The 56,508-nt window shown below is 42.0% G+C and carries 64 protein-coding genes, 1 tRNA gene and 3 pseudogenes; 14 read left to right on the top strand and 54 right to left on the bottom strand.

Going from position 1 to position 56,508, the window contains the following annotated elements:
- The first annotated feature begins 275 nt into the window (after window positions 1–275).
- On the top strand, window positions 276–1,013 hold the full coding sequence (locus RMY16_RS21275; RefSeq protein WP_322738054.1) for a type I restriction enzyme HsdR N-terminal domain-containing protein: 738 nt from the start codon (window positions 276–278) through the stop codon (window positions 1,011–1,013).
- Window positions 1,014–1,065: 52 nt separating this feature from the next.
- On the opposite strand, the gene RMY16_RS21270 is transcribed toward RMY16_RS21275, so the two are convergent.
- Together RMY16_RS21270 and RMY16_RS21265 are read right to left on the bottom strand one after the other, a co-directional pair.
- Window positions 1,066–1,524, bottom strand: coding sequence for a DUF29 domain-containing protein (locus RMY16_RS21270; protein ID WP_322738053.1), 459 nt, complete (start codon window positions 1,522–1,524; stop codon window positions 1,066–1,068).
- Window positions 1,525–1,593: 69 nt separating this feature from the next.
- Window positions 1,594–1,956, bottom strand: coding sequence for a helix-turn-helix domain-containing protein (locus tag RMY16_RS21265; protein ID WP_012410694.1), 363 nt, complete (start codon window positions 1,954–1,956; stop codon window positions 1,594–1,596).
- A 240-nt stretch (window positions 1,957–2,196) separates the two neighbouring features.
- Here RMY16_RS21265 and RMY16_RS21260 point away from each other — a divergent pair, with 240 nt between their 5' ends.
- On the top strand, window positions 2,197–2,643 hold the full coding sequence (locus tag RMY16_RS21260) for a hypothetical protein (RefSeq protein WP_322738052.1): 447 nt from the start codon (window positions 2,197–2,199) through the stop codon (window positions 2,641–2,643).
- Window positions 2,644–2,652: 9 nt separating this feature from the next.
- On the opposite strand, the gene prfA is transcribed toward RMY16_RS21260, so the two are convergent.
- From prfA to rplC, 31 genes are all read right to left on the bottom strand, one after another.
- Entirely contained in the window at window positions 2,653–3,750 is a 1,098-nt protein-coding gene (gene prfA, locus RMY16_RS21255; protein ID WP_322738051.1) for a peptide chain release factor 1, read from the bottom strand.
- A gap of 103 nt (window positions 3,751–3,853) precedes the next feature.
- Entirely contained in the window at window positions 3,854–4,096 is a 243-nt protein-coding gene (gene rpmE / locus RMY16_RS21250; RefSeq protein WP_109011936.1) for a 50S ribosomal protein L31, read from the bottom strand.
- A 156-nt stretch (window positions 4,097–4,252) separates the two neighbouring features.
- Window positions 4,253–4,669 (bottom strand): 30S ribosomal protein S9, encoded by a 417-nt coding sequence (rpsI, locus tag RMY16_RS21245; RefSeq protein ID WP_104906415.1) that lies wholly within the window; start codon window positions 4,667–4,669, stop codon window positions 4,253–4,255.
- Window positions 4,669–5,130: a 50S ribosomal protein L13 gene (gene rplM / locus RMY16_RS21240; RefSeq protein WP_012410699.1), complete on the bottom strand. Its 462-nt coding sequence runs from the start codon at window positions 5,128–5,130 to the stop codon at window positions 4,669–4,671. Before rplM ends, rpsI begins: the two co-directional genes overlap by 1 nt.
- Before the next feature lie 119 nt (window positions 5,131–5,249).
- Window positions 5,250–6,095 carry a tRNA pseudouridine(38-40) synthase TruA gene (gene truA / locus RMY16_RS21235; RefSeq protein ID WP_322666009.1) on the bottom strand — a complete coding sequence of 282 codons (846 nt, stop codon included), beginning with the start codon at window positions 6,093–6,095 and terminating at the stop codon, window positions 5,250–5,252.
- 117 nt (window positions 6,096–6,212) lie between these two features.
- Window positions 6,213–6,563 (bottom strand): 50S ribosomal protein L17, encoded by a 351-nt coding sequence (gene rplQ / locus RMY16_RS21230; protein WP_118167591.1) that lies wholly within the window; start codon window positions 6,561–6,563, stop codon window positions 6,213–6,215.
- Window positions 6,564–6,595: 32 nt separating this feature from the next.
- Window positions 6,596–7,543 carry a DNA-directed RNA polymerase subunit alpha gene (locus RMY16_RS21225; protein WP_094349104.1) on the bottom strand — a complete coding sequence of 316 codons (948 nt, stop codon included), beginning with the start codon at window positions 7,541–7,543 and terminating at the stop codon, window positions 6,596–6,598.
- A gap of 311 nt (window positions 7,544–7,854) precedes the next feature.
- Entirely contained in the window at window positions 7,855–8,250 is a 396-nt protein-coding gene (gene rpsK, locus RMY16_RS21220; RefSeq protein ID WP_069070761.1) for a 30S ribosomal protein S11, read from the bottom strand.
- Between the two features lie 54 nt (window positions 8,251–8,304).
- A complete protein-coding gene (gene rpsM, locus RMY16_RS21215) occupies window positions 8,305–8,685 on the bottom strand; it encodes a 30S ribosomal protein S13 (protein ID WP_099101135.1) in 381 nt (126 codons plus the stop codon).
- Window positions 8,686–8,800: 115 nt separating this feature from the next.
- Window positions 8,801–8,914 carry a 50S ribosomal protein L36 gene (rpmJ, locus tag RMY16_RS21210; protein WP_015129703.1) on the bottom strand — a complete coding sequence of 38 codons (114 nt, stop codon included), beginning with the start codon at window positions 8,912–8,914 and terminating at the stop codon, window positions 8,801–8,803.
- A 117-nt stretch (window positions 8,915–9,031) separates the two neighbouring features.
- Window positions 9,032–9,256, bottom strand: a complete 225-nt coding sequence (infA, locus tag RMY16_RS21205; RefSeq protein ID WP_006276978.1) for a translation initiation factor IF-1 — start codon at window positions 9,254–9,256, stop codon at window positions 9,032–9,034.
- Between the two features lie 177 nt (window positions 9,257–9,433).
- Window positions 9,434–9,988, bottom strand: coding sequence for an adenylate kinase (locus tag RMY16_RS21200; protein ID WP_322738050.1), 555 nt, complete (start codon window positions 9,986–9,988; stop codon window positions 9,434–9,436).
- Between the two features lie 2 nt (window positions 9,989–9,990).
- Window positions 9,991–11,301: a preprotein translocase subunit SecY gene (gene secY, locus RMY16_RS21195; RefSeq protein ID WP_322665905.1), complete on the bottom strand. Its 1,311-nt coding sequence runs from the start codon at window positions 11,299–11,301 to the stop codon at window positions 9,991–9,993.
- A 74-nt stretch (window positions 11,302–11,375) separates the two neighbouring features.
- Complete coding sequence (gene rplO / locus RMY16_RS21190; RefSeq protein ID WP_289799263.1) at window positions 11,376–11,819, bottom strand: 50S ribosomal protein L15; 444 nt, start codon at window positions 11,817–11,819, stop codon at window positions 11,376–11,378.
- Window positions 11,820–11,922: 103 nt separating this feature from the next.
- Entirely contained in the window at window positions 11,923–12,450 is a 528-nt protein-coding gene (rpsE, locus tag RMY16_RS21185) for a 30S ribosomal protein S5 (RefSeq protein ID WP_322665907.1), read from the bottom strand.
- Between the two features lie 93 nt (window positions 12,451–12,543).
- The gene (gene rplR / locus RMY16_RS21180; protein ID WP_322738049.1) at window positions 12,544–12,906 is read right to left on the bottom strand and encodes a 50S ribosomal protein L18; all 363 of its coding nucleotides are present in this window, start codon (window positions 12,904–12,906) and stop codon (window positions 12,544–12,546) included.
- 2 nt (window positions 12,907–12,908) lie between these two features.
- The gene (gene rplF, locus RMY16_RS21175) at window positions 12,909–13,457 is read right to left on the bottom strand and encodes a 50S ribosomal protein L6 (protein ID WP_322738048.1); all 549 of its coding nucleotides are present in this window, start codon (window positions 13,455–13,457) and stop codon (window positions 12,909–12,911) included.
- A gap of 100 nt (window positions 13,458–13,557) precedes the next feature.
- Window positions 13,558–13,959 (bottom strand): 30S ribosomal protein S8, encoded by a 402-nt coding sequence (gene rpsH / locus RMY16_RS21170; protein WP_094349096.1) that lies wholly within the window; start codon window positions 13,957–13,959, stop codon window positions 13,558–13,560.
- 20 nt (window positions 13,960–13,979) lie between these two features.
- Complete coding sequence (rplE, locus tag RMY16_RS21165) at window positions 13,980–14,528, bottom strand: 50S ribosomal protein L5 (protein ID WP_229450952.1); 549 nt, start codon at window positions 14,526–14,528, stop codon at window positions 13,980–13,982.
- Between the two features lie 126 nt (window positions 14,529–14,654).
- Window positions 14,655–15,008 carry a 50S ribosomal protein L24 gene (gene rplX / locus RMY16_RS21160; protein WP_069070771.1) on the bottom strand — a complete coding sequence of 118 codons (354 nt, stop codon included), beginning with the start codon at window positions 15,006–15,008 and terminating at the stop codon, window positions 14,655–14,657.
- Entirely contained in the window at window positions 15,008–15,376 is a 369-nt protein-coding gene (gene rplN, locus RMY16_RS21155; RefSeq protein ID WP_099101129.1) for a 50S ribosomal protein L14, read from the bottom strand. Before rplN ends, rplX begins: the two co-directional genes overlap by 1 nt.
- A 46-nt stretch (window positions 15,377–15,422) precedes the next feature.
- Entirely contained in the window at window positions 15,423–15,671 is a 249-nt protein-coding gene (gene rpsQ / locus RMY16_RS21150; protein ID WP_094349093.1) for a 30S ribosomal protein S17, read from the bottom strand.
- A 6-nt stretch (window positions 15,672–15,677) separates the two neighbouring features.
- Window positions 15,678–15,905 (bottom strand): 50S ribosomal protein L29, encoded by a 228-nt coding sequence (rpmC, locus tag RMY16_RS21145; RefSeq protein ID WP_322738047.1) that lies wholly within the window; start codon window positions 15,903–15,905, stop codon window positions 15,678–15,680.
- Window positions 15,906–15,908: 3 nt separating this feature from the next.
- The gene (gene rplP / locus RMY16_RS21140; RefSeq protein ID WP_069070775.1) at window positions 15,909–16,334 is read right to left on the bottom strand and encodes a 50S ribosomal protein L16; all 426 of its coding nucleotides are present in this window, start codon (window positions 16,332–16,334) and stop codon (window positions 15,909–15,911) included.
- A gap of 80 nt (window positions 16,335–16,414) precedes the next feature.
- Window positions 16,415–17,197: a 30S ribosomal protein S3 gene (gene rpsC / locus RMY16_RS21135; protein ID WP_322738046.1), complete on the bottom strand. Its 783-nt coding sequence runs from the start codon at window positions 17,195–17,197 to the stop codon at window positions 16,415–16,417.
- Window positions 17,198–17,248: 51 nt separating this feature from the next.
- Window positions 17,249–17,605 carry a 50S ribosomal protein L22 gene (gene rplV / locus RMY16_RS21130; protein WP_069070777.1) on the bottom strand — a complete coding sequence of 119 codons (357 nt, stop codon included), beginning with the start codon at window positions 17,603–17,605 and terminating at the stop codon, window positions 17,249–17,251.
- A gap of 108 nt (window positions 17,606–17,713) precedes the next feature.
- A complete protein-coding gene (rpsS, locus tag RMY16_RS21125; protein ID WP_012410721.1) occupies window positions 17,714–17,992 on the bottom strand; it encodes a 30S ribosomal protein S19 in 279 nt (92 codons plus the stop codon).
- A 113-nt stretch (window positions 17,993–18,105) separates the two neighbouring features.
- Complete coding sequence (gene rplB, locus RMY16_RS21120) at window positions 18,106–18,969, bottom strand: 50S ribosomal protein L2 (protein WP_322672226.1); 864 nt, start codon at window positions 18,967–18,969, stop codon at window positions 18,106–18,108.
- A 147-nt stretch (window positions 18,970–19,116) separates the two neighbouring features.
- A complete protein-coding gene (locus RMY16_RS21115; RefSeq protein WP_322738045.1) occupies window positions 19,117–19,431 on the bottom strand; it encodes a 50S ribosomal protein L23 in 315 nt (104 codons plus the stop codon).
- Window positions 19,424–20,062, bottom strand: a complete 639-nt coding sequence (gene rplD / locus RMY16_RS21110; protein WP_322738055.1) for a 50S ribosomal protein L4 — start codon at window positions 20,060–20,062, stop codon at window positions 19,424–19,426. Before rplD ends, RMY16_RS21115 begins: the two co-directional genes overlap by 8 nt.
- A gap of 103 nt (window positions 20,063–20,165) precedes the next feature.
- Window positions 20,166–20,798, bottom strand: a complete 633-nt coding sequence (gene rplC / locus RMY16_RS21105; RefSeq protein ID WP_289799260.1) for a 50S ribosomal protein L3 — start codon at window positions 20,796–20,798, stop codon at window positions 20,166–20,168.
- 983 nt (window positions 20,799–21,781) lie between these two features.
- Between rplC and RMY16_RS21100 the strand changes: the two genes are divergently transcribed.
- The gene (locus RMY16_RS21100) at window positions 21,782–22,258 is read left to right on the top strand and encodes an NAD(P)H-quinone oxidoreductase subunit N (RefSeq protein ID WP_322738044.1); all 477 of its coding nucleotides are present in this window, start codon (window positions 21,782–21,784) and stop codon (window positions 22,256–22,258) included.
- Window positions 22,259–22,293: 35 nt separating this feature from the next.
- Here the strand turns inward: RMY16_RS21100 and RMY16_RS21095 are convergent, their stop codons facing one another.
- The 3 genes from RMY16_RS21095 to RMY16_RS21085 form a co-directional block, all read right to left on the bottom strand.
- Entirely contained in the window at window positions 22,294–22,812 is a 519-nt protein-coding gene (locus RMY16_RS21095; RefSeq protein ID WP_322738043.1) for a GNAT family N-acetyltransferase, read from the bottom strand.
- Window positions 22,813–23,220: 408 nt separating this feature from the next.
- Complete coding sequence (locus tag RMY16_RS21090; protein WP_322738042.1) at window positions 23,221–26,517, bottom strand: efflux RND transporter permease subunit; 3,297 nt, start codon at window positions 26,515–26,517, stop codon at window positions 23,221–23,223.
- Between the two features lie 75 nt (window positions 26,518–26,592).
- Window positions 26,593–28,161: an efflux RND transporter periplasmic adaptor subunit gene (locus RMY16_RS21085; RefSeq protein WP_322738041.1), complete on the bottom strand. Its 1,569-nt coding sequence runs from the start codon at window positions 28,159–28,161 to the stop codon at window positions 26,593–26,595.
- A 594-nt stretch (window positions 28,162–28,755) separates the two neighbouring features.
- On the opposite strand from RMY16_RS21085, the pseudogene RMY16_RS21080 reads away from it, so the two are divergent.
- Window positions 28,756–28,887, top strand: a pseudogene (locus tag RMY16_RS21080) (phycobiliprotein lyase); the annotation flags it as partial.
- 242 nt (window positions 28,888–29,129) lie between these two features.
- Window positions 29,130–29,444 (top strand): RNA recognition motif domain-containing protein, encoded by a 315-nt coding sequence (locus tag RMY16_RS21075; protein WP_194041514.1) that lies wholly within the window; start codon window positions 29,130–29,132, stop codon window positions 29,442–29,444.
- Between the two features lie 84 nt (window positions 29,445–29,528).
- Here RMY16_RS21075 and RMY16_RS21070 read toward each other — a convergent pair whose 3' ends face one another.
- From RMY16_RS21070 to RMY16_RS21040, 7 genes are all read right to left on the bottom strand, one after another.
- A complete protein-coding gene (locus RMY16_RS21070; protein ID WP_322738040.1) occupies window positions 29,529–29,930 on the bottom strand; it encodes a nuclear transport factor 2 family protein in 402 nt (133 codons plus the stop codon).
- 222 nt (window positions 29,931–30,152) lie between these two features.
- On the bottom strand, window positions 30,153–30,329 hold the full coding sequence (locus tag RMY16_RS21065) for a hypothetical protein (RefSeq protein ID WP_322738039.1): 177 nt from the start codon (window positions 30,327–30,329) through the stop codon (window positions 30,153–30,155).
- 316 nt (window positions 30,330–30,645) lie between these two features.
- A complete protein-coding gene (locus tag RMY16_RS21060) occupies window positions 30,646–31,404 on the bottom strand; it encodes a YebC/PmpR family DNA-binding transcriptional regulator (RefSeq protein WP_322738038.1) in 759 nt (252 codons plus the stop codon).
- Between the two features lie 175 nt (window positions 31,405–31,579).
- Window positions 31,580–33,148: a metallophosphoesterase gene (locus RMY16_RS21055; protein WP_322738037.1), complete on the bottom strand. Its 1,569-nt coding sequence runs from the start codon at window positions 33,146–33,148 to the stop codon at window positions 31,580–31,582.
- Between the two features lie 121 nt (window positions 33,149–33,269).
- Window positions 33,270–33,695: a type II toxin-antitoxin system VapC family toxin gene (locus RMY16_RS21050; protein ID WP_229462944.1), complete on the bottom strand. Its 426-nt coding sequence runs from the start codon at window positions 33,693–33,695 to the stop codon at window positions 33,270–33,272.
- A gap of 7 nt (window positions 33,696–33,702) precedes the next feature.
- Window positions 33,703–33,918, bottom strand: coding sequence for a hypothetical protein (locus RMY16_RS21045; RefSeq protein WP_292746820.1), 216 nt, complete (start codon window positions 33,916–33,918; stop codon window positions 33,703–33,705).
- A 126-nt stretch (window positions 33,919–34,044) separates the two neighbouring features.
- Complete coding sequence (locus RMY16_RS21040; protein WP_322738036.1) at window positions 34,045–35,277, bottom strand: damage-control phosphatase ARMT1 family protein; 1,233 nt, start codon at window positions 35,275–35,277, stop codon at window positions 34,045–34,047.
- Window positions 35,278–35,513: 236 nt separating this feature from the next.
- On the opposite strand from RMY16_RS21040, the pseudogene RMY16_RS21035 reads away from it, so the two are divergent.
- A pseudogene (locus tag RMY16_RS21035) lies at window positions 35,514–35,687 on the top strand (DUF4360 domain-containing protein); the annotation flags it as partial.
- Window positions 35,688–35,888: 201 nt separating this feature from the next.
- Here RMY16_RS21035 and RMY16_RS21030 read toward each other — a convergent pair.
- On the bottom strand, window positions 35,889–36,290 hold the full coding sequence (locus RMY16_RS21030; RefSeq protein WP_322738035.1) for a hypothetical protein: 402 nt from the start codon (window positions 36,288–36,290) through the stop codon (window positions 35,889–35,891).
- Between the two features lie 256 nt (window positions 36,291–36,546).
- Window positions 36,547–36,771 carry a hypothetical protein gene (locus RMY16_RS21025; protein WP_322738034.1) on the bottom strand — a complete coding sequence of 75 codons (225 nt, stop codon included), beginning with the start codon at window positions 36,769–36,771 and terminating at the stop codon, window positions 36,547–36,549.
- Between the two features lie 811 nt (window positions 36,772–37,582).
- Between RMY16_RS21025 and RMY16_RS21020 the strand changes: the two genes are divergently transcribed.
- Window positions 37,583–37,867: a DUF427 domain-containing protein gene (locus RMY16_RS21020; protein ID WP_322738033.1), complete on the top strand. Its 285-nt coding sequence runs from the start codon at window positions 37,583–37,585 to the stop codon at window positions 37,865–37,867.
- Between the two features lie 133 nt (window positions 37,868–38,000).
- On the opposite strand, the gene RMY16_RS21015 is transcribed toward RMY16_RS21020, so the two are convergent.
- The 9 genes from RMY16_RS21015 to alr form a co-directional block, all read right to left on the bottom strand.
- Window positions 38,001–38,927 carry a PEP-CTERM sorting domain-containing protein gene (locus tag RMY16_RS21015; RefSeq protein WP_322738032.1) on the bottom strand — a complete coding sequence of 309 codons (927 nt, stop codon included), beginning with the start codon at window positions 38,925–38,927 and terminating at the stop codon, window positions 38,001–38,003.
- An 84-nt stretch (window positions 38,928–39,011) separates the two neighbouring features.
- Window positions 39,012–39,584, bottom strand: coding sequence for a Uma2 family endonuclease (locus tag RMY16_RS21010; RefSeq protein ID WP_322738031.1), 573 nt, complete (start codon window positions 39,582–39,584; stop codon window positions 39,012–39,014).
- Between the two features lie 694 nt (window positions 39,585–40,278).
- On the bottom strand, window positions 40,279–43,290 hold the full coding sequence (locus tag RMY16_RS21005; protein WP_322738030.1) for a hybrid sensor histidine kinase/response regulator: 3,012 nt from the start codon (window positions 43,288–43,290) through the stop codon (window positions 40,279–40,281).
- A 243-nt stretch (window positions 43,291–43,533) separates the two neighbouring features.
- Window positions 43,534–46,341 carry a methyl-accepting chemotaxis protein gene (locus tag RMY16_RS21000; protein WP_322738029.1) on the bottom strand — a complete coding sequence of 936 codons (2,808 nt, stop codon included), beginning with the start codon at window positions 46,339–46,341 and terminating at the stop codon, window positions 43,534–43,536.
- A gap of 61 nt (window positions 46,342–46,402) precedes the next feature.
- On the bottom strand, window positions 46,403–46,900 hold the full coding sequence (locus RMY16_RS20995; RefSeq protein ID WP_194042956.1) for a chemotaxis protein CheW: 498 nt from the start codon (window positions 46,898–46,900) through the stop codon (window positions 46,403–46,405).
- A 4-nt stretch (window positions 46,901–46,904) separates the two neighbouring features.
- The gene (locus RMY16_RS20990; RefSeq protein WP_069071198.1) at window positions 46,905–47,282 is read right to left on the bottom strand and encodes a response regulator transcription factor; all 378 of its coding nucleotides are present in this window, start codon (window positions 47,280–47,282) and stop codon (window positions 46,905–46,907) included.
- Window positions 47,283–47,344: 62 nt separating this feature from the next.
- Window positions 47,345–48,412, bottom strand: coding sequence for a response regulator (locus tag RMY16_RS20985; RefSeq protein ID WP_322738028.1), 1,068 nt, complete (start codon window positions 48,410–48,412; stop codon window positions 47,345–47,347).
- 881 nt (window positions 48,413–49,293) lie between these two features.
- Window positions 49,294–49,375: transfer RNA gene (locus tag RMY16_RS20980), tRNA-Leu, on the bottom strand.
- Window positions 49,376–49,549: 174 nt separating this feature from the next.
- Window positions 49,550–50,737 carry an alanine racemase gene (gene alr / locus RMY16_RS20975; protein ID WP_322738027.1) on the bottom strand — a complete coding sequence of 396 codons (1,188 nt, stop codon included), beginning with the start codon at window positions 50,735–50,737 and terminating at the stop codon, window positions 49,550–49,552.
- A gap of 392 nt (window positions 50,738–51,129) precedes the next feature.
- On the opposite strand from alr, the gene RMY16_RS20970 reads away from it, so the two are divergent.
- The 7 genes and pseudogenes from RMY16_RS20970 (at window position 51,130) to sixA (ending at window position 56,353) form a co-directional block, all read left to right on the top strand.
- Entirely contained in the window at window positions 51,130–51,627 is a 498-nt protein-coding gene (locus RMY16_RS20970) for an HNH endonuclease (protein ID WP_094349059.1), read from the top strand.
- Window positions 51,628–52,290: 663 nt separating this feature from the next.
- Complete coding sequence (locus RMY16_RS20965; RefSeq protein ID WP_322738026.1) at window positions 52,291–53,574, top strand: bifunctional oligoribonuclease/PAP phosphatase NrnA; 1,284 nt, start codon at window positions 52,291–52,293, stop codon at window positions 53,572–53,574.
- A gap of 241 nt (window positions 53,575–53,815) precedes the next feature.
- Window positions 53,816–54,286: a DUF29 domain-containing protein gene (locus tag RMY16_RS20960; RefSeq protein ID WP_322738025.1), complete on the top strand. Its 471-nt coding sequence runs from the start codon at window positions 53,816–53,818 to the stop codon at window positions 54,284–54,286.
- Between the two features lie 799 nt (window positions 54,287–55,085).
- Window positions 55,086–55,334: a hypothetical protein gene (locus RMY16_RS20955; RefSeq protein ID WP_322738024.1), complete on the top strand. Its 249-nt coding sequence runs from the start codon at window positions 55,086–55,088 to the stop codon at window positions 55,332–55,334.
- Window positions 55,327–55,503 (top strand): hypothetical protein, encoded by a 177-nt coding sequence (locus RMY16_RS20950; protein WP_322738023.1) that lies wholly within the window; start codon window positions 55,327–55,329, stop codon window positions 55,501–55,503. Before RMY16_RS20955 ends, RMY16_RS20950 begins: the two co-directional genes overlap by 8 nt.
- A gap of 18 nt (window positions 55,504–55,521) precedes the next feature.
- Window positions 55,522–55,716, top strand: a pseudogene (locus RMY16_RS33090) (hypothetical protein); the annotation flags it as partial.
- Between the two features lie 142 nt (window positions 55,717–55,858).
- Complete coding sequence (gene sixA, locus RMY16_RS20945; protein WP_322738022.1) at window positions 55,859–56,353, top strand: phosphohistidine phosphatase SixA; 495 nt, start codon at window positions 55,859–55,861, stop codon at window positions 56,351–56,353.
- The last annotated feature ends 155 nt before the right edge of the window (window positions 56,354–56,508 follow it).

Genomic DNA, 56,508 nt, shown 5'->3' with positions numbered 1-56,508 from the left:
ATTGAGGAAAAGGGTAAGGTAAGACCTCCAGGTATAACCTATACAGATAACGTATGCAAGACATTGAAGCACGAACTTGAGACTGAGCAAAGCTTAAACATATTTTTAGAGATTAAAGCAGGACAATATTGGGCAGAACTAGTTACTAAAATATTAAGTTTTTTTGGGGAAAAATAGGTGTGAACTAATTTTCGATTATTGCATGATAAATACAAGGGGACGCAATTTTATTGTGTCCCTATAACCAGTTTATAACTAAATAAAACTTACTATTTATGACTAGCTTAACCGAAGAAGTATCCAGAACCCTAAATATCTACAAGAAAAATTATACAGAATATACAAAATGCTTGGTTAGGGATAAGGAAATTATTCTTGATGGAAGGCCAGAAGAAAAAGTTAGACAATTATTTATCTACTTTTTGGTAAATAAAAGTGGTTTATTTCCAAATAAAATTGATATTAAAGTAGAATCAGATCATCATGATATAGAATTATATAAAATCGTAAAAAACAAATATTTTAAACCATATTGTCCTCCACTAATGATTGTAGAGATTAAGCGAGAAGAAGAAAACTTGCGTAATCACGAAAAGCAGATTGAAAAATATCTAAAAAATTCTTGTTCAGAAATTGGTATTTTATATAATTATCATCAAATAATTGCATACACCAACAAAAATGCAGTATTTACAAGTAATAATCTCAATAGTCTTAGAGATATACCACCTTTACTTTTGCAAAGTTCTAATAATATAGAGAATGACATACTAGACTTTGAAAAAGCTGTCAATGGAAGTTTTGATAGCTTTAATTACCTTACTAATAAGTATGGGCAATATGCTTTAAACACAATAATTTTTAGACTTAAAAGTGAGCAATTGCCGATAGCAGGATGTTTCTTCAGATTTCAAGATAACAAGGTATACTACGATATATATGGTAAATATGCTAAAAAGCAACAAAGCTTTAATTACCAAGATTTTGAAAAGCTAGTTTCTATTACCTATTGACAAATATAATATGTCTCAAAATAAAAAATGAGGGTAAGAAAAGTGGTAGGAATTATCCTTCCCAGTCTTGACGAGTATCGCACAGAAAATTGTCTGCGATCGCATCATCAAATAAATAAGGGCAATGCTCTGGGAAAATTCGTAATGGTAAGTTAGTTTCTCGTAGCGCCAAATCGACTCCCGCTTCAAAGCCATCTAACAAGGCTTCTTCTATTCGAGACTTTAAGCTAGGATTCTGTCGCAAATGTCTGTGGATGGCGCGACGCTGTTCTCGAATTGTTAAAAACCAGCTGCGAGAGCGTTGTTCGGGTTGATACTCCCACTTCAAGAGATGACCAAGTAATACACTTAGACGGCTCACGAGTTCCCGATACTCCTGTCTCCCCAAAGCTTGAATTTCCTCTTGCAGGTGTTGCCAGTCTAGTTCCATAACTAGTCTCTGCTCTAACGCTTTAGCCTGCTGCTGTGTCCAGCCATAGAAATCTTGGTCATACAAAAAAGGTTTGTCCATAGAGTTGAATCTTGACGGCAAAGGATCGCGAGCTGGTTTGATGATTTAAATTCAATGCTGAACAAATATTCAACTTGCTTTTGCTTCATCCCCGGATGCTTCAGCCACAGCCGCTAATCTATCTGCCGCAGCTTGCACAATTTGAGCCACTTGAGCCAAAGGCATGTGCTGGATTTGTCTAAGAATCAGACTCAAATCTGAGGTTTCTGGAATTGGCTTGCCATCTATGCAGCTGATTAACTCTTCCATTGTGTAGCCTGCTTTAGATGCGATTCGAGCCAAATTTTCTGTATCTGGCACTTTCACACCTTTTTCCCACATCTGAACAGCAGTAGCAGATACCCCCAAAAGCTTACCAAATGCTCGCTGACTCATTGAACCGCGAGCTAGTTTAATGATTTCAATCAGTTTTTGTTTGCTTTCGATCTTCACTGCTTATATAGCTAGCCAACTGTATTTACAAGTTTACTTTCAATATTACAAGTTTACTTTTATATTGACAGCCTTATGTTTTAGTACTAAACTATATCTCTGGTTGTAAATCGGCAACTATAGGCATCAAGCTAGTAGACTAACCCATCTATCTTTAACCAACCCAAAAAACTTAGTTTGCTACGGCGCTTGTGCTAGTAGCTCAACTTTGCTGCGAAGAAATAATATCGAAGGTGCATCATGTTTCGCAAGCCACGCAAAATTAACCAATATCGCCGCAAAGGTAAAAACCTTATAGCCACTAATAAAATTCAACCAGAACAGTGGAACATTTCTGACGCAGAAACCAAAGAAGCTTTAAAAGTTAAAGGCTACGATGTTAAGCAAATCAAAAAAATCCACCTTCTGAAGCATCAAGTGTGTATTTCCTACTGGGATGTAAAAGGCAATATATGCAGCAGCTTTTTTAGCTACCGGATTTTTGCGCGTTGGCAAAAGGAAGTAGAGAAATTAATTTATACCTGTCAAACCCTGAAGGAATGGGCGAAACTAAACTACGTTATAAAGTACGAATTTGCCTATTACCATTATCCCAGTGAAATAGAAGATGCACTCGACATGATATTAGAAAACCACCTGTGTCTGTTAAAAATAACAGAACAACAAGTGATTTTACAGTATCTTTAAGGGCAAAAATTAGTTAGCGGCAGAAGTCGCTAACTCCGCGAGACGTTCTTGCTGGTCTAGAGATATACAAGATTGGATAAGCGTTTCTAAGTCACCATCCAAAACAGGGGTAAGGGAATAATTCTGACCTAACCGATGATCGGTAGCGCGGTTATCTTTATAATTATAGGTGCGAATTTTTTCCGATCGCGATCCAGTACCAACCTGCGATCGCCGCATGGAAGTTACAGTTTCTTGTTGTTCGCTTAACTTGATTTCATACAACTTCGCCCGCAAAATTTGCATCGCCCGTTCTTTGTTTTGCAACTGGCTGCGTTCTTCTGTACAGAAAATGCGTATTCCCGTCGGTTTGTGCATCAAGTCAACGGCTGTTTCCACCTTGTTGACGTTTTGTCCACCAGCACCACCAGAACGAGCTGTGGTCATTTCAATATCTTTCGGGTCAATGTGAATTTCCACATCATCGACCTCTGGCATAATCGCCACGGTAGCTGTAGAAGTATGAACCCGTCCACCAGATTCAGTTGCCGGCACGCGCTGCACGCGATGCACTCCAGCTTCAAACTTTAACTGGCTGTAAACGTCATTACCTTTAATTTCGAGAATGACTTCTTTCCAGCCACCCATTTCTCCTCTAGATTCGCTCACTAGAGAAACTTTCCAACCTTGAGTCTGGGCATAGCGGGTGTACATCTGCATCAAATCGCCAGCCCAAATACTTGCTTCATCGCCACCAGTACCAGCGCGAATTTCCAGCATGATATTCTTTTCATCATTGGGGTCGCGTGGTAGCAGTAATACCTTCAAACGAGACTCTAAATGTTCTATTTTTTCTTCAAGTTCTTTTACTTCCAGTGCCGCCATTTCTTGCAACTCTGGGTCACTTGCAGATTCTTTGTAAACCTGACGCGCTCCTGTCAAGTCTTCTTGGGCTGCTTTCCAAATTTCATAAGTATTAACTACTTCTTCCAAAGAAGAACGAGACTTAGCAATTTCTTGATACTCATCAGGATTGCTAGCGGTATCGGGGTCGCCAAGACGACGTGTTAATTCATTAAAAGTTTGTTCAACGGATTTTAGTTTGTCCAGTAAGTATGATTCAGCCATGACGAGTGCGATCGCTCCTTAAAAAATAACAAATTGGCTCGAGCATATAAATGAAAATCGACCCAGCTGATGCAGGGCCGTCGTTAACAGCAGAGCCAACCCGCTACTTTTTGTTTTGATCGTCGCCAGATGTTTGAGTGCTGCTCATGCCGTACTTGCGGAGGAAGCGCTCTACTCGACCTTCAGTGTCAATAATCTTCTGAGTGCCGGTGTAAAATGGGTGATTTCCAGACCAAACATCTACATGCAATTCTGGCTTGGTAGAGCCAATGGTCATAACAACTTGACCGTTGCAGTAAACTTTAGCATCTGGATACCACTTGGGGTGAATATCAGCTTTAGCCATTGTTCTTTTTGTGATGAATCTATATCAATTATAACTTTCAGGTTTCAATTGGAGCTAGGGAGTGGGGAGTAGGGAGATGAGGGAACAGGAGAAGAATAATTATTGGTTATTCATCAATGCCCCATGCCCAATTCCCAATGCCCAATGCCCAATTTCCTAACGCTTAGAGTACTGAGGCGCTTTCCGGGCTTTATGTAAACCATATTTTTTCCGCTCTTTTGCTCTCGGATCACGAGTCAAGTAACCTTCGGTTTTCAAAGGTGGGCGGTTGTCTGGGTCTAGTTGGCACAAAGCACGAGCAACTCCCAAACGAACAGAATCAGCCTGTCCGGTCAAGCCGCCGCCTTCTGCTTTTACCAAAATGTCATATTCGTTTTCTAATCCCAGAGTTTCCAGGGGCGCTTTAATCACTCCCAAGTAGTTGGGGTTAAATTGGAAATACAAGGTTCCATCTTTACCGTTCACAATCAGTTGACCGGTGCCTGGAACCAAGCGTACCCGTGCTACTGCGTTCTTACGACGGCCAGTACCCCAGTATACGGCGCGACCGCTATTAGCATCTGCTACTACCATTAATTTTCTTCTCCAGGAATTGTACTAACTTTTAGTTCTTTAGGTTTTTGAGCATCATGGGGATGCGTAGGCCCAGCGTAGACTTTTAGCTTGGTGAACAACTGCTTACCCAGGCTATTTTTAGGTAGCATACCTTTAACAGCTTGTTCTAAAATTCGCTCTGGTATGCGGTCTTGCAGTTTAGCGAAAGTTTCGGTTTTCATCCCACCAGGACGACCAGAATGGCGGCGGTAAAGCTTTTGAGTGCGCTTTTTGCCTGTAACTGCTACTTTCTCGGCATTGATGACGATTACGAAGTCACCTGTATCTAGATGAGGTGTATATTCGGGTTTCTTTTTGCCTCTCAATACCTGAGCGATTTCACTAGCGAGCCGACCGAGTCGTTTATCGGTGGCATCTACTATGTACCACTCACGCTCAAGGGTTGCTTGAGAAGGAAGGTATGTTTTAACTGTTGTCATTTGTCATTTGTCCTTTGTCATTTTCAATTTGTCATTAGTCATTTGTCCTTTGTCATTTGTCAGTTGTCCTTTGTTATTCACTAATGACCATTGTACAGACGCGATTAATCGCGTCTCTACTAACCAATGACTAATGACTCTTGACTAGTGACGAACTTTGGCAAGGTATCGTACCAAATCTCTTTTGGAAAGGGAAAATCGGGATAGCCGACTCGCAACAAGCACAAGCCTTGAGGCGGTGCGGCATATTTCACTTCTTCCCGGCGTTCTTCTTTCCAGAGTTCGGTGAAGTTAGAAAGTGTTCGTTGTCCAGAACCTACTTCTACCAGCATCCCTACCAACAGCCGTACCATGCCATATAAAAATCCATCTGCCTGTATTTCAATATGGATAAATGGCCCACTGCGACGACACTCTGCTGCTTGCACTTCTACCCAGGAATGCGATCGCTTTGAGCCTGCACGGTGAAAAGCAGCTAAGTGATGCTTTCCTAAAAGAGGTTTTAGGGCAGCTTGGATTAAAGATTCATCCAGGGGTGCATAATAATAATGCCAACTGAAGGGTCTTACAAACAAGTTAAGCCGATCTTCAGTGTATATTGTGTAGCGATATCGTCGATAGGCTGCACTAAAGCGGGCGTGCCAACGGTTATCTACACTAGCTGAAGCCCTGATTAATATATCTGGCGGCAGGTAGCTGTTGAGGATTGTTGCCCATTTATGAGGCGGAATTAAACCTGTAGCTTCAAAATGGGCTACTTGAGCAGCAGCATGAACTCCAGAATCGGTTCGCCCGGCACCATGTAGTGTTACATGATACCCAAGAATAGTAGCGATCGCAATTTCGATCTCTTCTTGGACTGTCCGGTGTTGTTTTTGCCTTTGCCAGCCATGAAAATGAGTGCCCAGGTATTGGATTACCAAGGCTACTCGATGAGTTTGTGTCGGCTGGTGGCTTTCTAACATACAGATTTTGTCTTTTGTCATTTGTCCTTCGTCATTTGTCCTTTGTCAGTTGTCCTTTGTTATTCACTAATGACCAATGAGCAATGACTAATGACTAATAACCAATGACTAAATGACTTAAACCAATTCAATTATTGCCATTTTTGCATTATCGCCTCGACGCGGTACGGTATGCAGGATGCGGGTATAACCGCCCTGGCGATCGCCATATCGAGTAGGAGCTTGCTCAAATAGAGCGTGAACCAGTTGTTTGTCGAAGATATAGCCAAGAGCTTCGCGGCGTGCTGACAAGGAGCCATTTTTGGCTAGGGTAATCATTTTTTCCACTTCACTTCTTAGAACTTTCGCTCTAATTAAAGTGGTGGTGATCTTACCATGACGGATCAGCTCGGTGGCGAGCGATCGCAGTAAAGCACGGCGTTGATCGGCTGGTTTACTGAGTTTTTTGACGCGACAACGGTGACGCATAATTATGCACTATGAATTATGAACGGTTTTTCTTAAGGGTGTTTAGAGCCTCTTTCCATTGGCAGTGTGATGCCCAAGCGTCGCTGCAAAGCTTCCACGACTTCTTCTGCTGACTTCTGCCCAAAGTTCTTAATTTCTAAGAGGTCTTCTTGGGTATAATCCAACAAATCTGCCACAGAGTTAACTTGTGCCCGCTTGAGACAGTTATATGCCCGAACAGAAAGTTGCAACTCTTCGATGGGTATCTGGGCAGTTGGGTCGTCTGGAATATCCGAACCTGTATCTGTTGGTTCTAGGGAGATGTCTTTCAACGGGTTGAATAAATCTACCAAGATCGCAGCGGCAGATGATAGTGCTTCTTGAGGGGAAATACTACCATTTGTCCAAACTTCCAACAGTAGTCGGTCTTTTGGAATCAAGCCTTCCCCACGAGATTCTTCAACACTGTAGTTGACTTTTCGCACCGGCATAAATATTGAGTCGATTTGGAGAAAATCCAACGATGTGGCTTCCTCACGTCCTCGCTCTACAGTGCGATAGCCTTTGCCCTTCTCGATCCGAAATTCCATTTCCAGCTTTCCACCCTCAGCGATGGTGGCTACATACTGAGTCTGATCGATGACTTCTACTTCACTGGGTAAATCAAAATGTGCCGCAGTGATTGTTGCTGGGCCGCTAACAAGTAATCTACCAATCTGAGGCTGCGAAGAATAGTTTTTCAGGATAACTTCCTTCATTCTCATGAGGATTTCCAGCACATCTTCCCGCACGCCCGGAACTGTGGCGAACTCATGTGAAACGCCCGCAATCCGCACTGCTGTAACTGCTGTACCTTCTAAATTAGACAGTAAAACCCGCCGCAGTGCGTTGCCAACAGTTGTCCCTTGACCGCGTTCGAGAGGTTCCAAAACAAATTTACTGTAATGGTTCCGACTTTCTTCGGTATTCGACTCTACACATTCAATTTGAAACTGCGCCACGGATGAGCCTCCCTTCTTCTAAGGTGCTGCTAGCAGACAAATCAATTGCCTCCAGAATTGAATTTATGTCCTGTAGATTATTAGGTCTATCAAACTATTAGTATAAAATTACGGTATAGTTTGACACTCCCATTCAGCTTGCAGGCGCTAATAATATTTTGGGTAGCCCGAAGTTTAACAGCTTTCCCGGCGGAAAAATCTGACGTGCTTCTGGTCGCCCAACCTTTAACTCAATGACAGTTTGAACGTTAGACGCTCAAGCGGTCATTGCTGGCTGTAACTTTTCGTTCTCACTGCCCAAGTTTTGCTATTTAAACTCGACGGCGCTTGGGCGGACGACAACCATTGTGAGGAATCGGGGTAATATCCCGAATCAGTGTAATTTCCAGTCCTGCTCCTTGAAGCGCTCGGATAGCGGTTTCTCTACCCGCTCCTGGACCACTGACCATTACTTCAATTTGGCGCATTCCTTGATCGATAGCTCGACGGGCTGCACTTTCAGCTGCGGTTTGCGCTGCAAAGGGAGTTCCCTTTTTTGCTCCCTTAAAACCGCTAGAACCAGCACTGGCCCAAGAGATGACATCTCCATTTTGATCGGTAATGGTGACAATGCTATTGTTGAAAGTAGACTGGATGTAGGCCATTCCACTGGGTACATTCCGTTTCTGCTTCTTGCTCCCGGTTTTTTTAGTTGGTTGTCTCGCCATACTTGTTTAGTTGATTTAAGGTAAAACTTGCTCGGATTAACAAGCGTTGCAAAATTATTTCCCTGGAGCTTTCTTCTTCCCAGCCACTGTCTGCCTTCTACCTCGACGGGTTCTAGCATTGGTGCGAGTTCTTTGGCCTCTGACTGGTAAGCCCATGCGATGACGACGACCTCTGTAGGTACCAATGTCAACTAAGCGCTTGATGTTCAAAGACTCCAAGCGCCGCAAGTCGCCTTCAACTTGATAGTTGGTTTCTATTTCCCCTCGTAGGGCTGTTACATCGGCATCGCTTAAGTCCTTAACACGGGTATCTGGGTTCACACCAGTTGTCGCTATAATTTCTTGAGCGCGTGATAATCCAATTCCGTAGATGTAAGTTAGACCGATCTCGACGCGCTTATCGCGTGGAAGGTCTACTCCGGCAATACGTGCCACAATGAACTCTCCCTATTGTTCTCGCAATTACTGTTGGTTGGAAAAACGTGATTAATCGCGTCTTTTCGTTTTAATGATGATATGCGTGTTACAACTCACTCTATTGGTAAGAGTGTTATCCTTGACGTTGTTTGTGCTTGGGGTTCACGCAAATCACCATAACGCGACCACGACGTTTGATCACGTTACATTTTTCACAAATTTTCTTGACTGAGGCTCTAACTTTCATGCCTTTTATTTTTTGACTCCAAATATAAAATTATAGCATTTCTAGGGAAATTAATCCAGTTAAATGACTAATAAACAGTCAAAAAAATGGTTTTATGGTAAAATTCTCTACATATACTTACTTCTTGCGTAGTCGATAGGTGATTCTGCCTTTGGTCAAGTCGTAAGGAGTTAACTCCACCTTGACGCGATCGCCGGGCAAAATCTTGATATAATTTCGGCGAATCTTGCCGGAAATGTGTGCTAGCACGTTAAAGCCATTGTCCAAGTCAACGCGAAACATCGCATTGGGCAAGGACTCTGTAACCGTGCCTTCCATTTCAATCAAATCTTGCTTAGACAATTTGTTTTTTCCTCAACTCAACAATTTCGTGTTCAGTTGCAGCGCTTGATCTGCAAAGAAACACATTTTAAGAAATATATCAACAGTTTATTAATATATCTTAGCTAAAATTGATCTTTTTCTTGGGAGCGGTGAGGGGGGAGCCGGGAATTATCTAGTCCGTACTTCCCCTCGTTTTCAGGAAGCGATTACCTTTTGTAGTTCACCAGTGACATCTTCTTGGGACTGATTGCCATTGACTGTTAGGAGTTTTTTGCGATCGCCGTAATAATCAATTAAAGGTGCAGTTTCAGCGCGGTAAACTTCTAAACGACGACGAATCACCTCTTCGGTATCATCTTTTCGTCCTCTAGCTAGTAAACGTGCGATGACAATTTCATCTGGTGCATCTAAATTGACTACCCTTTCGCCACCTTGATGTATTGCTTCCAGTAACTTCTCCAGAAAAGCTGCTTGGGTCACTTTCCGGGGGAATCCATCAAGAATCCAACCATTTTTGGCATCTGGCTGATCGAGGCGCTCCTGTACCAAGTCTTCCACTAGCTGGTCGGGTACTAACTCGCCGCTATCAACATAGCTTTGAGCTTTGATTCCTAAAGGAGTCTGCTCTGTCATGGCTTGCCTTAATATTTCACCCGTAGAGATATGGGGAATACTCAAGTGTTGAGCCAAAGTTTGAGCTTGTGTTCCTTTACCCGCTCCAGGTGGCCCCAAGAAGATTAATCGCGTCACTATTATTTCACCATTCCTTCATAGCGCTGAGAGATGACATAAGTTTGGACTTGTTTGGCTGTCTCAATTGCCACACCAACTAAAATTAACAAAGAGGTAGCACCTATCCCCTGGAAAGTTTTCACATTCAAAGCACTTTCCACGGCTGTGGGGATAATCGCAACGAAGCCCAAAAAGATCGCACCTAAAAAAGTGAGTCGGTTGGACACACGTTCTATATACTCGCTAGTTGCCTTACCGGGACGAATTCCGGGAATACTAGAACCCATTTTCTTCAAGTTCTGCGCCACATCTACTGGGTTGAGAATCAACGAAGAATAAAAGTAGCTGAAGAAAATGATGGAAACCATGTACACCAAGGCATAGACCCAGGAGCTAGAACCACTTGGACTCAAATAAGTGTTAACTATATTCGCCAAATCGGCATTTTTAGTAAAATTGGCGATCAGCAGTGGCAAACTGAGGATGGCAGCAGCAAAAATAATTGGCATTACGCCACCTTGATTTAGCCGCAGGGGCAGATAGCTGCGCTGCTCTGCTAAAACTCTCCGACCTACTTGGCGACGAGCTGAAATAATTGGGATGCGGCGCATTCCTTCTTGCACAATCACAATACCAACAATTGTTGCTAGGAAAACTAAGATCAGCACGATCACCCGACCTACTGTTTCCCGACCACCTACTTGTACCAAATCAATGGTATCGCCTAAAGCTTTTGGTAATGACGCAACAATGTTGACAAAAATCAACAATGATGCACCATTACCAATGCCCCGTTCTGTAATTAGTTCTGATGCCCACATGACGAACATAGAACCAGCAGTCAGAGCGATCGCAGTTTCAGCGACAAATATAGGCCCTGGCTTGATGGCGAATTGCTGAAGGAATAATGCCGAAAAAGCTGTACTTTGAAGAATTGCCCAAACTACAGTGACATAGCGGGTAATTTGCGATATTTTTCGCCGACCGGCTTCCCCTTCATTTTTTTGTAAATTTTCTAAAGATGGAATTGCCGCAGTGAGCAATTGGATGATAATAGACGCATTAATGAAGGGCAAAATTCCTAAAGCAAAGACTCCCAAAGTCGAAAGTCCTCGCCCGGAAAATATATCCAATAAGCCGAATATGGAATTACTGCCCGATATGGCTTCGGCAAATCTCGGTCTATCAATCCCTGGTACGGGTAAGAAAATACCCAGGCGAACCAAAATTAAAATACCGACGGTCACAAGCAACCTACCTCTTAGGCCAGCTGCCTGCGCCATCTGCATAAAAGTTTCTTGAGCCGTTGGGGCTTTATCTCGACTGATCATAGAGTGCTACCTTTATAGTGAACCAAGCACTGGCAGCGAGTTGGCTTGCATTTAAGTGCGCTGTTCCGGCTCACTCATAAGACTTCACAACTACCACCAGCTGCCTCAATTTTGCTACGAGCTGAACCTGTGAAAGCTGCCGCTTGTACTTTGAGCGGGATGCTCAATTCCCCGTTACCTAAAACTTTCAGTGGCCCTTTGACAGCAGTCAGGATACCTGCGGCTTTCAATGAGGTCAAAGTTACTTCCGTATTCGCGGGAAGGGAGGCTAGCTTCTCTACATTAATCGTAGTGTAAATCCTCTGATTAATAATCGGAAAGCCCTTCAGCTTAGGTAAGCGGCGGTACAATGGCTGTTGACCACCTTCAAAACCTGGCCGGGTACCACTACCAGAACGAGATTTTTGACCCCGCATACCTAGACCAGCACTAGCGCCTTGACCGGCAGAAATACCTCTAGCTACACGGCGCTTGCGTTTCTTTGAGCCTTTTTGCGGCTTAACATCATGGAGTCTCATAAGTTATCAAGTTCTCATTTGTCGTTTGTCATTTGTCGTTTGTCATTTGTCATTTGTCCTTTGTTATTCACTAATGACTCATGACCAATGACTAATGACTAAATTAGATGTAGAGATTTTGAATAGGAATACCGCGATCTTCGGCGACTTCAGAAAGGGTACGCAGTGTAGATAAGGCATTAACTGCGGCTCTAGCATTATTGAGCGGATTGTTGGAGCCTAGTTGTTTGGCTAGGACGTTACGAACTCCGGCTAATTCCAACACAGTTCGCACAGCACCACCAGCAATTACCCCAGTACCAGGTGCGGCTGGACGCATAAGCACTTTTGCACCACCACCGACACCATCAATAGGATGGGGGATGGAGTTGGATTTGGTGATTGGGATATCAATGAGGTGTTTTTTGCCGTCGGCTACGCCTTTTTTAACGGCGCCAATTACATCTGAAGCTTTGCCTACTCCAACTCCAACCTGACCGCGTTCGTTACCAACGACAACGATCGCTCGGAAGCTGAGTTTCTTACCACCTTTAACCACTTTACTTACGCGGCGGATTTGGATCACCCGCTCTTGCCAAGTGGTTTCTTCTTTTTTGGCACGCTTTGTTCTACTCTTACGCTCTGTTGCCATAATTCATGCTCTGGTGAACGTCATTTGTCAGTTGTCATTTGTCATTTGTCCTTTGTCATTTGTCCAATAACTAATGACTAATGACCAATGACTTTAGAAATCTAAACCAGCTTCGCGTGCTGCATCAGCTAGTGCTTTGACACGACCATGATATAAGTTACCACCGCGATCAAAGACTACTTTGGTGATGCCTTTTTCTAGCGATCGCAGTGCGATCAACTTCCCAACTTGTACCGATGCATCACGGTTTGCACATGACGCTAAACTAGATTTCAACTCTGGTTCTACAGTCGATGCTGCCACGATAGTTTGATGCTGAGTATCATCAATTACTTGGGCATAAATATGCTCATTAGAACGAAATACCGCTAAACGGGGACGTTCTGGGGAGCCAATCACTTTGCCACGAACGCGTCGATGACGACGGTTTTTTGATTCTCTACGAGTAAGTTTCATTTCTACTTCTTACCACCCTTACCAGTCTTACCAGCTTTCCGTCTGACCACTTCACCGGCATAGCGGATGCCTTTACCTTTGTAAGGTTCTGGTGGACGAACGGCACGAATTTTGGCGGCTGTGTTACCTACGATTTCTTTGTCATAGCCGCTAACAATGACGTTAGTGGTACCTTCTACTGCAAACTGAATTCCATCTGGTGGTTCAATTTGCACTTGATGGCTATAACCCATATTTAAAACTAGGTTACGCCCTTGAATTTGTGCCCTGTAACCAACACCTTGGATTTCCAAACGGCGCTGAAAACCTTGGGAAACTCCCTCGACCATATTGGCAACTAAAGTGCGGCTCAAGCCGTGTAATTGCTTCGATGTCCGAGTTTCATCCCGACGATTTACGTGTAATATTTCTCCCTCTTGAGAGAGTGAGACATTATCTCTGAGAGTGCGAGAAAGTTCTCCTTTCGGGCCTTTCACCACAATATTCGTACCATCGATCGCCACTTGAACTTTGGCGGGAATAGTAATTGGACGTTTACCAATACGTGACATGACTTTTTGTCCTTTGTTATTTGTCCTTTGTCCTTTGTCTTTTGTCCTTTGTCTTTCACTAATAACAAATGACTAATGACCAATGACTAATGACCAATGACTACCAAACGTAACAAAGTACTTCGCCACCCAAGTTCTGACGCCGCGCTTCGCGGTCAGTCATAATGCCACTGGATGTAGAAATAATGGCAATGCCAATGCCGCCTAGTACCCTTGGTAATTCTTTTCGATTTGAATAAACACGCAAGCCAGGCTTACTCACTCGCTTTAAAGCGGTGATCAGAGGTTGACGGTTTTTTCCCTTGTATTTCAGGGAAATCACCAGATTGCGTTTTACCCCTTCTTCTGCTTCTTCGATTTCAGCAATAAAGCCTTCCTCCCGTAGCACTTTGGCAATGCTTCGGGTCAATTTTGTCGCTGGCACTTGTGTAGTTTGATGCCGCGCCAGGTTGGCATTGCGGATGCGCGTCAGCATATCTGCAATTGTGTCGTTAGCCGCCATCGTTCCCTCTATAGATGAACTTATTGATCGCGAAAGGGCATTCCTAATTCTTTAAGTAAGGCGCGTCCCTCTTCGTCGTTTTTTGCTGTGGTGATGATGGAAATATCCAGACCACGCACTTGATCGATGCTGTCGTATTCGACTTCTGGAAAAATTAGCTGTTCTCTCACACCTAGAGTGTAGTTACCGCGTCCGTCAAAGCTTTTGGGGCTAACGCCGCGAAAATCTCGAATTCTGGGTAGTGACAGGCTAACTAACCGATCAAAAAAGGCATACATTCGTTCGGCTCTGAGTGTCACCATGATCCCCACAGGCATCCCTTGACGAATCTTAAAGCCAGCGATCGCCTTTTTCGCCCGTGTCACTACTGGTTTTTGACCAGTGATCACTGAAATTTCGTTTATGGATGCTTCCAGCGACTTCGCATTTTGAGCTGCTTCACCCAAACCTCGGTTAATCGTAACCTTTACTAACTTCGGTACTTGATGAACGTTGGTATATTGAAACTGATTAATCAGTTTGGGGACGATCGTCTCTTGATATAAGGTTTTGAGTCTTGTTGTCGCCATAGTTTTTTGTCCTGATATCCCTGGGCTTGGTCAGGGAACTTTTATTGTCTTTTGTTATTTGTCCTTTGTCTTTTGTTATTTGTGTTTTTACTAAATAACTAATGACTAATGACCAATGACTAATGACTATTTATCTAGAATTTCGCCAGTTTTCTTGAGTTTTCTCACCTTTTTGCCTTCTGAAGTAAAGGTATAACCAACACGACTGGCAACGTTTTGCTTGGTGGAATAAAGCATTACGTTGGAGCTATGAATCGGGAATTCTTGGGTAATAATTCGCCCTGATTCCCCTTCTTGTTGGGGTTTAACGTGCTTGGTTTTAATGTTGACACCTTTGACGATGACTTTACTCAGTTGGGGAAGTGCCTGAGTAATTTCGCCAACTTTTCCTTTGTCTTTGCCAGCAATCACTTGTACAGTGTCGCCAGTTTTGACGTGCATTTTGTGGAATACTTTGGGCGTACCCTGTTTGGTTGCCATTAAAGCACCTCCGGAGCCAGAGAAACAATTTTGGTGAAGTTTTTATCGCGCAATTCCCGTGCAACTGGGCCAAAAACCCGTGTGCCTCTGGGATTACCGTCTTTGTTGATGATTACAGCAGCGTTATCATCAAAGCGAATACTCATGCCGCTGTCACGATTTACAGCTTTTCGAGTCCGAACAATTACTGCTTCCACCACATCAGACTTTTTAACAGCCATGTTCGGTGTAGCATCTTTGACAACTGCGATAATTTTATCGCCAATAAAACCATAACGACGGTTGCCTCCGCCTAATATGCGGATGCACATCAGTTTGCGGGCGCCGCTATTATCTGCGACATTCAGGTAAGTCTGGGGTTGAATCACAATTATTCTCCCTTGTAATGTTGTTAGTTGCTAACAACGATGAGGTTTAAGTAGGCTTGACGTTCAGGACTTCTGTGATTTTCCAGCGCTTAGTTTTGCTCAGGGGTCTAGTTTCCTGAATGCGAACGCGATCGCCTACTTTACACTGATTTTCTTCGTCGTGAACTTTATATCGTTGGGTGTTAACCACAATCTTGCCGTACTTGGGGTGAGGAGCGCGGTTTTCTATGGCGACTACCACAGTTTTTTGCATTTTATCGCTCACTACCAAGCCAACTCGTTCTTTAACTGCCATAATCTCCTACTTTGCTTCTTTAGCCGATTCACTTGCTGCCCGTTTGCGTTCTGTTTCTAGCGTCAGCAATTGGGCTAGGCGGTGGCGCAATTGTCGAAACTGGTGGGGCTTTTCTAATTGTCTGGTGGCTTTTTGCAAGCGCAATTGAAATAGTTGTCTTTTGATCGCGACAATTTCATCAGAGAGCTTATCGTCGCTTAATTCTCTAGCTTCTGACATTTTGGGAAGAGGCATAAGCTACTCCTGCTCCTGTGGTTGAGAGCGCACAATAAACTTAGTTTTGATGGGCAATTTAAATGAAGCCAAACGCATCGCTTCACGAGCGATTTCTTCAGAAACTCCACCGATTTCAAACAAAATTCGTCCTGGCTTGACTACAGCTACCCAAAATTCTGGATTACCTTTACCGGAACCCATCCGGGTTTCAGCAGGACGCATGGTTACAGGTTTATCAGGGAAAATCCGAATCCAGATTTGTCCACCCCGACGAATATAACGAGTCATTGCCCGACGGGAAGCCTCGATTTGACGCGAGGTAATCCAAGCAGGTTCTTGAGCTTGGAGTGCAAAATCACCGAAGTTGAGGGTACTACCACGGCTGGCTAGTCCCTCCATCCGTCCCCGCTGTTGTTTGCGGAATTTAGTTCTTCTAGGGCTTAACATGGTTTGTCATTTGTCATTTGTCATTTGTCATTTGTCATTTGCCATCTGCCATTTACTAATGACTAATGACTAATGACGATTTATCCTTCATTTGAGCGGTCTTCAAATTGCTGGCGACGACGTTGTTGTTGACGACGACGGGGTTCACGTTCGCGATCGCGGGGGTCACGTTCGCGATCGCGGCTTGCTGGTGGTAGCGGATCTGGTTCCTGTCCAGGAATAATTTCTCCTTTAAACACCCATACTTTGATACCCAAAATGCCGTAAACAGTTTTTGCTGTGCAATAAGAGTAGTCAATGTCAGCCCGTAAGGTATGTAAAGGTACTCTACCTTCACGAGTCCACTCTGTTCGAGCAATTTCCGCACCGTTGAGGCGACCGCTAACTTGGATTTTAATACCTTGGACGCCAGCACGTTGGGCGCGCTGAATTGACTGTCTTACTACCCGGCGGAAGGAAACCCGACGTTCCAATTGTTGAGCAATGTATTCGGCAATTAGGTAGGCGTCAGCATCAACTCGTTGAACTTCAACTACATTGATCCGAATTTGACGATTACTACCCAACAACCCTTGGAGTCCGGTACGTAAAGATTCGATACCTTGTCCACCGCGACCCACTACTACCCCAGGTCTAGCTGTACGTACTTCTAAATCGATTTGGTCAGCTTTGCGCTCAATCCGCACTTCGGAAATTCCGGCGTTATTTTGAGCCTGTCTACCCAGCTTTTGTTCTATGTATTGACGCAGTTTGTGATCTTCTTGGAGAAGTTCTGGATAGCGATCGGGAACAGCAAACCAACGGGATTGATGTTCATGTGTAATACCCAGGCGAAAACCAACTGGATGAATCTTTTGTCCCACAAATGCTTCCTCTTAAATTTCTTACTTTACGCAATTTATTGGTTAACGTGCTTATTTTTCTGGAGCAGCTGCAACAGCTACGGTAATATGACACGTCGGTTTGCGAATTTGGTAAGCTCGACCTTGCGCTCTTGGCTGGAACCGCTTTAACGGCGGCCCTTGATCGGCATAAGCCTGAGTAATCACTAGTTGAGTCCGATCTAACCCAGCATTGTGTTCGGCATTGGCAGCAGCGCTTCTGAGAACCTTCAATATGGGTTCAGTAGCGCGATAGGGCATGAATTCCAGGATGATTAACGCTTCTCGGTAAGATCGTCCGCGGATTTGATCGAGTACCCGACGCACCTTGTAAGCCGAGATGCGGATAAAACGAGCGATCGCTTTTACTTCAGTAGTATTAGTAGCCATAATTTTCTCCAATTTTGTCCTTCGTCCTTCGTCCTTTATCCTTTGTCCTTTGTCGAAAGCTAATAACTAATGACCAATAACAAATGACAAATGACCAATGACTAATAACTACCTACCTGCTTTTTTGTCGCTTTTTCCATGACCCCTGTAGGTGCGTGTCGGGGCAAATTCACCCAACTTATGTCCTACCATCTGTTCATTTACAAAAACAGGAACGTGTTGGCGTCCGTTATGAACAGCTATAGTGTGACCTACCATTAGGGGCAAAATTGTCGAAGCTCGTGACCAAGTTTTAATAACTTCTTTTCTGTTGTTATCGTTGAGCTTTTCAATTTTCTTTAGGAGATGATCCGCAACAAAAGGACCTTTTTTTAGAGAACGACCCATAGTTCAATTTTGGATTTAGTATTTAGGAATTACAAGTGAGGAGTGAGGAGTTAGTAATTAGGAGTTAGATTTTACTCTCAACTTATAACTCTTAACTCTTAACTCCTAACTCTTTAAGACTCACGACCACCGCGACCGCGTTTAGAAGACTTACGACGACGACGCACAATCAATTTGCTGCTAAGTTTCTTGCGATTGCGTGTCTTCGCACCCAATGTGGGTTTACCCCAAGGTGTAACAGGCCCCGATCTTCCGATAGGCGCTCTACCTTCACCACCACCATGTGGGTGATCCACTGGGTTCATGACGCTTCCTCTAACTTTAGGACGGCGACCTTTCCAGCGATTTCGTCCGGCTTTACCTGCACTCAGGTTTCTCGCGTCGGTGTTGCCTACTTGCCCAATGGTGGCGTAGGACTCGCGTCGAATCAAGCGAACTTCTCCTGAAGGCAACTTGAGAGTTACATAATTACCTTCTTTTGCCACAACTTGAGCGCTAGCACCAGCAGCACGAACAATTTGACCACCTTTACCAGGTGTCAGTTCTACGTTGTGAACACTAGTACCCAAGGGAATCTTCGAGAGCGGTAACGCATTACCATCTTCAAAGGGAGCTTCAGGCCCAGAAATAATTATCGTTCCAACTTTCAACCCATTGGGGTGAAGGATGTACCGTTTTTCGCCGTCTTGGTAATACAAAAGGGCAATTCTGGCGTTACGGTTAGGATCGTATTCAATTGCTGCGACTTTTGCCGGAATATTATGTTTATCCCTTTTAAAATCGATGATCCGATAAAGCTGTTTGTGTCCGCCACCCCGGCGACGACTAGTAATCCGCCCGTGATTATTCCGACCTTTGGCGCGATGCTTCGAGGTAGTTAAGGATTTTTCTGGTTCGCTTCTGGTAATTTCCGCAAAGTCAGAGATTGTAACTTGGCGAGTGCTGGGGGTATAAGGGCGATAAGAACGAGTACCCATAATCTATTTTGGATTTTGGATTTTGGATTTACTTAATTTTGGATTTTGAATTTTGGATTTTGGATTTAATGAATGTTTAACTAATTGCCACCATTTTCGGTACTTATTCAGTAAACTCCTCAATCTAAAATCTAAAATCTAAAATTTTTAGACTTCTGGGAATAGAACTTGTCTAATCTTGTCTTCATCCCCAGGTGCGACAGTGATGATCGCTCGCTTATATTGGGGTTTATAACCAATAAATTTACCAACGCGCCGCTTTTTGCGCGGTGGTAGAGTGGTGTTGACTTTTACAACCTTGACCTGAAACAAGTCTTCGATCGCAGCCTTAATTTCTGGCTTAGATGCCTTTGGAATTACTTCAAAGGTGTACTTGTTTTGCTCCATTAAGATGGTCGCTTTCTCGGTGACGATTGGACGACGTACTAAGTCGGCAAGGTCGCGGGGGTCAAAGCTAGGCACTGTAGACCTCCTGAATTTTTTCTAGGGCTGATGCCGTAACTACAATTTTGTCAGCGTGCAGTAAATCAAAAACATTTAGCTGGTTGGCTGCAATTAGTTTTAAATTTTCAATGTTGCGGGCTGATAAATAAACGTTATCTGTATCCGCAATTTCAGACAAAATTAACAGTGCCTTGCTTTCTGGTACTACTCCCCAACGGGCAAGCGCTGCTACTAATTCTTTAGTTTTAGGGCGAGATAGCTCGGTGCTAAATTCTTCTACTACGATCAAGTCGTCAATGCGACCGACAAATGCTGTCCGCAGTGCTAAACGCCGCTCTTTGCGGTTTAACTTCAGGTCGAAGTCTCTGGGCTTTGGCCCAAAGATCACACCACCACCACGCCACAATGGTGAACGAATAGACCCTGCACGAGCGCGACCAGTACCTTTTTGCCGCCAAGGTTTACGACCGCCACCTCTGACTTCAGCACGAGTTTTTGTGCTGGCATTTCCTTGACGAGCATTGGTCAATTGCCGTACTAAGGCGCGGTGCACAATATGAGACGCTGTTCCTTCTTTGGCAACGCGCAACTCGAAGGTCGTCTCACCGACCTGTTCTCCTTGCCAATTTTTAACTACGCTTTCAACCATCTTTGTTATCTGTCCTTTGTCCTTTGTCATTTGTCATTGGTCTTTTGTCATTTGTCCTTAGCCAATGACTTTTGACTAATGACTTTTGACTAATGACTTTTGACTATCCCACTATTTTTGCAGGCACAACACTTACTAGAGCGCCTGGTTTACCAGGAATAGCTCCTTTAATCAGCAATAAGTTGCGTTCTGGGTCAACTCGCACTATGGTCAGTTTGCGGATTGTAATACGTTTTCCACCTAAACGGCCTGCCATCCGCTTACCTGGATAGACACGACCGGGTGTTGTACCAGCACCAATAGAACCGGGTGCTCTGTGGTTTTTGGAACCGTGTGACATTGGCCCGCGACCAAAGTTGTTGCGCTTCTGGTTTCCCGCAAAGCCGCGACCGATGCTTGTACCGACGACATCGACAATTTGACCAGCGCTAAAAATATCTGCTTTAATCTCTTGACCTAAAGCATAATCACTAGAGCTATCGGTGTGATATTCATTTAAGTGACGCAATGCTGGGGCAGATGATTTAGCCAAATGACCCAATAATGGTCTGTTTAGTGCCTTGGGTTTGACTTCGCCATAACCAACTTGAATGGCAAAGTAACCGTCGGTTTCTTTCGTTTTAACTTGTGTAACGGTGCATGGCCCTGCTTGAATGACAGTTACAGGAATAGATACTCCTGCTTCGTCAAATATTTGAGTCATGCCCAGCTTGGTGCCGAGAATACCTACAGACACAGTAACTGGTTCTCCTTTCTACTTGCTGACCTTGGAATTGGACTTTAGAGGACACGCTTTGTACGCATCAGTTTAGGCTGGGTTAGCCTGCGAAATTTGGAATGGTTTCAATAAACCGCTCCAAATGCTTTCGGACACAACAAACCGTGTCCTTACTGCTTGGTGAATCTGTTTAGCTTCACTCATTAGATCACCAGAACAGCCACAAGTCTCTTCCCGTTGGGAAGGAGTAACTTCTGGAATCAATGCAAGGCGCTACAGCTTTCAGCTGTGTGCAGCAATGCTTTTGTCCAAGCAATTGCTCTGGCACTTTCTGGAGGCAGCGCTGTCGGCGGGTTTTCCGATTTTTACACGCCCGAAGGGCGGCTTCCCGGAGATTGGCTACTGCCGTGTTGCAGTTGGACTTAAGCGGTTATTACCGCCCAGTATCCGTTAACTGAGACTGACGTAATGCCATGAAACCAACATTGCTGCTCAGTTTTACTTCCTTAAACACCTTAAACTATTGTTTAAGCTTTTGCCTGCTTTTTTTAGAGGCACAGGAGTAAACCTACCTTGGAGCTTAGGATTAACTTTAGTTATTCTTCCATAAGCTCTAATGTTGACCTGAAAGCTTTCTTAGTTTACCAGTCTACGATCGCTCTGAGTAGATTATCCAACTTGGATTAAGTTATTAGCTTTTAATGCTAACACTACCCCAGAATGACAGTAAAAAGTCAAACTAATTTGCGTTTTTGGTCACAATCTAATAATATAAATTATTTATTTATGTTTGTCCAGTAATTTATAGAGCTATTTTTAGGGAGTGGGGAAGAAGCAAGGGAGCAGGGCGCAGGGAGCAAGGGAGCAAGGGAGCAGGGGAGCAGGGGAGAATAATTAATCCCCAATGCCCAATGCCCAATATCCAATACCCAAAAAATGCTTTTAATCTATCGGTTCAGGGTAAATAATAGAGATATCTAAGTGGGATAAGACGAAAATCTATGGCACTAATTACCACTGGCAACGGTTTAATCCGCGATCTGGAAAAGTTTGGCGCTCTGGGAGTGTATGTACCTCTAGAAGGAGGTTATGAAGGTCGATATCAGCGCCGACTACGTGCAGCTGGCTATACTACCCTTCACATTACTGCTAAAGGACTGGGTGACGTAGCTGCGTATTTCACAAGAATTCATGGAGTCCGACCTCCTCATCTTGGAAAAAAAAGCACTGGTAGCGGTGCCGCAGTGGGTCATGTGTACTATTTACCCCCAATTCTCAATTCTCATCTAGAACAGCTACCACCAAAGTCTAAGGGGCTGGTCTTGTGGATTATTGAAGGGCATATTCTTTCAAATCAAGAACTTGAGTATTTGACGAATTTGCCTCAACTAGAACCACGAGTGAGAGTAATCATTGAAAGGGGTGGCGATCGCTCTTTCCGTTGGACTTCTCTAGAAAAAACTTTGTTAGCTAGTTAGTCCTTTGTCATTAGTCATTAGTCATTTGCTTATGACTAATGACTCAATTCAATCAGCATTTCAATAATGCTGAATCGAAAACCACAAGATGCAAATAACCGTCGTGAAGCCTCGTTAGCAATTGCTGTATCTAGACGAATTTGCTTGACACCCATCTGGTGAAAGCGTTCAACACTTAGCATCACCATCTGCCGCGCAATTCCCTTTTGGCGATACTCCGCCTCGACCCAGATATCATGAATAAAAGCAAATTCCTGTAACCGATAAATTGGTATCTCTCGCTCAACTGTTGCTACCAAAAAGCCTACAATTTGCCCTTCATTTTCGGATACTAGAAATACACTGCGTACGCTGGAAGCGTCGGCGTTCGCGTCGCGTCTCGTAGAGAAGCCATCGCTATTTGCCAAACGCGTCAACCATTGCTCATAACGCTGTTCTGGATGCGGTAAAAAACCATACTTGGCGGAATCCCAAGACTCATGCAAAGCACAAATTTTGGCAACCATTGGTAAAACTGCGGGTACGTCAGTGATTGTGGCGGGGCGGATCAGCATAAGCTTTCAAGCACAAAAAGCATAAACAAGAAAGAATGCCTTGTAGTGAGGTATAGCAAAGTGCTGAGTGCTGAGTACTGAGTAAAAACCCAGTCGTTTCAAGCCTTTGAGCAATCAACACTGTCCTAATCTATGTGACTACGGCTATATTAGTTTTTATTCACTTACTCAGCCAAGATTATCGTTTTGTTGACCCTGAACGTCATAAACTTTGGAAAACTTTGTTTTTAGGATAGAAGAAGGGCTGGGCATAGTTAGAACAGGGGCGATGTCTAAGTGGATGTCTGAAATGGTTATAAGGTTGAGAAACTATGGCAAACAGTTCTCTATTTATAACCACCCCAGAAACAAACAACGCTCGCGATCGCCAGCAAAATCGGTATTGCGCTAGTGCAACTTAAATGCTCATTAGCTAATAAGTTTTTTCGTAAATCCACGCAACCGGATTAACACTGGCTTTGCCCAATTTCCACCTAGCAAATCGTGCAGCAGAATATAAAAACAGGGGATGATAAACAATGTCAGCATCGTTGCGATCGCCATCCCAAAGAAAACTACAATCCCTAAAGGCTGCAAAAACTCAGAACCTTCGCCAATACCTAATGCCAAAGGAAATAGTCCCAAAATAGTGGTGACTGTGGTCATGATAATTGGGCGCAAGCGTTGAGGAGCAGCTTTCATAATCGCAATTTGGCGAGTACAACCAAGTTCATCCCGAATTTGGTTTGCCAGTTCTACCATTAGAATTCCTGCGTTGACCACAATTCCTACCAGCAGGACGACACCAACAATTACAGTTGCGCCAATTGCAGTTTGGGTAATGTAAAGTCCAAAAAGTCCCCCAGCTAAGGCTAGTGGTACGGTGAACATAATTACCAATGGGTCAATCAGCGAATTGTATTGTACCGCCATAACTACAAAGATTAAGAACGTCGCCAACGCTCCCAAAGTTTTTAAAGCATCCTGAAGTTGCTGATTAGTTTCTTGGGCAGAACTAGGCACAATTGAAACGCCATCAGGTAAGTCTACATCTTGGAGTACCTGGTTGACTTCTGCGATCGCTTCACCAAGACTAGCTCCCTCGCTCAGATTTCCTGCCACAATAAAAGCTTGGCGCTGATTAATCCGTTGCACCTCACCAGGCGCTTGACCTTCTTGAATGTTCGCAACATCTGAAAGACGGATTAGTTGATTATTTTCTGTAAATAGCGGTAATTGCTCTAGTTGGGAAGGACGCTGAATCGCTTCTTTATTTAGCTGCACCCGCACATCAACTAAACGATTACCGCGTTGAATTTGTGTTGGAACTGAACCTTCAATTGCTGTTTGAACTGTTGCACCAATTTGTTGAGCGCTCAACCCTAAAGCTGAAACCCGTTCCCAGTCGGGGCGAATTTGGATTTCTGGTTGTCGGGGGTCGGCATCTGGCCGGAATGTCGCTAATTTTGCCCTTTCCTGCAATGCTTGCAGCACTTGTGCGCCTGCTTGCGTTAAGTTTTCTTCATTCTCACCTTGCAGAATCACATCAACTTCTGACCCTTGCACTGGAGAATTACTCAAGATTAAACCCCGTACCTGACCAGGATTGAGGCGCAGCAAAATTCCTGCTAAGTTGAGTTTGTTAAATTCTTGAGTTACTTTTTTGACGAAAGCTTCGACATCTGTGCCTGGTTTTAGATTGATAGTGCTGCTGGCACGTAAAGGATTCTCTGTAGTATTGCTACCAAACAAAGTACCACCCACAGTTGTGAAAGCAGACTGGGTTTCTGGTTGTTTGAGCAAAATGTCATCGACAATTTGCATAACTTTTTCAGAAGTTGCTAAAGGTGTACCGGGAGGAAACTGCGCTCTCAAGGTAGCTTGACCAGTACTGATGCGGGGTAAAATTTCTTGGGGAATTTGACCAAACATAAAGAAGCTGCTGCCGCCTAAAATTCCCAAAGCAGCGATAACGACGAGGAGTCGATAGCGTAAAACCTTGGTTAAGAAGTTACCGTATCCTCGCGTAGCATCTTCAAATCGGTGATTAAATTGTCTAAGCAGCCAAAATTCGCTGATTCGACTAGACCAGCGAATTCCCAAGAGTCGAGAAGACAGCATTGGTACTACTGTGATGGCGACGACAAGGGATGCTGCAACTGCGAAGCTAATTGTCAGAATCAACTCATTAAATAGCAGTGCAATAAAGCCGCCAATTAAAAGGAATGGCACTACGGAGACTAAGTTAGCACCTGTAGCAGCAACTAAAGCAGATTCTACTTCTTGGGAAGCATTAATGGCACTATCAATAAAGAATCTTGAATTTCTCCTCTGCCCCTCTGCCTCGATCTCTTTTTGATTGGGAGTCATCCCCGCTTTTTCAGAAATGTTCTCCAAAATCACAACCGATGTATCAATTGCTTGACCGACTCCTAATGTCAGACCTGCCAAACTGAATACATTCAAAGTCAGGCCAAATATTCTCATCAAAGCGATCGCCGCCAGAGTACACAGCGGAATCGTCAAACTGATAATAAATGTTTGCCTGAACGATCCCAAAAATAACAACACTGCTGCGGCTGCTAACAATGCCCCAGAAATCCCCGAAAAGATGACATCATTTAAAGAATTACGGATGAAGACAGATTCATCTGTGGTGGGACTCAAAGTCATGTCTGCTGGAATTAAACCTGATTGCCGTAATTGTTCAATTCGCCGCTTAACAGCATCTACAACTGTGATTGTGTTGGCTTCAGGCTGCTTTTGAATTGAAAATTTCACCGCAGGTTGGCGATTTAAGTAAACAAATACTCGCTGTTCTTCTGTATCATCAATTACCTCTGCAAAGTCTCGCAAGTAGACGCGGCGGGAAGGTGCAGGAGTAGTAGTGGAAGTGGTAGTGGTAGTGCTATTACTGGTATTAGTGGTATTAGCACTAGCAGGAGAAGAAACTTCTAAAGAAAGGTTTTCAATTTCCTTGGCATTTTGGAAGCGTCCGACAGTCCGAGTCAATGGCTCAGAGTTTTGCCCCAGAATCCGACCACCAGAAGTATCTTGGTTACGGGCTGTTAATTCATCTAAGACATCATTTAACCCGACACCCAAAGCTTGCAATCGGTTTAAGTCAACAAGCACCCGTACTTCTTCTTCAGCACCGCCAGATACGTCAACAGAAGCGACTCCCGGTACTACACTGAGTTCACGCGTTAACTCTTCATCAGCAAATACGCGTAAATCTTTACCTGGCAAAGAAGCAGATGTCAATGCCAATTCATAAACCGGCAATTGAGAAGGATCGACTTTAAATAAGCGCGGCTCCTCTATCGTATCTGGCAGTTGTCCTCGGTTTCGGTTAAAAGCAGCAGTAGCATCGTTTAGGGCTTGGTCAATATCGCCCCCTGGTTGGAAGTATAAATCGAGGCTCACTTGTCCTTCACGGGTGCGCGAAAAAACTTGGACTACATTCTCGGTTGCCCGTAAAGCTTCTTCTAAAGGTCTAGTGATTTCATCTACTGCTACTTCTGGTGAAATACCAGGGGCTTCTAGCCGGACGCCAATTCGCGGATAGGTAATAGCCGGTAGCAGATCGACTTGGATCGTGGTGAGAAAAAATACCCCAATGACAATTACTGCCACGGTGAGCATGAGTGTGCCAATGTGTTGGCGGATAGCGATCGCACTAAGGCTAAATCCGCCACTGCCACTATTATTATTTGCCTGTTGCATGATACTAAGTGATAAGTGCTAAGTGCTGGCTACTGAGTACTTTTTTCATTAATATGGTGGTTACTCCCCACCCTACTATTGCTTTTCTGAAAGAATTGAAAGACTTACAGTATCACCTTCTTTTAACGGCTTACCACTACGAACAACATAGCGCTCTCCCGCTTGTAAGCCGGATAAAATTTCCACTTTGCCATCAGCTTTTTGTCCTAAGGTGACAGCACGTGTCGCTACTTTCGTCTTACCATCTGTGTCTTTCACCACAAATAGCGTCCCTGCTCGGTTTTCTTGCTCTTTCGCTGCTGCCTTTGCTGCCCCTGCTTGTTTTTGAATAGCTGTTTGCGGTACTACTACCCGCTGTTGAGTCTGGTTTTCAAAGTTGACTCGCGCCAGTAGTCCGCTGCCAATCTTACCCTGATTGTTGGGAATCACTACCTCTATAGGTATCAAGCGAGCTGTGGCATCGGCATCTGGGGAAATGCGCGTAACTCTGCCAATTAACGCTTCTTTGGGGAAGGCATCTAAACGGACTTGTACAGACTGCCCAACCTGAATTTGTGCTAGTTCTAATTCGGAAACTTGCACAACGACTTTGACACGGTTAAAATCACCAATTTTTAAGACTTCGCTACCTGCTTGCAAAAGATTGCCTGGTTCTGTCACCTTTTCTGTGACTACGCCAGTGATGGGAGATGTCAGCCGAGTGTAAGACCTCCGCTCTTTGGTTTGAGCAACCAATGCCTGTTGGGCCAATACTCTACCTTGGGCCGCAGCAACAGCTTGCTGTTCTGTACGCATCTGCTCTTGAGCTGCCCGTAGTGCCTGGGCTGCTGTTTGCGCCTGGGTACGCGCTTGTTGGGCAGTTTGTTCAGCGATCGCTCCGGCTTTAAATAGATTCTGTTGCCGTTGTGAGTCTGCCTGAGCTTGCACCACTTCTAGCCGCGCCCGCTCAACGTCTGCACGGGCATTGCTTACCTGATTGGTTGCCCTAGCTACTTCTGATTTAAGGGCTGCTAGTTCTGCTTCTGCTTGCTTTAATTCGGTCATAAGTATGGCATCATCTAACCGCCCGACGTTTTGCCCAAGCTTTACCCTATCGCCTACATCTAGGTTCAAAGCCAACAACCGGGCTTCTACTTGCGATCGCAATGATACAATCCGAAACGGTGTTGTATTACCTGTATATTCTAGTGATTTTTGCAGCAAATCAGTTCGAGCGATCGCCACATCTACAGGTGTTGCACCACTGCCTTTCCTACTAGCGCGACTCTGGGATTGTGCATCTGCTGATTCTTTGGGCAACGAGCCGCAACTTGCCGTCAGCAGCCCTATACCTAGCAAACAAGAAATAAATAAACTTCTTACAGAGGTAGAGGAAAGTAAGTAATTTTCTTTTTTACCTTTTTCACCTGTTGCACTAGTGCTGTTTGCAAGAAGTCTACTCTTTAAATCTGCGTAGGCCCAGCCCGCACTTCGGCTGCGCCCTTCTCTACGAGAGGCTGCGCCAACGGCTACGCTCAGGACAGGCTCAGTGACCACCCCAGGCATAACTACCTCAGTTTTCGCAACTGAATTTAACTGGATATTAATGAGCTGGTTGGCGGCTACCGGATCTGTTATTTTCACCTGCTTGTGCGGCTTATTCATATCCAAAATCATTTATTTTTCTCTTATTGGGGAGCTTTTGGGGTTAACAGCCGTGTTTTACCAAGTAATTTTGAGAGATATCATTAACGAAAAACGGCGAGAATTCATAAGCTGTCTTACACTAAATTTCTGTATCAGAAATTACTGTTTTCCCATAAAAATCCAAAACTTCTCACCGCTCTACTTCTTACGCAGAGGTAGAAAATCTTCTTGCAGATAATAAATTATAAACAAAGTATAAATATTTGTCAGTTTTCTGAAATCTACCCATAGGGGAAACCTGGGTTTTTCTAAAGAAGATATGAAACTTTTTGTCCCACATCCTAAGATGGGCGGTATTACAAGAATTACCCTTGTTTTTGCATCTCACTTTTTATTCTCGCATAAATACTCGTAATTACAGTACTTTATTTCTTGTTAAGAATGTTAAAGAATTATTGCTTTTTTAAGTTTATATATAATGTACTGGAGAACACTATTTTTTACTCCCCTTGCGTAATATGGCAAAAACAGGGCGATAAGTACCATAGCAACAACAGCAAGAATGAAGTTTTTTGCCAGATATATATTTGCATTGGGTGAGGAAGGTAAAGCGTGACATCATTGCTCAGAATCGTACAAACCACTAATGAATCCCAGATTTCCGAATTTTTCCAAGAATCAGAGGGGAAGTGGCAATCGCAACGACGCTACTACACCCTACCGGAGGGAAAAACTAAAGAGATCGAGTAGCCTCACCCGTTTTTAGACCAGCCAACATCTAGCTATTAACCACTTATATAACTTTTTATAACAGTTTTTCAAACTTTTACCCAGAAATTTGCCTCCTATGTCATCATGGGAAGTGAAATGAGAATTAATTCGGCGACAGTGTTTGTTTTTAGTATTGACAGGCTTTTTCCTTTTGGTATTACAGACTTCTCTCCGAAATCTAAATCTCTACAAACTTATGATTTTGGAGACATTTGATGTCAATTTACGTTGGTAACCTCTCCTATGATGTTACACAAGATGCGCTGAGTGCTGTATTTGCAGAATATGGTGCTGTAAAGCGTGTTCAACTACCCACAGACCGTGAAACAGGTCGTTTACGCGGCTTTGCTTTCGTGGAAATGAGTTCAGAAGATGAAGAAGCAAAAGCCATTGAAGCTCTTGATGGTGCTGAATGGCTTGGTCGTGACCTTAAGGTAAATAAAGCCAAGCCCAAAGAAGACAGAAGTGGTGGTTCCTTTGGGAACCGTGGTGGTGGCGGCGGCTACAACCGCAGCAACAACCGCTACTAACTTGAATTGAATTTAGAAAAGGCTCAAGCAGGAATGCTTGAGCCTTTTTTATGCGAAACTTTGATTCTAAATAATTTTGGCCAATTATTCATCATACTGCACTGATGATTCTCTAACCAAAGTGCCCTGATGAAAGATCATTTTCCATTGATCGTTGTTTAATTTCCAGATGGAACTTCGCAACGAATGAACAGGTTGTTTGCCAGATATATTTCTGACTATACGATAAGTTACTAAAACAACCCCTGTAGCTAAAACTAACGTTTTGAATTCTGTTATCAATCTTTGAGTCAGAGGTTGGATGGATTCATTCTGCAAGCTCTCGATAATTTGCTGTTTATTAAAAACACGCCCTGAGCTTCCGAATTCAATGAACTCCTCAGCAAGTAAATCCATGATATCTTTCGCTGACTTTCGTACATCGGGTTGAAGCAAACGCTCCTCCAATTCACGAAAAAGTGATTCTTCTAAATAGTCTGCGTTCATATGTGTTCTGAAGACTAATTGGATAGTGGCAGATATGATTAGGCGATCGCTTTGAACTTTGATTTTTATACGATCGCACGCACCCTTGAGCAAGTTAATAAAAAAACCCGCTGATTGGTAGGGATTCCAGCGGGGTTAAATAATACAGTTATCTTTTCAGAGAAACCAACACTAAACTTGATTATAGAGCTACTAGAAACTTTTACGACTAATAGTAACTATTTATAAGTGTTTATGAACTAGTTTTTTAGCATGATGCTTGTGATGTTTCGTATGATGAACTTTAGCAGATTTTACGCTAGGATGATGGATAGTTTGAGCTTGAGCTTGAGATGCAAAAGCGGTTACAGGTGCAGCAAAAATTAGAGCCAAAATTAAAGCTTTAGCGAACTTATTCACTTGAAAAATCCTCATTAGGTAATCAACAATTTAACTATCCAATAGACGTATGTCATCAGTTTGTAATTGATATGAATCTTTCATGTCTATTTTTACATTCGTCAAATATAGGATTTACTCGGTTAAGGCAAGAGACGCGATGAATCGCTGTCTCGACAATCTGGAATTCTCATCAAAAAAAAGCTTAACTGAATCGTATGGGCTTACGTGGAATACTTGGCTAAAAAATACTTGCTGATATTTCAATCTTAAATGTAACAATCTGGACATCATTCAAATAACTGTAATTTGGCTATAATACCGGGGTTAATTTTGATTAGGAAATGCTGAGAGCCATCAATTCTTCTGCTACGTCAAAGTTAGCTGTGACATTTTGCACGTCATCTAGGCCTTCTAGAGTATCAATTAACTTGAAAAGCGATCGCGCCTGATCGGAATCGGTAACTTCTACACTATTACTAGGAATCCAGCGCAATTCGGCATCAGTCACCTTAAAGCCTTGATTTTTGAGTGTCTGACTAAGGGTTTCTAAATTTCCAATATCAGTAAAAACCTCAGCCATCTCATCTTCAGTCATTTCATAAGACTCGGCACCACCTTCGAGGGATGCTTCTAAAAGCTGTTCTTCGTCAACTACACCCTGTACTACACAAACACCTTTTTGTTCAAACATCCAGCTAACGCAACCTGTTTCACCAAGATTACCACCATTTTTACTAAAAGCTACACGCAAGTCAGCAGCAGTGCGATTGCGATTATCTGTGAGGGCTTCGATTAAAATCGCTACACCACCAGGGCCATAACCTTCGTAACGAATCGCTTCAAAGGTAGCACTATCGCCGCCAAAAGTGCCTGCACCTTTAGCGATCGCTCGTTCAATATTATCATTAGGAATACTCGCTGCCTTTGCCTTGTCAATTGCCGTGCGAAGTTGAAAATTCAGCGCCGGATCTGGGACGCCGCTTCTAGCCGCAACGATAATCGCCCTGGATAACTGAGTGAAGGTTTTTCCCCTTTTTGCATCTACTACCGCTTTCTGGCGCTTAATATTTGCCCATTTACTATGTCCTGCCATAATTTGAGATGATCGTAACTCTATTTAAGATTAGGATATACCTAGCTTTTGTCTCAATGCAAAGGTGCATTTCGTAAAACACCAACAGAATCACTCCAAGCAACCCAGCAGCAGTGAGATTTGATTTTTAAATGAGATGGGGAATGATGTAGTTTAATTACTTGCCGCATCCCGTTTAGATCGCAAAAGGTTCAAGTTCCGTGTTATGCCACTCTTGTTCAACCCGTTCAGTAATCAACGGTCTGATGATAAACTTGGGCGGGCTACCATCCAGAACATCAATCCGCACACATGAATAAGGCAGTCGGTTCTGGAAATTGTAGTTATGACGGCCCACAAATAGCGTTGAATCTGCAACTTTCCGAGTGGGTTTACCTGCAATATCAGCAAAAGTTTCCATCAATTCAGTCCCTTCTCGCCGTTGATAACGGGGACGATGACCGCTCCCACCAGAGATAATGCAGTTAATGTGAGAATCAGCAAATCCGGTGTCAGTTGTGCAAAGATGCTCTAAACAGTGAGCGTGGCCGTTTAAAATCAAATCGACTATGGGGCGTTCTTTTATTAAAGTACCAAGAGTTTCTGCTACTTGTTCAAACACCCAGCGCAAACGGTGGCGAACCGCCAAGGTTTGTGCTTGATTCCACTTGGTAGCTTCTGTGACGTAGGGAGGATGGTGGAAAAAGATTACACGTCCGCGCACCTCCGAGGTGTTCCAAGATTCGATTAGTCTGCTTCGCAACCATTCAAGTTGTTCAAAATCGATCGCAGGCATTTGATGAGATGCTAGTTGTTTTTCAATGTCAATTTTGATTTCGTTTATTTGGTCTAATTTGGCACTAAGGTCATCAAGTTGTTCCGCTTCCGTGGGTTTATCTGGGTTGAGGCGATCGCATATTTTCAAAATCTCCAATTCTTCTCGATCTATTTCCTGGCGACGCTTTTGTAATTCCCGACGGTAAATTTCCCCTTCTTTCGTTGCAGGTAAAGGTGATGGTGTATTAAAGGTATTAGAATCTAGTGCAAAAAAGTCAATCCCGCCGTAACGAAAGGTGTAATAGCGATTGGGTAAACGAGTAAAATGTCCAGGTTGATAACGCAAACATCGCCCTGTATCGGTCTTAGCAGTGTAGTGCCGATCTAAATGACGTTCTAACTCTTGTGGAGACATCGCCTGGGTATAGTCCATAAATGCTCGTGCATAAGCATTACCTTGATACGATCCATGCCAACCAATCTCGATGTCTTTGTAGCGGAACAAGCGACGTAGTGACGATGTTGTGCCAGTAAATAAACGGTAAATTAACGGCACATCGTAGTAATCATGATTACCAAGTACTGGCAAGAATGGTAGATTAAACACCATCCGATCGTAAGGAATGCTGTTCGGGTTGTTGCCACCGACAAGAAATTCCCGGTAAGGCTCAATAAAGTTTGTTGAATAATACTCTTGGGAACCCACTACATAGATTACATCACCAGTGTGCAACACAAAGCTGCAATCATCGCGGTGAGTCAGCATCAGTTCGGCAACCTTTCGTTGGGGGTGTTGTCGATAATGGGATTGAGTACCAGAATCACCAATAACCATAAAGGAAAATTCTGGATTATCCTGCCTGCGATCGTCAATAACTAGACTGGTTTGGTCAATTCCCCGTTGCACAAAACTTGGATGCATCCACCGCACCCGTTCCTTCATCTTTTGAATTTTCACAGGAATCGGTGGATCGGAAATCAATTTCATGGCTGATAACTCTTGAATGCCTAACGCACACGCCAATTGTAACGAAATATTTAATTGTCATTAGTCATTAGTCATTTGTCATCTGTAAATAATTAATGTCTCATACCCAATTTCCAAATCCTTACGGCAAATTTTCTCGCAGTAATGCTCGAAAGCCTGCTTGTTGAAAATGCTCATCAGCGGTTAGTGCTTCAGTGATTCCACTATATTGCATGACAATAAAAGATACGCAATCGACAAATCCCCATTCTTTCTCTGTTTGTTCTCGATATAGCTCGAAAGCACGTTCGTAGAGTTCTTGGGAAAGGGGGACAATTTCTACTTTGGAGTCTGCTACTAGAGAATTTAACAATATGATTGCAGCCTGACGATAAGGTTGTTGGGATAAGGCATTGCCAATTTCCAACATCACCGCCTGTGTTGTCACCAAACGAGTTTCTGCTGCTTGTAACATTTTAGCCAGATGTAAGGCTCGGTCATGCAAGCGATCGCTCGGTGCAGATAAGGCAATGGCAAATGATGTATCCAGAAAGACTTCAGAATGCATGAAAAGTTTATTTACTGTACAAATATTTATCTATATTGGCAGACCAGTCAGCCGGCCCTTCGAGGTTGAGCGATCGCGCCGTTTGCAGAAATGATACCGTTTCATGTTCGCTTGGCGGTAAAATTTCAATACTGATTCGCACGCGAGTATTAATTGGCAGTGCGATCGGTTCAGCCGGATAGAACACTTTGCCATTAAACACAGCTGTGATTTTTTCTACCATTTTCCTTAGAAAGTTGTTCTAGTCTATCCTAAGCTGGTTGTGGTGATACGGGTAGGGTAGACGACCGTAGAAGTAGTGAAGATACGTATATTTCTTTTACAAATTATCTCGATTTTTCAAAATTGCCTAAATCACCAACTGAATCACACCCCACTGTCCATTTGTCAACCAAGAAGAGTCAGATTTTGCTACCTTCTCAATAACTTCTGGTTTTAAACCAACTGCTACTTCTGACTTGAGGGTGCGTAGAGCTACCATTGGCACGGGTAGGTAACAAACTATATCTGCAATGTCAGTGGTAAGATCCCAGTGGCGATCGCCTAATAATCGACGATAATTAGCATCTCCTTTGACTATAACCAAACTCGCATTGGCTAACTCATTTTTGAGGTAGTTGGGTATTTCCCAAAAGGCTAAAGGCGATGTCCAAAAGTAATCTTCAGATAGTACTAAATGCCCTGATGCAATATTGTCTTGCAGTCTTTGGGTAAAGGATGTAAGTTGTTGATTTCCAGTAGCGGCTAAAAAACTTATTGTGTAATGTACATCCTTAATCATGGCATCAGATACAAAAGTCGGATGTGGCTTTAAGTGTAGGTAAACCCGATTCGCCAATCCGCTACTTAACAAAAAATCTACTAAACATAAATCACAAAAAAGTTCAAAACCAGCATTGTCTACAACAAAATCAATCCGTCCCCCTTGAGAGTTGGTTAACAATTCTGTGACTTGGGAGGCATCATTTACTAAAATGTGAGCTAGTTGGGTTTGAATATCAAAACGACTGCGATCGCTCTCGGATGCTGACCATAAACTCAAGTCAACTCGATTTCCCCACAAAGCAAAATATAACAGCGCTATTAAAGCTGTTTGATTTAATTCTCCTTTCACTGGGGAACTATTTAACCAATTGTTAGCCCGCTCGCACAGTAGAACAATCGAATCCAGAGATGCTTCTAAACTTTGAGACTTTTGTAACTCAAATGGATCGACACCTTGCGATACATCAGGGCGAAAATAATTAGTAATTTCTAGAATTAACCGAAAAAAATAAGTTTCGGCAAAAAACCAAGGAATATCTAGCCAACGCTGATCTTTGTATAATTCTAAATATGTGTTCCAGGCTGAAAAATCTACAGCAGTCTTATTTAAAAGAGGTTGCACATATCCAGCTGGCAATTCTGTAGCCAAGTTTTCTAAGCTGGTATTAATTTCAGAGGAGAAATTATTTTCAGCAATAACTTTGCGAGCGATCGCAGGCATTCGTTGAGTAACTGTATACTCAGCAAAAGAACTAACTTCTGACCCCAAAAGAGACGGTGGTATGGGTAATTTGGGGATATGGGATATATTCGCCACCAACTTTTCTTATCCTCATGTTTTTAGTTATTCTAACCCTGTGTGCAACTTTCTCTCAAACCTAATCAACTCAGCAGCAGGATAAATCAAGCGATGGCTCATTTTCAAATGCTTTTCAGACTAAGCTTTAACCTTATTCCTCTTTCCTTACGAGAGTATAATCTATAATGCTTATGGGATAATGGTTTTAGCAAAACATTGACTCCAAGCATACTATTAGAAAATAAAGCTTCTTTGTTCGAGATAGCTTGGCAACCGTAGCTAATATTTGGTCGGCTTGTGGTGATAGTGTAAACATGCGGGTAAATGCTTCGATGCGTGCTAGTGGTATTGGGATAGCCACCATTGACTCTTTTGATCTTGCTCACCGTGGCTTAGTTTATCACCTCAAATATCACCGCTGCCTTTAACTAACTACTAATTCGTGATTTTCAAACGTTTCACCATACCAATTAGTAAAATGCTAAATAGACAATGCTGTAGAAGTACAGTATTGATGTGCTTCTACAGCATGATTTAAATAGATTTGGGAAATGCAGAGATCGATTTCAGCACTCCAGACGACTTAGTTATGCTGTAAATCCGTTAGGAACTTGACAAGCCTAAATTGTCTATTGTGAATCATTAATATCGCCAAATGATGTCATCTGTAACTCGACTGCATTGACGTAACCTCGATCGTTCAAAACTTCCGCTGGTAACTTATTAGCCCTGATAGCAGCTTGAACCACATCTTTTGCAGTCAAGTATCCGGTTTGGTATTTGAATAACAAAGTGCCTCCACTGGGAATACCCTGCTCTTTTAAATAACCTTGATAAGCTAAAAAGGCAATATTAAAGGGTTGCAGATATTTAGTATCTGTAGGATTTTTGCGTAAAGTATTAGAGTTGGCATCTGTATTTATTTGTCCACCACCATCGTTACTATTAACTGTTTGAGCGCTAGCAATTCCAGGTATCAAAGTTATAGAAGTAATGATAAGTGCAGAATTGAGCAAACTTGGTAATTTCATGAGTTTATCCTTGGTAGAAATTAATTAGTATTTTCAAGTAATAGAATCTTCTTTTGTAGCAATTTAAGCTCTTGTGATTAGGTCATCATATTTATTGATTTATTAATCATAAATTTGCGTAAAGTAATATCCTCAAAGCTTGAGAGATAAGCTTTGAAGTAAATTACCATAGCTTCATAAGAGACTATTTTGTAAACAAAACTGTAATTGATAAAATGATATAGACTACACCTCAAAAGCCCAGATGTAACTTAGCTCATTCAAAATTACCAAAACCCATCATGTAATAGGCAATAGAAGCAGTATCAAAAGGTTTGAGAAAATTGGGATTTGTGGAATAACTAGGGGAAGTATCAGAGTTGACATCTGTATTTATTGATGGGCTATTGTGATTTTTGCTTTGATGAAAGTAAGTGATTTTGGACATAGAGTTAATCCAAGCAATAATATGTGCAGAATTTAGCGAGTTTGTGAATTTCATAGAGTTATCCTCAATTAGAACAAAGTGCAATTGCAATCAGTATTCTCTAAAAATAGAGTCCACTGTTTTTTTAATCTCAACCTTTTAGGATCAGTTGATGGGTTGATTTATTAATTACCTAAACGCGTTAGTCAAATTCACCCAAATCGGATAAATTGAACATTCAAAGAAGGCTTAGTCAGAACTTAAAAGAGTCAAAGATACGCTAAATAAACTCCTTGCCTCACAAGTATTTCTAGAATATGCCTTAGCTTAGTTCGCACTTCTCTACGAGACGCTGCGCGTAGCTTGCTTCCACGTTCGGGTAGCGTGCCGTAGGCAAGTGGTACGACAAAGCCGACTGCGCTCAGTACAAGTCAGTGAACACCGCAGGCATCGCTTACTCACATATCTAGAGATTTTTTACTTGAGGCTATCAACCGAAATATAACTTTGTTTTGGCTAATAAACTTTCCATACCAATATGTTAGAAAATCTTGATGATGGAAGCAAATGCTTTTAATTTTCAAATTGATAAGTAAAAGTGATTGTAATTAATATCAAAGGGAAATCCTGTAACTCATTGCCTCTTCATGACTTCTCAATACTTCTCGGTTAAAGGGAAAAGGGGAAAGGGAAAAGGGAAAGAAAAAACCTTTAACCCTTACCCTTTACCCTTTACCCCAAACCCGATTCTGAGTTAAAAATGCTTAACCGAGAAGTATTGCATGACTTCTGAACTATTTTGCAGCGTTACAGGTTCCAGAAATTCACTACAAATAAGCTGATAGTGTAAAAATGTTATATGTATAGTTTATTTACAAAGTCATTTATGCCGAAAGCAATTTGGAATGGAGCTACTTTAGCCGAGAGTGATAATACTGTAGTTGTGGAGGGCAACCATTATTTCCCTGTTGACGCCATTAACAAGCAGTACTTTACTGAAAGTAACACCCACACTACTTGTGCTTGGAAAGGTGTTGCCAGTTACTACAGTATCAAAGTTGATGGGCAAATCAATAAAGATGCTGCTTGGTATTATCCCACCGCCAAGGAGAAGGCTAAGAATATTGAAGGTTATGTGGCTTTCTGGAAGGGTGTAAAAGTTGAGGCTTAATAAAGGTTCCTGGAATTATTTTAGTTTCAGGTAATTGATATTATGTTTGACTAATTGCACATAAAATAATTAGCCCGCACAAACGGGCTAATTATTTAAACTATTTCATTTACAAATTTGTTTTAATAATTAATTATACTTTCACCTTGCGAAATACTACTTGCTTTCTCTTCACTAGCCAAGCCAGGCTACCAGCAAGTATAGTACCAGCGATCGCACTTGGTTCGGGTACTGGTTTCGATATAATAGCACCAGGGTTCAATATCAAAGTACCAGAGTTGATAGTTATGTTGCCTGCTGAACCTGAATTATGGCTACCACTGTTAATTTGCCCAGAATTGCCGCTGGTGCTAATGGGAATCGTTACCTGACTACCACTTATTACGACAACGTTATCGGCTGTAACAGTCAAACTACCTGCTGCTTCTGAATTATTGCTACTAGCGTTAATTCGCAGGCTGCCAGTAGAGATAGTTAAATTGCCGCTAGAGCTTGTTAAATTGCCGCCAATGGTGATGCTATTTAAAACGTTTACATTACTATCATCGATTCCTGTTAGTCCACCCTTGATCGCTAAATTCTCGCTGTTGATAATGCTATTGATAAGTGTTAAGTTACCATCTATATTCACATTGTCACCGCTGATGGTGCTATTGGTAAACGTTAGATTACTAGAATTGTAAGCGTTGATATTACCAGCGATCGCAAGCCCAGAAAGTGTAACATTCGCGGCGTTAATGTCTAACACGGGGAAGTGATTATTGCTACTGATGGTAAGTAAGTTAGCACCTGGGCCATTAATGGTGAGATTTTTGGCAATTGTAAGTGCCCCACTTTTCAGTGTAATTGTACTAGGATTACTGCCCAATAAGAACTCTACTACGTCATTGCTAGCTGCAATGTTGATAGTGTCTCGCAACGAGCCGACGCCACTATCATTGAGATTGTTAACCACCAAGGTAGCAGCTTGTGCTGATTCCACTTGCATTATCACCCAACCCAGAGCAACGACTGTGGAAATAGCTTGAGCGATCGCCTTTTTTTTATTATTTTTTGTCACCTAAAACTCCTCGGATTAATTTTTCAAAATTACAAAAGTCTGGGATATTATTCTTACTATCTTTTAACTGAATATTAATCATCTTTATTGACTAATTTTTGTTGGCTTTAGCCATGCAAAAACCTGCGTAACCGTTAAATTCAGTTGCAAAAAGTCAGGTACAGGCAAGACTTCATCCCCAGTTATCTCTATAGGTTGCTGCCCTGGCAAAAATACTAATACTAAGCGTTCATTGGGATCGAGCAACCATCCTAATCGAGTACCGTGTTTTAGACAGTGAAGAATATTTATAATTACCTTGGTTGTATTCTGTTCTGGTGAAAGAATTTCAATTGTCCAATCAGGATAAATTCCAAAGGTATTTTCAATTTCCCCATTAGCATCAAAGGGAATCCGTTCCCAAGTAAATACACTCACGTCTGGTACAATCGAACGTCCGCCAAATGTGCAGCGTAATACTGGAAAAGCCAAGGCAATTTCTTGTTCTTCAGCAATTTGACTAATTGCGTTACAAAGTTTTAGTTGTAGGCGGGAATGTTTGCCTTGTGGTATTGGTTTCTGGTAGATACGACCATCGATAAATTCACTAGCAGGTTCTGTTTCTGGCAGTTTGAGGAACTCTGCTAAAGAGATAGATTTGTGCAGCGTGTTTGTCATAGCTGTGCAAATGCCATATTTGATTGGAATCTTAGCATTTTCTGTCCTGGGATTTTAGGTAGCGAGTTTATTTTCCTTGATGTTGCTGCTTACCTGAAAAAAAAATAGCTCTAAGCTTTGGTTAGAATTTGTATTGATAAGTTTTGCTTAAGCTGTAGTAACGATCGCATAAATGTTTGCACAAATAGATAAGCTTTGGTAACGAAACAGGTTGTATTGGTAACAAAACAAGTTGTGTCGTTATCAACGGATAAGCATTCGTCACGAAACAAGTTGTGTTGTTACCAACGGATAAGCATTCGTCACGAAACAAGTCGTGTTGGTAACGAAGAGACAAGCTTGGTAAAGATAACAACTTTATTTATAACGATAGCTTCTGTGTTTTTGTCCTGTGCTTTAGTTCAATATGTAGTTGCGATCGCAGTAGCAACAGCCGTCAATGTTACAGTTACCATAAATTCACTACAAATTGAGTTTACGTATATTTATTTCAATTCACACCAATAATATGACGCAAAAGCTAGGTGATGATTACTGATATAATTTAGTTTTTGAACCCGCGCAGGCGGGTAAAGTCTCGTGTAGCTGTGACTTCCAGTCGCCAAGACATTAGAAGTTAAAACAAATGGTGCGTTAGCCAAAGACTAATGCACCCTACGAAAATATCTAAAACCTAATTATGAATTAACAATTTTTAATTAGAAGCTGCCTGTTCTGCAACATTACGAATTATCTCCTCCAGCGTTTGCAATAACTCTTGCTCGTTATAAGGTTTAGAAAAGTAAGCCCGCGCCCCCAATTGCATAGCTAGTTGCCGATGTTTATTGCTGCTACGAGAAGTCAGCATAGCAACTGGAATATTTTTTGTATCAACGTCTGAATTTACCTTACCTAAAAAGCCATAACCATCAAGGCGAGGCATTTCAATATCGCAAATTACTGCTTCCACTTTTAATCCACTATGGAGTTTTTCTAAGGCATCTTGACCATCTTTAGCTTGCTCTACTTGATAGCCTCCTTTTTCAAGAGTCAGAGCTAAAAAGCGGCGTACATTAATCGAATCATCTACGATTAAAATTGTGCCTTTCTGCTTAATAGATGCTGCTGATATTTTCTCTTCATCAAATATCAGGAACGGTGTTTTTAACCTTGCTGATGGTAATTGAGTTCCTCTCGGTGTCTTTTTATTTGTAGCAATCCAATACAGCAACTCATTAACATTAACTAGTGGCACTACTCGACCATCACCGAGAATTGTGCAGTTGCTGAAGCCTTCAGGTAAAGGTATATTTCCTTCGACTTGGCGAATCGCAACTTCTTGTTCACCCCAGCAACGATCTATTTGGATTGCTACTGACTGATTATTACCTTTGACTACTAACACGCTGTTAGTACTAATGGCTGCCGGAATTTCCAACTCTGCGCTATCGTAGCGTAGGCAATTAAACTCTAAATAACGAGTTAAGCGAATCAGCGGCAGCATGGTTCCTTGCCAATTTAAAACTTCGCTACCAGCCATTTCAAAAACTCGCTCGTCTTGGAGTAAAGATATTTCTGAAATAACATCTGTGGGAAATGCCAATAGAATTTTATTGATTTCTACCAGCAGAACTCGGGCAACGGAAAGTGTAAAGGGTACTGATAAGGTGAAGGTAGTACCAACTCCTGGTTCCGTATCAACTTTCACATCTCCTCGAATTAGTTTGAGGTTGTTGCGAACTACATCCATACCGACACCGCGGCCAGATAATGCTGTGACTTGTTCGGAGGTGGTAAAACCTGGCTCAAAAATTAGTGATAATAATTCTTCATCACTAGCATTAGCCAGTAAAGAAGCATCCAATCCCATAGCTAAAGCGCGGGTGCGAATTTTCTCTAAAGAAATGCCCCAACCATCATCACGGATGGTGATGATGGTGCGATTACTGCGGTGAGTAGCTGTAATTTCAATTAATCCTTGTTCTGGTTTACCCAAAAGGCGACGCGTGGCAGAGTCTTCGATACCATGATCGAAAGCGTTCCTTAACAAGTGCATTAAAGGTTCGTTTAAAGCTTCTAAAATGCTGCGTTCAATTAAAGTGTTGCCACCTTCAATTTTTAACTGAACATTTTTGCCATACTCGACATTTAAATCGCGTAAAGCTCTGGGAAAACGTTCGACTAAATCGGACAGCGGCCGCATTCGGATGTGATTTAGCTTTGTTTGTAACTGTTTCGATGTTTTGTTTAGTTTACGAGCAATATGGTCTGTATCATCTACACTGAGTTGCACATCTGTTGTGACTTCCTGTACCTGAACAATGGTTTCCATAACTTCCTGCGATCGCAGGTTTAATTCGTTATAGCGATCCATTTCTAAGGCATCAAATTCTGTGTTTGTACCTTGTACTTGGTGGCCATGTTCAGGTTGTAGCTGTGAGGTAGCTTGAGTAGAAATTTTGTCGGAAACTATACGTAATTCCTGGTTTTCGCGGTCGAGAATTTGAACTCGCTGGTTGAGGTTGCGAACGAGTTTGCGTAATCTTTCTAATTGCGAGTTTAAGCCATTTCGTTGAACAATCAGTTCGCCAAATAAATCATTAATTTGCTCTAGCTGTTTGCTAGGAACTCGGACGCTATTTTCATGAATTTCTCGTTCTTTACCAACGGCAACTGGCTCTCCTTTGCCTTCGCTCAATTTGGCATCTGGAGGATTCTCTTCTTTAGCAAATATTGTATTGTGTTCAGTTACATTGACAGAATTTACATCATCAGCAACTTCTGCATCTACAAATGTAAAATTGGCTGCAATTGCTTCATCTTTGACCCAAGTTTCTGGAGTTATTTCTGCTTGCCAAACAGCTGTTGACGCTACTTCTGTGTCGATGACATCTGTAGGTAGAAGTTGTGGTATGACTTCTGCTGGTAATAGTAGCTGGGATTGGGTAGAGCTACCCAAATCAATTTTTGTAGGCAAGTTATCTAATTGATTTGTCAGCACCAAAGCTTGCGATCGCCGCCATGCTTGCAATGCTAACTGGGCAATTTCGGGAATGCGTTCGCTACTAACAGTTTCCAAATGCTGCGTTACCGACTGACAAAGCTTGCTAAAAGCTGGCAACTGGAGCATTTCCCCTAAACCGCCTAATTCCGCTGCCAGGATCGCAATTTCTTCATGCAATCCGCCTTGTTCGGTATCTGCCAATATAGATTCTAGACGCTGCAAACACTCTTCTACTTCTGTGGCAAACAGCAAGGGGATAACGTCTTGCCCGTCCTCTGGGGATAGCATAGTTGAGGCATCTTCTGGGGTGGGGTCGCCCAAGCGATCATGCAACTCATCGAAGATGGGATAACAAAAAGTTGCTAACCACTGATCTTCGACAACATTCCCTTCTGCAAGCAATTCCACAATTTGACGCAGCCAGTCAACTCCAGATAGCAATAAACTTTGCAGCTGAGTATCAATTTCTAAAGAATTTTTTTTAGTTTTTAAAACTTTAAAGGAATCTTCCAGACGGTGAGATAAATCACTTAGCGATTTAAATCCCATCATCCCCGCGCCACCTTTAATAGAATGAGTGGCTCGGAGTGCAGCATTGATTTTATCTAAATCGATGCGGTTACTAGTATCGATTTCTAGCAATACCCCTTCTAAGGTATTCAAATAATCTGTCGCTTCTTCCAGAAACTGCATCTGGATTTCTAATTCTTTGTCTTGTAGCATGGTTTTTGTCCTTAGTCATTGGTCATTGGTCACTTGTACTGAGCGCAGCCGAAGTATTGGTCATTAGTCATTAGTCATTGGTCATTGGTCATTAGTAAAAGGACAAAGGACAAATGACAACAGACAAATAACAAAAGTCATTCGTCACTTGTACTGAGCGTAGTCGTTGGCGTAGCCTCTCGTAGAGAAGTATTCATCACTAGCAAATCGCAAAGGACAAAAGACAAATGACAAATGACAAACTTAACTAACTTTGAAAGCCTCGACAGTCTCTTGCAACTGCTGGGAAATATCCACAGTTTGTTGCAGAGATTCGGAAACTTGGTGAGATGAATCGCTGGTACGTTGTGATATAGCAGCAATATCTTTCATCAATTGGCTAACACTTTGTGATGTTTCAACCTGAGATGCAGTTGCAGTAGAAATCGACTGCACTAAGGAGTCGATTTGAGAAGATACATCCAAAATTTCACTCAGACTTTGTTTAGCCTCCTCCACAATTCGAGTACCTTCTACCACTTGGGTAGTGCCTATTTCCATTGCTTGCACTACTTCACTGGTTTCTCGTTGGATATTTTCAACAATTTGTTCAATTTCTTGGGTTGCGGCGGCACTCCTGACTGCTAGTTCGCCGACTTCTTCAGCAACAACAGCAAAACCTTGACCTTCTTCACCCGCACGTGCTGCTTCGATGCCGGCGTTAATGGCAAGCAGGTTGGTTTGAATCGCGATTTGGTTAATTAAGGACACTACGCGAGAAATTTGTTGCGAAGACTCTCCCAAGCGTTTCACTTTCTTAGCAGTTTCACCCACAGTTTCCCGCAAAGAGAGGATATTTTGTACTGTCAAATCCATCGCGTGTCCACTGTTGGTAGCAGTGTGAGCAGCATGGTTAGCAATGAAGGCAGCTTTTTCGGCACTTTCAGCTACGGCTTTCATGGATTGGGTCATTTGGTCAACAGCATCAAGGGTGCGGTTGATTTCGGCAGCTTGGGTTAGCGCTTCTTCTGCTAGGTGGCGGATAGCTCCTTCGTTAGAGCCAATGGCACTATTGACATGGATGGCAGCTTGTTTAACTTGGGTAACAATATCCCGGAGGCTTTCCACAATGGAGTTGAAGAAGTCGGCAACAGTACCAATTTCTCCAGCAGTTACGTCTGCACGCACTGTCAAATCGCCTCTGGCTGCACCTTCTACGTCATTGAGTAGTTGTAAAAGTTGTTGTTGCAGTGTTTCGTCTGACCCACTTATAGTTACATTTCTAACTTTTTCTATCTCTTCTAATAACTTGGCTTGTTCTAAGGCATAGCCGACTTGAGTTGCTATCTGTTGAAACAAGTCAATTTCCGGCTGTTGCCAAACACGGGGAGTTTCGCAATGATGAGCAATTAATAAGCCTAAAAGTTTTTCTTGGGCAAGAATCGGTACGATTAAATGACCTTTGACAGCAAATTTTTCCAACAGTTGGATGTAACTGTCGGCATTTTTCAGGCTTTGGTCTTGATGAATATTGGCAACCGCTTGCACTTCTCCATCGCGATCGCTTTCTAGATAATGTTCTCGAAAATAAGGGTCGTCAATTTGCACTCCCAGCATTTCCGGCCAATTACCTGTTACCGATTCCGCAACGACAACGCCAGTCGAAGTACCTGGATTCAGACTATAAATGATTACCCGGTCTGTTTTGAGGATTCGCTGAACTTCTTTGACTGCGGCGTGATAAATATCTTCAGTTTTGAGAATTTTCCGAATCCGTAGGGTAATATCTGCTAGTAATTTTGCCCCTTCAACGTCTAGTTCCTGTTGCTGTTCTTTAACTAAGACCTGCAATTGTTCAGCCATTAGGTTGATATTTGCACTCAATATCCCTAATTCGTCTTCTCTTTCAATTTCCAGACGGGTATTAAATTTACCTTGACCTAACTTTGCTAATGCCGCACTGGCATTGAGAATTGGCTGTGTAGTCAGTCTAGCTAACCGAGATGCGATCGCACCCACAATCAAGGCTGTCCCTGCTGTACCGATGGCTATAATCCACAACAATTGTCTTTGCGGCTCAAATACAGTTGCGGTGTCTGTAGCTAAAAGTACCTGCCAGTTTAAATTAGGTAAGCCATCTATCGTACTAGCTGGTACATAGCTGACTAGTTCTTGTTTTTTGTGAGTTTTGGGAACTTCTATAAAACTATTTGCCTTTCTAGCTGCTAGCAGCTTAGGTAAATTAGAATACTCTCCCTTTGCCTCTTTCCCCAATAATTCCTTTTGGGGACTCAAGAAAACTGTTCCTGAAGCATCAAGCAAATGGTATTGTTGTCCGTTGGCTACGTAGTTTTTGATAACTTCCTCTAAAGATTTTACGGGCATACGTGCTTGTACCACGCCAATAGTTTGTCCCGTTCTTGTCTCTTTCACAGGTGCAGCTAGATAAATACTCACGACACCAGTATTTGCTGCTTCCGGTTTGCTGATGACAGGAGTATCTTTTTGTAAAGCGTCTTGAAAATAGGTGCGGTCTTTTGGATTTTCCAGGGGTTCGCCTGTAGACTGGACAATCAAGTTACCTTGGCGATCGAAAACAGCAATACCGTCATAGGCTTTGTAGGCTTCGACAACCCGATCTAAAACTGCTTGTTTTTCTTGAGTACTAATACTAGCTTGAGAATTTGTCAAAAATAGCAAGTTTGATATTACCTGAATATCTCCGTAGCGCCCCAGCATAAAGCGGTTAACTTTATCACTCAAACCAGTGGCTTCGGCTTGTTGAGATTGAGTAATTTGCTTAGTAATAGATTTATTAGCAAAACCAAAAGCGATCGCACCGATGCCCAAAACTGGTATTGTACCGATTGCGATCGCTAAAATAGTCGCTTTCTTAACTAATCCCAGCCTTGTAAAATAGGCAATACCCTGATTCAAAGAAGAATTATTCACACTTTTATTATTTAGCTTATTTGGTAGCTTTACTACAGTTCCAATAGCTTTTTGAGATGAAATCAGTGATGCTCGATTTTGAACGCTATTACCTTGATTCGTGTTTGTTTTATTAAACATAAAATCATTTCTCCTAAATATGTGAATAAGAACACTAAAAAGCTTTTTTTAGTAGTACACCCTAATCACTACGGAGAATAGAAGACTGGACAATTGCCTGTGCATCTAATACCAGTAATATTTCTTCTTGTTGCACAACGCACCCACATAAATAAGGAACTAAACTGGATGTCACTTGTCCTATAGGAGAATGAATATCATCAACTATGAACTTGGTTGTACCTTTTATTTCTTGTACAACTAATCCCAACACCAATGATTCCACTTGGATAACGATCACATTGTATTGTCGCAGTCGATAATCTAGAGATTCTAAATTGAGCATTCTTGGTAAATCAACTACCCAAATTATCCGACTCCGCCAATTCATTAATCCTAATATGCAGGATGGCATATTCGGTATTGACGTAATAGATTCAACAGGCACAAGAATTGCTTCTTGCGTATGCCTCATTGATAAAACAGCAGTAGTTTGTTGATTTAGCTGAAACTTTAGATAACTATCTGCTAAATTATTCGGGATTGGTTTTGAAGAAAGAGTAATGTTTGTACTAGTCATTGATTCAAATTACCACTGATTTAATAGTACGTAGAAGATGTTCGCGGGTGTAAGGTTTAGTTATATAGGCATCTGCACCTTGTCTCATTGCCCACAAACGGTCAATTTCTTGATTTTTAGAACTACAAACTACAATCGGCACTTTTGCAGTAATTGGATTTCTTCTCAGAGAACGACACAATTCAAATCCACTCATTTCTGGCATTACTACATCAGTAACGATCGCATCTGGTTTTTCTAACACAGCTTTTTCTAAACCCTCTTTTGCACCACTTGCTTTAATTACGTTGTAACCACTCTCTTTGAGATAATGGCTCATTAATTCCAATTCGCTGGGAGAATCTTCTACAATCAAAATTGTGCCAAGCAAAGTCAGGCTCACTATCAAATCTCCTAAAAAAATAAATTAAACATATTTTGTTATTTTTATTTGCCTTATTTCAATCAACCAAGATGCTTAAAAACCATTTTTAGCAATTCTGATTGTGTAAAAGGCTTGGTCAAATATCCTGACGATCTGACCATTTTAGCCTTTGCTCTGTCGATAAATCCTGTTCTACCAGTTACCATAATGATCGGTATATTTTTAAAAGCTGAATGTTTACGTAATAATGAACATAGTTCATAGCCATCTAAACTTGGCATTTCAACATCTAGCAAAATCAGATCGGGCTTACTCCGTAAAATTTGCATTAAAGCTTTTACCGGATCGTTGATCATCACAACTGAAAATGTGTTTTCATCCAAAAAGTGCTTAATGGAATTTAGAACAGTTTGGCTATCATCAATGCAGGCAATTGTATATAGTTTTTTGCCAACAATTGGCTGAGTAGTTTTATTATTCTCAGGAAGATCAAAATTGATCGGGATTGGCAATTTTTGCCCAATTTTTATTTGCAGTTGCGGCTGAACTTGAGATGTTTGTGTTACAGATAACACTTGGGAACTCCCACCAGCCGGAATTGATGACTGAATGTTTTGCCGATTTCGTAACTGTTTTTGACAGTGTTCAACAAGCAACCGTAAATCCAGGTGACAGAACTTTGGTAGTTCATCCAAAGAGCTTTCTGGACTGAATTCATAGCTACCTTCTTTTAAACACAGAAATGATTCCATTACTTCTTTTGCCAATTCGTCTATCAGGCTTCCTGCTTGCACAGAGGTAATATAGTCCTGATTTACTAACCAACAAATAGCTTGGTAATCTGCATTTGGTATTGATTGATGTTCATTTTTAGTCTCAAACATCAGCCGCATCTGTACACGAGTGGCACTGTTGAGAGCAGGAATTTGCTGGCTCAAACGCCGTAAGTGACTGTCAAGGCGCTCAAATAGTTTATCTGAATAGGAGGCATAAGTAAGTTTACCGTCCTCTAGATAGATTGACCAAGAAACTATCCCGGTAAATACGCTTAAGCAACCCGTAGCACGCCGACTTGTTAATTGTGCCAACAGAGATAGCGGATGTAGTTTCTGGAACAACCTGTAGCTACCTATAGGAGTTGTGCTCATTTTGCTTTTACTTCAGCTAAAATTCGATACGTGTAAGCTAAATTCGTGTAAAGTTATTCCACAATTAAAATCAAGTAAAAAGCATTAAACTTTCGGATTTTAAAGTACATCTGTTTACATCTAGATTTGTGGTGGAACTCAACGAGAGTAGCGTTATTTTCAGACGAGCAAATCTTAGTAAATTCGTAAATCGTAATTAATCTACTTAGTGTTACTGAGATTTATCAACATCTTTCGAGAAATAAGACATAAAAATGTCAAGACTAGATGAAGCCACTTTCCATTGAGTAACCCTAATCTGACCACAGGAATAATACTGATTTTATTGATGTAATATCTTTTGATTTATGTATTTACACTTAAGTAAAACTTAGTTTTTAAACAAGTAAGCACTGAATGAAGCCACTTTGCATTGAGTAACTTCAAATTGACCACAGTAACAATACTTATTTATTGAAAGCTATAAATGTATTTTTTGTTATTTGCATTTAAGAACCTAGATCAAACAGAATGCAAAACTTATTTTTTGCAAAGTGTTTTACCGCCGAGAGTAGGGTACTGAAAGGACTCGGAATGATACGTTATGTCCCCGACACATCCTACCTACGAAAATTGTAGGTTATTAAATCCACTAGGACTTATGCACTTTCGCACATTTACTATCATCTGGAAAACAGACTATTAAGCTAAAAGTCTTTCCCTGCCTTGTTCACAGGCGCAGCACACCACAAATAATTTTTCAAATATCCTCTTATATCTGAAGCTATGCTGGCGAAACATATTTTTATTTAAACGATATTTAAATAGGCTGCCAACTATCCTTGAAGTTTTAACTCAAGTATAAGTACCAGCCTAGATAAGGCAATTCAATTTATTAAAAGTGCGGATGAAAGGACTTGAACCTTCACTCCTTTCGGAACTAGAACCTAAATCTAGCGCGTCTGCCAATTTCGCCACATCCGCATCATCAGTTTATTATCATATCATAAGAAATTATTTTTGGAAATAGGGAATGAGGAAGAAGCAGGGGAGACGGGAGTAGATAAAGAAGCAGTTCTTGCTGGAAGCAAAGGGGAGAATAAAAAATTACCTCTTTCCTCTCTGCTCCCTACCCCTCTGCCTCTTCTCCATGCCCAATTACATAACTGCAACACGAGGCAGACGATGCTTGAATCCACAGAGAATTTCCCACGAAATAGTGTTTAATTGTTTTGCCCAGTCGTCTGCTGAAATTTGTTCTTTTCCCTGTTCTCCTAGTAAGGTGACTACTTCTCCTTCTTGGATATTGGGTATGGCACTCACATCCAGCATCAACTGATCCATTGTAATTGTCCCAATTTGCGACACCCGCTGACCGCGAATTAAGGCCTGCATTTTGTTGGAAAGGCTGCGAGGAACACCGTCAGCATAGCCAATTCCCACGACAGCGAGGCGAAGTTCACGTGGGGCAATAAATTTATGCCCATAGCTAACAGCTGTTCCTGCGGCAATTGTTTTAACTTGGGTGACTCGTGCCTTAAGTTGTAAAACAGGCTTGAGATCGATCGCATTTTGTAAATGGGTTGCTGGATAGAGTCCGTAAACAGCTAAACCTACACGCACCATATCGTAGTGCAATGCTGGATTTGTGAGTGCGGCGGCTGAGTTTGCCAAATGCAGGCAAGGTACTTCAATTCCTATTGCTTTGATTTGAGCGATCGCATCCTCAAATCGTTTATGCTGTTCTTCCATTGCCGTGGTATCAGGATCGTCTGCTGTCGCCAAATGCGAATAAATACTGGCAATATCAAGATGTGGTAAGCGCTGCACTAATTGCACAAATTCACCAGCTTGCCGCCAATCAGTTCCCAACCTCGACATTCCTGTGTCTAATTTAATGTGTACGGGCACTGGAGAACCGTGATTCATCGATTCCAGAGTATCAGAAAATACTAAAGCTTGTTTAGGGCTACAAAGCGTGGGCTGAAGTTTCCATTGGGCGATCGCGTGAATCTGCTCTAGTGTATGAGTTGCCCCTAAAATCAAAATGGGCGCTTGAATCCCGCCTTCTCGCAATTGAATAGCTTCTGGAACTGTAGCCACTCCCAGCCAACTAGCTCCCGATTGGATGGCAATTTGGGCGACTGTTACTGCTCCATGTCCATAGGCATCAGCTTTTACTACTGCCATCAACTGAGTACGCGGCGATAAAAACTGCACCAATTGCTTTACATTGTACGACAACGCCTCTAAATCAATTTCTACCCAAGTTCGTTGCGAAAACCACGCGTAAGTATCGCACTGCTGATTGGGAACTACACCTGGGATTTGTTTGCGACTTAACATTTGTACTGACTCCTATCCCGCCACGGCTAAACTTGCAAGTTATCTATCTATACACGCTCCTAAAAGCGAGATCAGATTAAATAGGAAGTTTAACCTTCAGATTGGAAATGATACAAGATGTTGCGGCGCTAAAGTAAAAGTTAAGAGTTATGAGTGAGAAGTAAATCTTATGGATCGACTTTTCACTCCGTTCTTCTCTACAAAACGTTGCATGATTTCGTCAGTCTAAGTAAGAAGTAATAAATTTTACTTTCAACTTCTAACTCCTCACTCCTAACTTTTTACTCATAACTTAATTTCCCAATTCTTCCGAAAGTATAATTTCTTCTCATCTCCCTAGCAGGGTGTATTTGTGTTAATATATTGTAAAACTCATACCCTGAGCGCAAATAATGGGGAAGGTTTTAGTCTTAAACGCCTCTTACGAACCTCTCAATATAACGAGTTGGCGTCGTGCTGTAGTTCTTTTAATCAAGGGCAAAGCAGAACGCGTGGAACACAACGGTAAATTTCTGTACACGGATTTCCCGTTGCCGACCGTGATCCGGTTGCGTCATTATGTACGCGTTCCTTATAAAGAAATCCCTTTAACTCGCCGAAATATATTGCACCGTGATGGTCATGCCTGTCAATACTGTGGTTACACAGGGGATGAATTGACACTAGACCATGTAATACCGCGATCGCGCGGCGGAGGCGATACTTGGGAGAATATTGTTACCGCTTGTGTCCGTTGCAATGTCAAAAAAGGCAGTCGGACTCCCCACGAAGCTCACATGCCTTTGCGTCATCCCCCGCGCCAACCTTATAGCAGTCTCTATTTCGAGGTCAGCAAACATCTTAAGAGTGGACTGCATACAGAGTGGCAAAAGTATGTTATAGGTCTTTGAGCCAAATATCAGAGGAGCAAAGGAGAAAGCAGAAATACCCTCTTTCTTGGGGAAATAGCCAATAACTTTAGTTATGGAGTGTTAAAAAATTGGCGGCTATATGGCTTGCAACGAAGGCAATTGATCAACTATCAAGCTTTTAAATTTGTTGTATGTATATAGAGTTTCCCTTTTGCTCTTTACTCCCCCTGTATTTTGCCCTTTTCTATTGGACTTTACTCTAAATTTTCAAAATTTTCAAAGGGGATAGTAAACACGCGTTGTTCATGAAAAATAATTGTTAATTGCTCAATAGTCACAATAATGAGAATATTAAGCATAAGAATATTTCAAATATCAAGGACTAATTCCAAAGTATAAGATAGAAAGTATACCCTAAGTTAGATAAAAATCCGGTTAATTCAATTCACGAAAGAGAACAAAACTCCTAAAACATATTTATCCTGCTAGATACAGCCCGATATCTTAAACTTCCTTGCTGTATCCCCTTTAGTGAAAGTTAGTTGATTGTTAAGCGCTGTTACTGACAAGAAATATACTTAGATGTATAGTGCAATGTCTTGAGATTTTTGCGAAGATCGTAATTAATGTGGCTAAATTCAGTGAATTGCTGCTCGTAGTATTTCTGAATTAAAGGAGCCTCACACTTTAAAAAAGTTCCCTATGTATTTTAATTCTCCCGTTACTCAGTTTGAGAGTTTGTCGTTGACCACAGAGCCAAACCCAGAGGAACCTGAAATCGAGAAAGCGCCAGTGGAAGTTGCATTTAAAAGCCCGTCATTACCGCCATCGGTAAGCGATGGGGCTATATATCTCAGTCAGCGTGGTAATTCTCTGGCACAACAAAAGTCAGAAGAACTGCAAAAAACCCTTTTGGCACACCGACATGATCGCCAGCTGGTAATTCTGCAAGATTTTCCTGATCCTGATGCCCTTTCTTGTGCTTGGGCTTATCAGTTAATTGCCCAGCAATATGATATCAAATGTGAAATCATTTATGCTGGTGCATTGAGCCATCAAGAAAATATTGCCTTGGTAAGACTGACTAATTTACCAATCCAACGCTGGACAACGCAAACCTTGAAAACCAAAGATTTATCATGTTATCAAGGTTTTGTATTAATTGACAACCAGGGAACCACTTCGCAACTACTGTCAGCGGTGCAGCAGGCTGGAATTCCTTTAGTGGTACTCATCGACCATCACAGCATCCAAGGCGATCTGCACTCAGAGTTTGAGGATATCCGTCCTTATGTAAGAGCGACAGCAACAATTTTTACTCAATACCTCCAAACGGGATTATTAGCATTAGATAGCAGCATAAATCAACACGTCAAATGCGCTACTGCCTTGATGCATGGCTTGCGATCGGATACAAATCGGTTAATGCAAGCACAAGAAGAAGACTTTATGGCAGCGGCGTATTTAAGCCGATTTTATGATGCCCAATTGCTAAACGCTATTTTACAGGCGAACCGTTCCAAGCGGGTAATGGATGTAATCGAGCGATCGCTAAAAAATCGCATTGTCCAAAATAACTTTTCCATTGCAGGTGTTGGTTACTTACGCTACGAAGACCGTGACGCCATCCCCCAAGCGGCTGATTTTCTTGTCACCGAAGAAAACGTCCACACCGCCGTAGTTTACGGCATTGTTCACGATGAAGACGAAGAACTAGAAATAGTCATTGGCTCCCTGAGAACCAGCAAACTGACCCTTGACCCCGATGAATTCATCAAAGAAGCCTTTGGACAAGATAGTGCAGGGCGCTTTTTCGGCGGTGGAAGGACAAGCGCAGGCGGCTTTGAAATCCCGATGGGCTTCTTATCTGGCAGCAACGAAAATTCTGCTTATGCGAAAATGAAATGGGAAGTATTCGACGCTCAAATTAAGCAAAAACTGCTGAGGTTAGTGAATCCTAGAGACAACCCGATTCAATCAGAATAGAGGGAGATAAAGGAGATGGGGCGAACTCCTAACTCGTGCAGCAGTCAAAGTGTTTGGTCAGATAATATCCCTAAGTCATTCCTCATAAACAAAATTCCCGACTTTCCTCAAAAGTTGGGAATTTTAGTCTTTTCACATAGGCTGAACTAATTGAGGATGTAGTTCGTGACTAATGTTAAGTAGGTAGGCAGAAATAAAATTAAATCGCACCTACCTATTTTATTTGTGAAGAAGGAACGCCATGAACTCTATAGAATTGCAAATGTTACAAACTCTGTATGAGCAAGATTTTTATGCGTGGGTAGAGCAGACAGCAGAGCTTTTGCGATCGCAGCACTGGGACACGCTGGATTTAGAACACTTAATTGAGGAAGTGGTGGACTTGGGTAAGAGTCAACAACGGGCGTTGCAAAGTGCGTTGCGGTTAGTCTTATCGCATTTGTTGAAGTGGAAGTATCAACCAGAACGTCGTAGTCACAGTTGGCAAGTGACCATTACCCGTGAGCGACTGAATATAGATGAATTGCTGCAAGAGAGTCCTAGCTTGCGGAGTTTTTTAAATGATACCGAGTGGATAAATACTAACTATCAAAGAGCGCGGCGAGAGGCAATGGTGGAAACAAGTTTATCAGAGGATAGCTTTGCGATCGCTTGTGCGTTTTCTGTTGATGAGATTTTAGACTTAGACTTTTATCCTAACGCTGGCCAATAATCGTAAGCTTAATTACCCTATAACGACCGCTACGCATACTATAAATTGAGTAAATATACGGCTTCTATCTAGTATGATAAATGGCTATTACCATGGTAATCATGATTAGCCAATTTTATTTTTGATGGAAACTATAATTTTTCTTTGCAACGGTGAAGCAGAATATTACAGTGGGAAAGGAATCATTAAAAATAGTGAACTTCCTGGCTTGATAAAATCAGAAATTTCGGTGCATATTTCCCCTATTCTTCAAACCACTGAGTATCGAACAATTAAGGGGATAAAGTTACGAGTTCCAGAAGATAAAATGTACCATCCCAAGCAGGAGTATTTGAAACAGAGGTTTGATCAGTGTAAATGGTGTTCTACTATTTAATAATTCAAAACCATCTTCATTTTTCTAATAGGTATCAAAGATGACTCAGCAAGAGTTATCGAAACTTTTAACATTACTAGAACTACAAAAACAAGTAGTGTAAGTACCAATTAAAGAACGTTGGCATTTAGTTCAGTCTGTTCTAGCATCAATTCAACAAGAAACTCTATCGTCTATTCCTCTCAATTCCACCTTAGAACCTTTGACCGACCTTGACCCTTGGGCTCAGAGTTTAATAGGTGTAATCCAGCTAGGAGAAGAAAATCCGATAGAAACTTATGTTGATTATTTAGATTAAAAATACAGTTGAAGCGCGTGTTGTTTGACAGCAATGTGTTGCTCGATATTTTAGCGCTATCTGAGTGAATAGCTGAGACATAGCGTTAAAATCTGTATCAGTTCTGCTTTTTGAGAGACATAAGAATGACACAGCAAGAATTGTTCAATGAGTTTTTATCCCTTCCTGCGGAAGCACAGCGTCAAGTAATCGACTTTATTGCTTTTTTGCGACAAAGATATGCAGTAGTTGAATCTGCCTCTCAGTCGCCAGATATTGACTTGATAAATGATAGCTTTATTGGGATGTGGAGCGATCGCCAAGATTTAACTGATAGTACTGCTTGGGTACGTGATGTTAGACAAAATGAGTGGTCAAAGTTACTACATGACTAACTCAACTATCGTTGATACTGATATTCTAATTGATGCAGGTAGGGGTGTTCTCGAAGCAGTAAAGTGTTTGCAAAATCTGAAAGCGAGTTCTGGCTTGGCAATTAGCATAATCACACAAATGGAACTAATGGTTGGTTGTCGTAACAAAGCAGAACTACAAGCACTATAAAATTTCCTCAAGCAGTTTTACATCATTAAGATTGACCAGACTGTATCTGACACAGCAGTTGATTTATTGCGGTCTTATCGGCTAAGTCATGGCTTGCTTATTCCTGATAGTCTGATTGCAGCTACAGCAATAGTGGTGAATTACCCGTTTATCACAAAAAACCAACGGGATTACAGATTTATTCAAGGTTTAAACCTATTGCCATATCCATAAAACTTTAGACTACGTTGCATCGGGCAGATAGCAGATCAACGAATACGTAATCATGATTAAAGTTAGGATGGATTCATTAACATCAAACGTAACTCCTAACTAAGTACGGGTTACGACCCAGTACGCGAACAAAATTCAAAGTATGGAACTTTACTTAATTCGTCATGGCATCGCCGAAGACAAGGGATTAGGCATCAAAGATGAGGAGCGCAGCCTAACCAAGGAAGGAAGGCAAAAAACTGAGAAAGTTGCCCAAAAACTTGTTAAATTAGGTTTAAACTTTGATTTAATTCTCACCAGTCCCTTAGTGCGGGCCCGCCAAACTGCTGAAATCCTGATAGCAGAAAAATTAAGCTCCCAGTTAGAGGAATCTAGCCACCTCGCCCATGATGGTCAAATTTCTAGTTGGCTAAAAGACTGGTTAGAGCCAAGAAATTTTTCCCAAAATACCCAACTGGCGCTGGTTGGACACGAACCTGATTTAACCAATTGGGCAGAAATTCTCCTGTGGGGAGAAGTCAAAGAAAGTTTAGTCTTGAAAAAAGCAGGTATGATTGGGATAAAACTACCAGAAACTGGTTCTCCTTTGGGTCGGAGTCAGATGTTTTGGTTGACACCACCCAAGTACCTGCTATAACAGTTTTTCAACATTTTCGATTGTTGTTAGAACGGCTACTGTTATGGCGATAATAAATTTCTGGTAAGTTAGCTTGATCAGATATTTCACAAAGCAAATGGTGTTGCCATGATGGTGTGCGAATACAAGCCTGGTTTAGAAGGCATTCCCGCCGC

It is taken from the genome of Nostoc sp. DedQUE12b (assembly GCF_034530835.1).
Lineage (GTDB): Bacteria > Cyanobacteriota > Cyanobacteriia > Cyanobacteriales > Nostocaceae > Nostoc.
Note: the sequence above shows the minus strand (reverse complement) of the source record. Positions and strands in the feature narration are given on the sequence as shown.

Excerpts from the sequence above, each read along its gene's own strand:
- rpmE (WP_109011936.1), bottom strand. The coding sequence starts at position 4,096 with ATGGCTAAAGCTGATATTCACCCCAAGTGGTATCCAGATGCTAAAGTT.
- rpsS (WP_012410721.1), bottom strand. The coding sequence starts at position 17,992 with ATGGGTCGTTCTCTAAAAAAAGGTCCTTTTGTTGCGGATCATCTCCTA.
- rplD (WP_322738055.1), bottom strand. The coding sequence starts at position 20,062 with ATGGTTGAAAGCGTAGTTAAAAATTGGCAAGGAGAACAGGTCGGTGAG.
- RMY16_RS21005 (WP_322738030.1), bottom strand. The coding sequence starts at position 43,290 with ATGCTACAAGACAAAGAATTAGAAATCCAGATGCAGTTTCTGGAAGAA.
- RMY16_RS21270 (WP_322738053.1), bottom strand. The coding sequence starts at position 1,524 with ATGGACAAACCTTTTTTGTATGACCAAGATTTCTATGGCTGGACACAG.
- rpmJ (WP_015129703.1), bottom strand. The coding sequence starts at position 8,914 with ATGAAAGTTAGAGCCTCAGTCAAGAAAATTTGTGAAAAATGTAACGTG.
- RMY16_RS21050 (WP_229462944.1), bottom strand. The coding sequence starts at position 33,695 with ATGCATTCTGAAGTCTTTCTGGATACATCATTTGCCATTGCCTTATCT.
- RMY16_RS21025 (WP_322738034.1), bottom strand. The coding sequence starts at position 36,771 with ATGAAATTCACAAACTCGCTAAATTCTGCACATATTATTGCTTGGATT.
- RMY16_RS21075 (WP_194041514.1), top strand. The coding sequence starts at position 29,130 with ATGTCAATTTACGTTGGTAACCTCTCCTATGATGTTACACAAGATGCG.
- RMY16_RS20965 (WP_322738026.1), top strand. The coding sequence starts at position 52,291 with ATGTATTTTAATTCTCCCGTTACTCAGTTTGAGAGTTTGTCGTTGACC.
- RMY16_RS21100 (WP_322738044.1), top strand. The coding sequence starts at position 21,782 with ATGGCACTAATTACCACTGGCAACGGTTTAATCCGCGATCTGGAAAAG.
- rpmC (WP_322738047.1), bottom strand. The coding sequence starts at position 15,905 with ATGCCTCTTCCCAAAATGTCAGAAGCTAGAGAATTAAGCGACGATAAG.
- rplQ (WP_118167591.1), bottom strand. The coding sequence starts at position 6,563 with ATGCGTCACCGTTGTCGCGTCAAAAAACTCAGTAAACCAGCCGATCAA.
- RMY16_RS21045 (WP_292746820.1), bottom strand. The coding sequence starts at position 33,918 with ATGGTAGAAAAAATCACAGCTGTGTTTAATGGCAAAGTGTTCTATCCG.
- RMY16_RS21010 (WP_322738031.1), bottom strand. The coding sequence starts at position 39,584 with ATGACAAACACGCTGCACAAATCTATCTCTTTAGCAGAGTTCCTCAAA.
- prfA (WP_322738051.1), bottom strand. The coding sequence starts at position 3,750 with ATGGCTGAATCATACTTACTGGACAAACTAAAATCCGTTGAACAAACT.
- RMY16_RS20970 (WP_094349059.1), top strand. The coding sequence starts at position 51,130 with ATGGGGAAGGTTTTAGTCTTAAACGCCTCTTACGAACCTCTCAATATA.
- rplM (WP_012410699.1), bottom strand. The coding sequence starts at position 5,130 with ATGACAACAGTTAAAACATACCTTCCTTCTCAAGCAACCCTTGAGCGT.
- alr (WP_322738027.1), bottom strand. The coding sequence starts at position 50,737 with ATGTTAAGTCGCAAACAAATCCCAGGTGTAGTTCCCAATCAGCAGTGC.
- rplO (WP_289799263.1), bottom strand. The coding sequence starts at position 11,819 with ATGAGACTCCATGATGTTAAGCCGCAAAAAGGCTCAAAGAAACGCAAG.
- RMY16_RS21030 (WP_322738035.1), bottom strand. The coding sequence starts at position 36,290 with ATGAAATTACCAAGTTTGCTCAATTCTGCACTTATCATTACTTCTATA.
- RMY16_RS20960 (WP_322738025.1), top strand. The coding sequence starts at position 53,816 with ATGAACTCTATAGAATTGCAAATGTTACAAACTCTGTATGAGCAAGAT.
- rplE (WP_229450952.1), bottom strand. The coding sequence starts at position 14,528 with ATGGCGACAACAAGACTCAAAACCTTATATCAAGAGACGATCGTCCCC.
- rplV (WP_069070777.1), bottom strand. The coding sequence starts at position 17,605 with ATGGCTACTAATACTACTGAAGTAAAAGCGATCGCTCGTTTTATCCGC.
- rplX (WP_069070771.1), bottom strand. The coding sequence starts at position 15,008 with ATGGCAACCAAACAGGGTACGCCCAAAGTATTCCACAAAATGCACGTC.
- RMY16_RS21095 (WP_322738043.1), bottom strand. The coding sequence starts at position 22,812 with ATGCTGATCCGCCCCGCCACAATCACTGACGTACCCGCAGTTTTACCA.
- RMY16_RS21275 (WP_322738054.1), top strand. The coding sequence starts at position 276 with ATGACTAGCTTAACCGAAGAAGTATCCAGAACCCTAAATATCTACAAG.
- RMY16_RS21055 (WP_322738037.1), bottom strand. The coding sequence starts at position 33,148 with ATGAAATTGATTTCCGATCCACCGATTCCTGTGAAAATTCAAAAGATG.
- RMY16_RS20985 (WP_322738028.1), bottom strand. The coding sequence starts at position 48,412 with ATGAGCACAACTCCTATAGGTAGCTACAGGTTGTTCCAGAAACTACAT.
- truA (WP_322666009.1), bottom strand. The coding sequence starts at position 6,095 with ATGTTAGAAAGCCACCAGCCGACACAAACTCATCGAGTAGCCTTGGTA.
- rpsI (WP_104906415.1), bottom strand. The coding sequence starts at position 4,669 with ATGGTAGTAGCAGATGCTAATAGCGGTCGCGCCGTATACTGGGGTACT.
- RMY16_RS20950 (WP_322738023.1), top strand. The coding sequence starts at position 55,327 with ATGACTAACTCAACTATCGTTGATACTGATATTCTAATTGATGCAGGT.
- RMY16_RS21085 (WP_322738041.1), bottom strand. The coding sequence starts at position 28,161 with ATGAATAAGCCGCACAAGCAGGTGAAAATAACAGATCCGGTAGCCGCC.
- RMY16_RS20995 (WP_194042956.1), bottom strand. The coding sequence starts at position 46,900 with ATGACTAGTACAAACATTACTCTTTCTTCAAAACCAATCCCGAATAAT.
- RMY16_RS21020 (WP_322738033.1), top strand. The coding sequence starts at position 37,583 with ATGCCGAAAGCAATTTGGAATGGAGCTACTTTAGCCGAGAGTGATAAT.
- RMY16_RS21070 (WP_322738040.1), bottom strand. The coding sequence starts at position 29,930 with ATGAACGCAGACTATTTAGAAGAATCACTTTTTCGTGAATTGGAGGAG.
- rplR (WP_322738049.1), bottom strand. The coding sequence starts at position 12,906 with ATGAAACTTACTCGTAGAGAATCAAAAAACCGTCGTCATCGACGCGTT.
- sixA (WP_322738022.1), top strand. The coding sequence starts at position 55,859 with ATGGAACTTTACTTAATTCGTCATGGCATCGCCGAAGACAAGGGATTA.
- rplF (WP_322738048.1), bottom strand. The coding sequence starts at position 13,457 with ATGTCACGTATTGGTAAACGTCCAATTACTATTCCCGCCAAAGTTCAA.
- rplB (WP_322672226.1), bottom strand. The coding sequence starts at position 18,969 with ATGGGTACTCGTTCTTATCGCCCTTATACCCCCAGCACTCGCCAAGTT.
- secY (WP_322665905.1), bottom strand. The coding sequence starts at position 11,301 with ATGATCAGTCGAGATAAAGCCCCAACGGCTCAAGAAACTTTTATGCAG.
- rpsQ (WP_094349093.1), bottom strand. The coding sequence starts at position 15,671 with ATGGCAGTTAAAGAACGAGTTGGCTTGGTAGTGAGCGATAAAATGCAA.
- RMY16_RS21000 (WP_322738029.1), bottom strand. The coding sequence starts at position 46,341 with ATGTTTAATAAAACAAACACGAATCAAGGTAATAGCGTTCAAAATCGA.
- RMY16_RS21060 (WP_322738038.1), bottom strand. The coding sequence starts at position 31,404 with ATGGCAGGACATAGTAAATGGGCAAATATTAAGCGCCAGAAAGCGGTA.
- RMY16_RS20955 (WP_322738024.1), top strand. The coding sequence starts at position 55,086 with ATGACACAGCAAGAATTGTTCAATGAGTTTTTATCCCTTCCTGCGGAA.
- rpsH (WP_094349096.1), bottom strand. The coding sequence starts at position 13,959 with ATGGCGGCTAACGACACAATTGCAGATATGCTGACGCGCATCCGCAAT.
- rpsE (WP_322665907.1), bottom strand. The coding sequence starts at position 12,450 with ATGGCAACAGAGCGTAAGAGTAGAACAAAGCGTGCCAAAAAAGAAGAA.
- RMY16_RS21260 (WP_322738052.1), top strand. The coding sequence starts at position 2,197 with ATGTTTCGCAAGCCACGCAAAATTAACCAATATCGCCGCAAAGGTAAA.
- RMY16_RS21090 (WP_322738042.1), bottom strand. The coding sequence starts at position 26,517 with ATGCAACAGGCAAATAATAATAGTGGCAGTGGCGGATTTAGCCTTAGT.
- rpsK (WP_069070761.1), bottom strand. The coding sequence starts at position 8,250 with ATGGCGAGACAACCAACTAAAAAAACCGGGAGCAAGAAGCAGAAACGG.
- rplP (WP_069070775.1), bottom strand. The coding sequence starts at position 16,334 with ATGTTAAGCCCTAGAAGAACTAAATTCCGCAAACAACAGCGGGGACGG.